A 56,737-nucleotide genomic window follows, 5' to 3' on the forward strand; every position below is an offset into this window, starting at 1 on the left:
AGCTGGACCGGGGCGCCCTTGCCATCCCGGCCGGTGAGGACGTGACCAAAGAGGCGGGTCCGGTGACATATGTCACGGACACGGAGAGGGAACTGGCTGCACTGTGGTCGGACCTGCTCGGCGGCGGAACGTTCCGGCCCGAGGACGGGTTCTTCGCGGTTGGCGGCCACTCGCTGCTCGGCGTTCGTCTGGTCGCACAGATCAGGCAGCGCTTCGGTGCGTCTCTGCCGCTAAGGGCTGTGTTCGAGCAGGCCAGTCTGGCAGCCATGGCGCGGGCCGTGGATGCATTGCGCCCGGAAACGGGAGACAGCGGCCCGGCGGCGTCCGACGGGCCGATCACCCGCCGGGCCAGACGCTCCGGCAAAAGAGGTATGGAGCTGACATGAGCCCGGACGGCCTCGGCGACAGGCTGGATTTCATTCTCGAACCGGACCTGCCGCTCTCCACCATGCAGCTCGGCATTCTGGCCGAGCAATGGATGGCACCGGAGAGCACCCGGTACAACGTTCCGGTGGCGTTTCGCATCACGGGCCGGGTCGATATCGATGCCCTGCGCGCGGCGTTGCGCTGGCTGGTCGACCGGCATGAAGTGCTGCGCACGGTTTATCGCGACGGGCCGGATGGACCGGTGCAGGCGATTACCGAGACGGCGCCGGACCTTTTGACACTTTCCTCCGTGAAAGATCCGTCCGGACTGGCGACGGCGGCGCGCGCACTGGCCGGGCACATTTTCAATCTGAAAACAGACCTGCCGTTACATCCCGTTCTGATCTCCGCCGGTCAGGATGCAACGGCGCTTGTGCTGGTATTCCATCATATCGCCGTCGATGGATGGACCGTCCGGTTGCTGCTGGACGAGCTGGCCAAAGCCTACACGGCCTATAGCGCTGGCCGCGTGCCGGACCTGCCGGAACCCGAACTGCAATATGCGGACTGGGGCGCCTGGCAGCAGGAACAGCTTGAAAAGCCGGAGATGGCGACGCTACGGACGGCCGCCATAGACCGACTGATGGCTATCGAGGATGGCCTCGGTCTGCCGCCGCGCCCCGGATTGATGCCTGAAGGTGAGGGCGATAACGGCGCCGAGATGGTGCCTTTCATGCTTGATGGCCCGACCGTGGAAAGGGCGGAAGAAACGGCGCGCGAGGTCGGGGTCAGCCTCTATGCCTTGCTGGCGGGGGCGTATGCCCTCGTGATCGGCCGCCTGGCTGATCGTGACCGTCTTGCCATGGGCACGCCGGTCGCCCTTCGGGACCGGAGCGAGCTGCACGGTACGGCCGGTTGTTTTGTGAATACGGTGACTGTTTCGGCTGATCTATCGCCAGCCAAGAGTCGCACGGAATATCTTACGGGACTCAGGCACGCGGTGGTGGATGCGCTGGATGCCCGGGATATTCCATTCGAGCAGATCATGCGCGGCCTCGCCGAAAGCCGTAGCGAAGAGGCTCCGGCGGTGCGCTGTTTCTTTAATTTCGACGATGCGGGGTTTGCGCCGCCGGATCTGCCGGGACTGACGCTCGAAATTCTCGACTGCGACCGGGGAACGGCAAAGTTCGACCTGATGATGTCCATGGTACGGGACGGGGCCGATATTCGCGCTGGCTTCGATTATGCGGTTGGTGTGCTGCCGCGTGCGGTTGCTCTTTCCGTGCCGGACAGGTTCCGCCGGGCGCTGGATTGGCTCTGTACCAGGAATGGACAAGCGCTGTCGGACTTCGCTCTGATTGACGAACCTGAAACGGAGACGCTGAGGCTCCTTGGCTCCGGAGCGGTCGTGCCGGTGTCGGAGGGGACTGTTGACGCTGCGGTCTTTACAGCGGCCGACGCGGCGCCGGACGCATTGGCTGTCAGCGCGCCCGACGGCAATCTTACATTCTCCGAACTTATAGCCGCGGCTTCGACGCTGGCTGGCCAGCTTGCTGCATCCGGGGTCGGTCGTGGCGACCGGGTACTTATTCTGCTGCCGCGCTCTGCCGGATTGCCGGTGGCGATGCTTGGCAGTCTGCGGTCAGCGGCAGCCTATGTGCCGGTTGAGGTCGGGCTGCCGGAACGCCGGTTGCGGGAGATTGTGGAAGATGCTGCGCCGTCGGCGATACTTTTCTCGCCTGGCTCCCGGCAGCTTGCCGAAGCGGTCGCATTGCCGGATACGGCGTTGTTCGAGGCGGACGGCGCTGCGTTCAGCAAAATCAAGGGTGATGGTGGTGCCAGGGCTCAGGAAGCGCCGCAGCCAGATGATCTTGCGTACATGATCTACACCTCGGGTTCTACCGGGCGACCGAAGGGTGTCATGGTGCCCCATCGTGGCGTCATCAATTATCTCTCCTGGGCGCGCGATGCGTTCGAGATCGAGGACGGCAATGGCACGGCGGTGGTCACTGCGACCGCTTTCGATGCGACCGTGCTGTCCTTCTGGCTGCCGCTTTTCGCCGGAAAGCCTGTCCATCTGATGCCGGAAGACGGCGCGATTGAGGTGCTTTCCGAAAAGCTCGCTGCCGGCGCTGATTATGGCTTCGTGAAAATGACGCCGGCCCATCTCGATCTGCTGGCGGACCTGAAACCGGTAGCGGCGCAGGCTACCGGCGCCCGCATGTTCGTGGTCGGCGGGGAGGCTCTTTCGACAGCTTCGACGGCGGCTTGGCGGAGCGATGCGCCGACGATCCGTTTGATCAACGAGTACGGTCCGACCGAGACGGTCGTGGGCTGCATCTTCCATGAGGTCAATGGGCAACGGGGTAAGGCGGAGCCGATTGGCAAGGCGATCTGGAACACCCGTGCCTATGTGCTGGACCGCGCGCTCGAGCCGGTGCCCGAAGGCATGCCGGGTGAGCTTTTTATCGGCGGTGCCGGGGTGGCCTGGGGGTATTGGCGGCGTCCGGGGCTGACGGCGGATCGGTTCCTTGCGGACCCTTACGCGGCGGAGCCCGGCGCGCGGATGTACCGGACCGGGGACATCGTCTGCTGGCGTGAGGACGGGAATCTCGAATATCTCGGCCGCTCCGACGATCAGGTGAAGGTGCGGGGCTTCCGCATCGAGCCGGGCGAGGTGGAAGCGGCGCTGCGCTCCGTCGATGGTGTGCAGAGCGCTGCCGTGGTCGCGGTTGGGGACGGCAGCGACAGACGACTGATCGGTTTCATCACGGGAACGATAGACGCGCAGGTTTGCAAAGAAACTGTCGTCGGATTGCTGCCGGGCCATATGGTGCCGGACCAGCTCCACAGGCTGGACAGCCTTCCGCTGACCCGGAGCGGGAAGACAGACCGCCGCGCGCTTGCCCTGATGGAGGTGGAAACATCCGCCGAAAAAGCACATGAACAGGCTGCGCATGGGAAGGTCGATCCGGAAAAATTGAATGCTCTTCTGGATATCTGGCGGACGGTCCTGAAATCCGAAAGCGCGGGTGCGGAGACGGACTTTTTCACGGCTGGTGGAACGTCCCTTGCCGCAATCCGGCTTATCGCCCGGCTGAAGCGGACGTTCGGTGTCGGGCTTGCGTTCGCGGATCTGGCTTCGGCACCGACGCCTGCGGCATTGGCATCGAAATTGTTCGGCGATGTGGCTGAGGCCCCGGCTGCCGAGCCAGCGCATCTGCTGGATGTTCTTGAGGTTGTGCGCACTGTGCTGAAGCAGCCGGAACTCGATGCCGGAGTGGATTTCTTTGCCGCGGGGGGAACGTCGCTTGCAGCGATCAGAATCGTCGCCCGGCTGAAAAGATCTCTCGGGGTCGACGTTCCGAACGATATCGTGCATCGCGGCCGCACCGTCCGGGGCATGGCGGAATTGCTTTCCGGCACGGGCTCGGGTGCTGAAGACAGCGGCCCGGCCCTTCGCTTGCCGGAGGGCGAGACGCCGGTGGTGTCGCCAGGGGAGGCCCAGCTCTGGCTCGACCATCAGCTTGGCGGCGAGGCGAGTGCCTATGTCATGCAAGCCGCCATCCGGCTCTCAATGGACGATCCGGAGACGGCTCTTGCCGATGCTTTCGACCGGCTGGCTGACCGCCATCCGGTGCTGCGATCTGCCTATCCAGATACCGGAGCGGGGCCGGAGCTGCGTGTCGTAGCCAAAGTGCGGGCGACGATCAAGATTGTGGACGGGGGGAGCGACGTCGATACCGCCGTGCAGAGCGCGGCCCGGTCGGACGCGGAACGGGCTTTCGATATTGAGGCCGGTGAAACAGCGCGCCTGACATATGTTTCCGGCGGACCCGAGGCCGGTGTGCTGATCCTGTCGCTGCATCACATTATCTCCGATGGAACCACGTTAGGTGTGCTGCTAGGCGATCTGCTGGCGTTTCTGACCGGCAGTGAACCGGGGGCGGAGCCGAAGGCGGACTATCGCGCTTACGCGAAGTGGCGTCATGAGCGGGTTGCCGAGACCGGACCGGCCGAAACGGAATTTTGGGTCCGGAAACTTGCCGCAGCGCCGGGTCCGCTCGATCTTCCGTCGGACCGTCCGAGACGGCTCGATCATCAGCCAGACGGCGCCTCGGTGACATTGCGTATCGGTAAGGACCTGACGATGCGGGCGGAAGCGATCGCCCGTTCCGAAGGCGGGACATTGCAGGGCATGCTTGTCGCGGCCTATGCGCTCTTTCTGCACCGCCTGACGGGTGCCGAGGACCTTGTGCTTGGCATCCCTGTCAGCGACAGGCCCGAGGGCTTCGAGCATGTCGCGGGATTGTTCCTGAATACGCTTCCTCTGCGGCTCGGTTTTGACGGAAAGGAAACGGGTGCTGGCCTGCTTGGGCAGGTGCGGGAGAGCATGGCTGAGCTTTTGAGCCATGCGGACCTGCCGCTGTCACGCATTGTCGAAGCGGTAAAACCGGAACGTCATCAGGGACGCACACCGCTGCTGCACAGCGTGCTGGATTGGCGCGAGGCGGCGACCGGCGACGGTCTGCCGGCGGAGCTTTTCCCGTTGCCTGTGGCAACGGCGCCGTTTGACATTGCCGCCAGTCTCTCGAAAGAGGCTGGTGGCGCTATCGTCGGCGGTCTCATTTATGACAGCGCCCTGCTGGATGAAGCGACGGTGGCTGCGTGGAGCCGTTCTTTCTGTCTGTTGTTCGAAGGGTTGGTCGAGGGGCTGGAGCAGCCGGTCGGCGCCATTGCGGCGGTGGCGGCAGAGGATCGTGACCGGTCTATTCTGGAAGGCCCGGCACCGGAGCCGCTTCCGGATCTGGCGGCATTACTTGAAGACACATTGGCAAAGCATGCCGCCTTGCCCGCACTTGAGTATGGCGGGGACGTAATCACCTATGGCGCATTGGCCGAGCAAGCGCTCTCCGATGGCGGCGATCCGGTCGCGACGATTGAGACGGATGATCCGGTGCGCCGGGTGATTGACGCTCTGGCGGCGCTGCGCGCGAGGCGCATTCTGGCCTTGATGGATTCCGCCCTGCCGGAGACCCGGAAGGCCCGTATGCGGGACATTCTGGAAGCGGTGCCTGATGGCACTGATGGCGCCTATGTTCAATTCACCAGTGGCTCTACCGGTACACCGAAAGCGGCATTGCTTGGCCGGGAGGGGCTGGCAAACCTGATCCGGACCATTGGCGCGGACCTCTCCATTCAACCAGGCTGCCGTGTGCTGCAACTGGCGGCGCCGGCTTTCGATGCCTGGGTCTGGGAAGTTTTCACCACGCTGGGCTCCGGCGGTACGCTCGTGCTCGCGGACCGGGAGGACCTGCAGGCGGGACCGCCCCTTGCAGCCACTCTGCGGGACCGCCGTATCAGCCACGCGACGATCACACCGTCGGCGTTGTCGGCGCTTGGCTCCGCGGACTTCCCTGACCTGAAGACGGTGGTCGCGGCTGGTGAGCCGTTGCCCGGTGCGCTTGCCGATCTCTGGTCTCCGGGACGCCGTCTGTTCAATGCATACGGTCCCTGCGAGACGACAATCTGCGCCACGCATGGCCTCTGTGACACCGGGCGCATCCCTGATATCGGCGCGCCGATTATCGGTCTATCGGTAACGATTGCAGACAAATACGGCCTGCCTGCAATACCGGGTTCGGTTGGCGAAATCCTGATCAGCGGCCTTGGCGTGGGTCTTGGTTATATCGGGGATGCTGAACGCTCCGAAGAGCGCTTTATCGAAGGTCCTGGTGGCGAGCGCTGCTACCGCACGGGAGATTTCGGCCGGGTCAACCGCGATGGCCGCATCCAGTTTGTCGGCCGGGATGACCGCCAGGTGAAAATCCGGGGCGTGCGTATCGAGCTTGATGAGGTTGAGCATGCACTGCGCGCCGTGCCGGGTGTGGAGCAGGCAGCGGTGATCACGGCGCCCGATGCTGATGGCCGCCCGGCGCTGGCTGCCTGGATCACCGGCCCGGCCGACAATGCTGCGGGATCGGTGCGGGAGACCTTGGCCGGGCGTTTGCCTGAAACCATGCTGCCCGCTTATCTCACCGTGCTCGGCGCCCTGCCGATGACGGCGACGGGCAAGATCGACCGGAACGAGTTGAGCCTGCCAAAGGCCGGGACCGCGGAGATCGGAGGAGAACCCCGGACGGACCTGGAAGCACAGATACTCGATGTTTTCCGCGACATTCTCTCGCTGCCACACCGCCCCGGACGGGAGCAGAATTTCTTCACGCTCGGTGGCCATTCTCTTCTCGCGGTCCGTCTGGCGGCCCGTTTGGGCGACCAGATCGGTCGCCGCCTGCCTTTGCCGCAGGTCTTTGCTAATCCGACAGCGGCGGCGCTCGTCCGCCTCATCGAAGCCGGGGCGAGGCCAGATGAAAAATGCATGCTCCGGGCGCTCCGCGACGGACCGCAGCCAGCCGGGTTCCTGATCCATCCGGTCGATGGCTCGGGGCAGGTCTACAGTCTGCTCGCCAGTGAATGGCAACAGGATCGCCGCCTTGTCGCTGTAGAGCAGGGGCGCGGGTTCGATGCCTTGGCGGAGCAGGCGGATGCTTATGCGACGACTATTGCCGGCGCGGCCAGTGACACGGAGCCTGTCCATCTGGCGGGATGGTCGCTTGGCGCCGTGCTTGCGGCTGCAATCGCGGAAAGGTTGCGTGATCTTGGCCGGGATGTGAGGCTGGTGCTGATCGATGCAGCCGCACCGGGGTATGAAGCTGACCGGGCGGAGATCGATGCGGCTGATATTGCCGCTGCCGCCGCCGAAGCCGGTGCGGATGAGGCAACTGTCGCCCGGGCGCGTGATAATGTCCGCATTGCCGGGGCGTATCGTTTTGCATCCACCGCTGGTCCGGCGTCCCTGATTCGGGCTGCGGGCACCGAACGGGGCACGATGGATGATGCGCTGGGCTGGTTGTCAGTATTTGACCAGGTGACCGTCGAAACGGTCGAAGGAACGCATCAGACTTTGTTGCGGGAAGGCAATCTCGTGGCATTGGCACAACTGATAGAACGACTTTGGCACGAACAAGGGAGCAAGGGGCATGGCTGAGATCGACGGGTCCGTTCGGCGACTGTTCGACGGTGAGGATTTTGCCGTCATTGTCGAGGCGAATGGCGGAAGCGGCGACGCAGCATCGTGGGTGTCCATTAATCTGTCCGCTGTCGAGGCGCTGGCGCGGGAGCACCCCGTTGTCGTCCTGCGCGGCATCGGGATTTCTGGTGAGAAGGATTTCCCAGGCGTCCGCGACCTGCTTGTCGGGCGTCCGGCGAATTACGTTTACCGCTCGACCCCGCGTACAGAAGTGCTCGAAGGCATCATGACGGCGACCGAATATCCGGCGACGGAAGAAATCCTGATGCATTGCGAGAATGCCTATCAGCGGGATTGGCCGTTGCGGCTGGTGTTCTGTTGCATCAAGCCTGCGGAGACTGGCGGGCAGACCCCTGTCGCGGATGTGCGTGCCGTGACGCGCGCCCTCGGCGATGACGTGCTTGACGAGGTCGAGCGCCGGGGCGTGCGCTATATTCGGAATTATCACGAAGGCTTCGATCTCGACTGGAAAACGGTATTCCAGACCGAGGATCGAGGTGAGGTCGAGGCGTTCTGCCGGGCCAACGATATTGATTTCGAATGGACCCCGGAAGGACATCTCCGTACCGCGCAGACCTGCCAGGGAACGGCGCGTCACCCAGTTACGGGTGAGCGGCTCTGGTTCAATCAGGCGCAGCTCTTCCATCCGTCAGCACTCGGTGAGGACGTGCTGGAAGACCTGATCGATATTTTTGGCGAGGATGGTCTGCCGCGCGATGCGCGCTTCGGAGACGGCGCACCGATTGAGCCTGAAATCCTCAGCCGGGTACGCGATGCGTTCCAGACGGAGGCTCGTCAGTTCGACTGGCAGGTGGGTGATGTGATGATTGTCGACAACATGCTGGCCTCCCATGCCAGACGGCCCTTTACCGGTTCGCGCCGGGTTCTGGTCAGCATGGGCCGGATGAATTCCGAGTTGGGTGATGTCGCAGGAGCGGCAGAATAGCCGCGTAGAGGAGACCGAATCATGCATATCGCGCTCGTGAACATGCCATTTTCGTCACTGCAGATTCCGTCGATCGCGCTGCATCAGCTCGAAACTGTCATCGCGGAGAAATTCTCCGGGGCGGAAACCAGCATTCATTACCTGAACCACGATTTCGGCGGACTTGTCGGCCCGGATCTTTACGCATGGATCTCGGAAAGCCTCGCCGGGCATACCTGCGGGTTTGGCGAATGGCTATTCCGTCATGCCGCTTTCCCGGAGCATGGCGACAATACCGAAGCCTATTTCGCCCGCTACCTGCATCACTTCGGCGAAGCGCAGGTTGAGCGTTATCACCGCGAACTCGCCCCGGTCCGGGCCGATCTGCCGAATATCATCGACCGGATGATCGAGCAACATGGTCTGGCTGACGCGGATATCGTCGGGGTGACCTCGATGTTCTTCCAGAATATGCCGAGCTTCGCGCTGGCTCGCCGCCTGAAGGAGATCGGATCAAAGGCGACCGTGATCATGGGGGGCGCGAATTGCGAAGGCACCATGGGCATCGAGATCGTGAATAATGTGCCCTGGATCGATTACGTGTTTTCCGGCCATGCGCTGGTCAACTTCCCGAAATTCCTCAAGGCGGCCGAGGCTGGCGATACGGCCGCCATGTCGAAGCTGGACGGCGTATTCAGCAAGTCGAACAGCCGTTCGATTGCGGCGATGGACCCGGCGGTGCGGCCGAAGCGGCCGAGTGATGCGCGGGCGGAAGATCAGCTTGACGGGGTTGCCGTCAACGGCCCGGAACGTTCTCTCAACAGCGATGTGCCGCTGGATTACGAGGTTTATCTGGAGTCCTACGAGCGCCATTTCGGCGATCACCGCAAGGACGAGGTCGAACTGCTGTTCGAGACATCCCGTGGCTGCTGGTGGGGAGAGAAGGCGCATTGCACCTTCTGCGGCCTCAACGGCGCGACGATGAACTTCCGCGAGATGGGTGTCGAGCTGGCCCGCAAGACCATTCAGGATATGGTCGACAAATATTCGGACCGGGTGACCCGGTTTGCCAGTGTCGACAATATCATACCGAAATCCTACACCGAGCAGCTGCTGCCGGACCTGAAGGTGCCGGACCATGTCACCCTGTTCTACGAGGTGAAAGCGGACCTCTCCCGCGAGCAGCTAGACACGCTGGCCAAAGCGCGGGTGGTCGAGGTACAGCCGGGTGTGGAATCCATTGCGACCGAGACCCTGAAACTGATGCGCAAGGGCACCACGGCCTTCAACAATATCCGCTTCCTGTCGGATTGCGCGGCGGCCGGGGTGAAGCCAGTCTGGAATCTGTTGGTCGGCTTCCCGGGGGAGTCTGCCGAGACCTTCGAGATGTACCGGGAGAACTTACCGCGGCTGACCCACCTCCCGCCACCTTCCGGCGTTTTTCCCGTGCGCTTCGACCGGTTCAGCCCGTATTTCACGCAGGCCGATAGTTTCGGGCTTGATCTGGAGCCGCTGGATTATCACGAGCTGAATTATCCGTTCGACGAGGATGTGGTCTGGAACATGGCCTACTACTTCCGCGACCGGAATATCGATGCGCCGTATCAGGTCGATCTGGCCGAGCATCTTGCTCATCTGCGTGACGCGGTGGCGCGTTGGAGAACCCGCTGGGAATCCGCCGCCGGTGCTCCGCGCCTTCGGCTGGTTCAGGATGATTATGGCTGGCTGGTCGAGGATCAGCGGACCGGCCACAAGGTCGAGCACGAGCTGGACGACCCGGATGTCGCACTGTTGCGCGCTCTGGAAACCCCGCAGGCCATCGGCAAGATCCGGGAGAGCAATGCGGACAGCCTCGCCTATCTGCAAGAGCTCGGTCTGCTGTTCGAGGAGCGCGGCCGGATCATGTCACTGGTCATGGAAGGCACGCGCCACGATCTTGATGCTGGACTGCACAGTTTCGCTGGGTCCAAGGGCCGGGCGGAGAATGCGGCGCTTGGTCTGACGTTCTGATTGGTATTTAGCTTGGATAAAAAATAAGGCCGCTGCGATGCTGCAGCGGCCTTATTTTTATTCAGTGGCGGCAGACGTCACTTTTTCTTCTGCATTTCTTCAGAAAGCGACTCGCGCATGGCGTCTGTATCGACGTTGGAGAGATCGCCGCCGGCTTCGAAATGGTCGATGAAGAGATTGCCGATGGTACGGGTGGCGAGGTTCGAAAGACCGGCCATGCCAAGAAATCCGACCCCGAGGCCAATCCCCGGCATTGATTTGAAGACTGTGCTGACGACCCCGGCGGTCACGGCCCAAGGCGCAACGCCGCCGACAATAGATCCGAGAATGGACCGGACCCAGGATTTCGAGAATGGCACGCCGTAGAGCTTGGACAGGGCCGCGATCATCGAAATCTGTGTTCCGGTGATCCCGGCGACATCGGCGATCGGCACTGGGAGAACGCCGAATGCGGAAGACCAGACGGCGTATCTGGACACGATCTCCTTCGCCTGCTGACGAAGGACGGCCGCGTTGGCCACGGCGGCATCGGTCGCCGCGATTTCTGTATCTACAGTCATGACTTCACCTGCTTTTGCTGTTTCAGGGGACGAAGATTTTGCAGCCTTTGCAGGCTGCTTTGCAGTGGTTTTGGGCTTCGTGGCAGTGGTTGCCGCGGTCCGTTTCGGAGCGGCCGTGCGTTTGGCTGCCGTGCTGCGGGCTGCCGGTTTTGCACTTGATGCGGCGGCGGTCCTTTTCGTCGATGACGAAGCGGCTCTCTTCGCTGCCGGTTTGGTGGTTGTCGGCTTTGCCGCCGGTCTGGGTGCCGCCTTGGCCGGCGTTCCTGCTGCCGTGCCGGGACGTTCCGTGCGCTGCAATTCGGGGAGTTTCTTGCTCATACCGGCTCGCTCGCCTTTCTTGCTTTCTTGCGCCGGGCCACCATCAGATTGCCTATCTCGGTCGCGAATTCCGCGATCTCCTGTGCGGCGGCGCCCCGCGGCTGATAGTAACTCGGTGTGGTCCCTGCCAGTGCGGCTTCACCATATGCCACTCTGGCGCTCAGTTCCACTTCCATGGGTTGTGCATTTGCCGCTTCCATCTGGGCCCGCATGTGTCGGGCGATGACGCTACCCTTCGTTGTCTGGCTCAGCAGGAAGCGCACAGGTGCTGACGTGAGGTCAGCAATATGTTCAGCGGTGTCGACGGCGACCTGGTAATCGATCGGTGACGGGCGCATCGGAATGATCAGAAGGTCCGCCCGGCGGATTGCGGCATCGGTCGCTTCGGACTGGAAGCCCGGCGTGTCGATGATGATGTGGTCGAGGCCGCTCTTCAGCAATCGGTCGATCCCGGCATCGACACTGTCGGGGCCTGCCGTGACCGCGGGCATATCTGCAAGATCGGCACCCGCCGCAATCCAGCGCACAAGTGTGCCAGCGGGGTCGGCATCGATCAGCCCGACCTTCTTTCCGGATTTATGCCAGTACGCGCCAAGGCACATCGCGGACGTGCTTTTCCCGCTGCCGCCCTTCATGGTAACAAACGAGACGATTTTTGCTGGCACGCGGATTCCTTTGGGACCGATTGTGTTCCCGGGAGATTCTGATCTAAAACATAACAGTTGCAGAAGTTTAACAGGCAGAGTGGTGGCTTGCTAAGTTAATTTTTATGGCACGTTTTCCGTGGAGATCCCTTTGAAGCAAAGGCCATGAGTTCGAACCGCTCACTCTCACCGGTATGGCCGTTTCCTGCACTGGACATCTCGCTCGCCCTGGTCGAGCGATCGTTCGATCCAGCCGCCAGTCTTGAAGCTGCCTCAGGAGCTTCCGGGATCGTCTTGCCGGAGGATCTTTCGGAGGCAGTTCTGTCCCGTCAGACGGCTTTTCTGGCCGGTAGGCTTTGCGCTGGTGATGCCTTGGGGCATGCGGGAGCTGCGGAGCGGCATGTTTCCCGTGACCGCGCTGGCCTGCCGGTCTGGCCGGCGGGATTTCATGGCTCGATCACGCATTCCGAGGCGCTGGCCGGTGCCGTCGTGGCCAATGCGGACAGCTGTCGCGGGATTGGCCTCGACTTCGAAAACATCGGAAATCCGGATGTTGCGGCCGAGATAGCGGAACTTGTTCTGACGGACCGGGACCGCCGGACAATCTCAGATATTGAGGCGCCAGACATCGCCACTGCGACAATCGTCGTCTTCTCGCTAAAGGAGAGCCTGTACAAGGCGATCTACCCGATGCTCGGTGACGATGCGGGATTTGAAGATGCGGAGCTCACCCGGGCGGCAGAAGGGCGGGCAGTCCTGCGTCTTCGGCGCAGACTTGGCCTCACTTTGCCAGAAGGGCATGAGCTTGTCGGCGTTTACAATGTTTCCGCCGATCTTGTCCGAACACTGGTGCTGCTGGACTAGGGCCTACGGCCTAACCGGTCAGCTTGGCAGTCAGTTTGTCCAGCATGACGAGGCACTGGTCGATCTGGTCAAGGGCGATGAATTCGTCCGGCTTGTGGGCTTGTTCGATGGAGCCGGGGCCGCAGACGACGGCGGAGATGCCGAGTTTCTGGAACAGGCCGGCTTCGGTGCCGAACGCAACCAGGTCCGCGCCGTTTGCGCCGGTCAGCTCTGCGACGATTTTCAGGGCCTCGCTTTCCGGAACCGGCTCCAGCCCGTCAACCTCGCCAATGATCTCGGTGCTGATATTCGCATCTTTCGTGACCGCGCGCATGGCTGGCAGCAAGTCGTCATTCACGTAGGCGGCGATTTCCCGCTTCACGAAATCCGCGTCTCCGTTCTGCACCGGCCGCATTTCCCAGTCTAGATGGGCCAGGCCGGGAATGACGTTATGGGCGACGCCGCCGGACAGACGGCCGATCTGCACGGTCGTCCAAGGTGGATCGAAGCGGGAGCCTTCGGGAGCCCGGCGCTTCAGAGCTTCCCGCAGTTCCATCAGCCTTGTGACGTAGCGCACGGCATATTCCACCGCATTGACGCCGAGATCCGGTTGCGAGCCATGCCCCTCCAGACCGCTGAAGGTCACGGTATATTCGCAGCAGCCCTTGTGCCCCTCGATGATCCGCATCTCCGTCGGCTCACCGATGATGCAGACGGCGGGTTTGAATGGCAGCAGGGCCAGTTCGTGCATCAGCGCCTGGGCACCAAGGCAGCCGACTTCCTCGTCATAGGTGAAGGCGAAATGCACCGGGCGTTTCAGTTCCGCCGCCGCAAAGTGCGGTGCCATGGCGAGGGTGGCGGCAATGAAGCCTTTCATGTCGCAGGTACCGCGGCCGTAAACCCGTCCGTCGGCGGTGCGCATGTTAAACGGGTCGCTGGACCAGGCCTGATCCGTCACCGGGACCACATCGCTGTGTCCGGACAGGACGATGCCACCATCCACTTCCGGGCCGATGGTGGCGAAGAGATTTGCCTTTGTTCCGTGCGGGTCCCGGAACGTATGCACGCTGGCGCCGAGCCTGCCGAGATAGTCTGCCACATAGTCGATCAGCGCCAGATTGCTATCGGCGGAAACGGTCGGAAAGCCGATCAGGTCGGACAGGATCTGAAGCGTTGCCTCGCGGGTAGGGTGCATGATCGGCCCTTATTCCTTCACGAACAGCTTGCGTTCGACATTCGCCAGACATTCGGCCGGGCCGTCCTCGGTGATGCGCAGGGTCTCGGTGATCTCCAGCCCCCAGTCATCCATCCAGAGCGCGGGCATGAAGTGAAAGGTCATGTTCGGCTGCAGCACGGTATTGTCGCTCGGCCGGATCGACATGGTGCGCTCGCCCCAGTCCGGCGGATAGCTGAGCCCGATTGGGTATCCGCAGCGGCCCTCGCGCTTGACCCCATGCTTTTCCAGCACGGCATAGAAGGCGCGGGCGATGTCTCCCGCGGTGTTACCGGCGCGGGCTGCCTCGATGCCGTCGGCAATGCCTTCGAGCACAACTTCCTCGGCCCGCAGCATGTCGATTGGCGGGGTGCCGAGATGGATCGTCCGGCAGAGCGGGGCGTGATAATGCCGGTAGCAGCCGGCAATCTCGAAGAAGGTGGCCTGTTCCGGCTCCAGCTCGGTGTCGTCCCAGGTCAGGTGCGCCGCGCTGGCATCCTTGCCGGTTGGCAGCAGCGGCACGATGGCCGGGTAGTCGCCGCCGAAGCTGCCCTCGTCATCCTCTCCGCCCATCAGACCGGTGCGGTAAATTTCCGCCACCAGCTCGTTCTTGCGCAAACCCGGGCGCATCAGCTCGTAGATGGCGGCATGCATCTTCTCGACGATGTGGGCGGCACGGCGCATGTATTTCAGCTCCGTCGCGGATTTCACACCGCGCTGCCAGTTCACCAGTCCTGTGGCATCCTCGATGGTGCCCTCATGGTTCTTCGACAGCACGTTGTGGGCGCGGGCGGAGTAGTAGTAATTTTCCATCTCGACGCCGAGGGTCAGGCCGTTCCAGCCTCTCTCCGCAATCGCGGCGCCAAGGTCTTCCATCGCATGGCAATCGGCGGCCATGACGTAATCGTCCGAATACCCGCGGATATTGGCCACATCCATGTAACAGGTCCGTATGGCGCCCTTGGCATCCATGCCACGGCCCCAGAAGACCGGCTCTCCCTCGGGACCGACGATCACGCCCTGATGGACATAGAAGGACCAGCCGTCATAGCCGGTCAGCCAGGCCATGTTGGACGGATCGGAGATGAACAGGACCTCGATCCCGGCTTTCGCCATCGCCGTCCGGACCTTGACCAGCCGCTCAAGATATTCTTCGCGGGAAAACGGGAGTTTGACGTCGGGCATGAGGCGAAGTCCACTGAGCGGGTTGAAGAATTCGGCAGGTCGGGAGATTGAGCATCAACATCCGCTGTTTGACAATCGCCGTGACATGTGGCCGATGCTGAAAAGAAAAAAGATCAATTACTTGTCCTCTTTCGAAGGAAATTTGTCTGTGAGCGATTGGCGCCGGGAAATCTCGCTGGAGAACGTGACGGCGGCCCGGGCGGCCATTGCGGGGACAGCGGTGGAGACGCCGTTGGTGCCGTCACCCTTTCTTTCCTCGATGGCTGGCATGGAAGTGCTGCTCAAGCTGGAGATCGCGCAGCCGATCGGTGCCTTCAAGATCCGGGGCGCAGCCAATGCCATCTCCGTCCTGCCGGACGACTGCCCCGGCGTGACCTGTTGCTCTACGGGCAATCACGGGCGCGGGGTCGCTTATGCGGCGCGGGCGCGCGGCCTGCGCGCGGTTATCTGCATGTCCGAACTGGTTCCCGAAGCCAAGGTTGAAGGCATTCGCGCGCTTGGCGCGGAAGTCCGGATCATCGGCCGGTCCCAGGACGAAGCTGGAAAGGAAAGCCGGCGTCTTGTGGAGGAAGAAGGATTGGCGGAAATCCCGCCCTTCGACGATCCGCTGGTGATTGCCGGGCAAGGCACCATCGGCCTTGAGTTACTGGACAGCCGTCCGGACCTCGAAACCTTGTTGATCCCGCTTTCCGGCGGCGGACTGGCCGCCGGGATCGCGTTGGCGGCGAAAGCGCGCAAGCCAGGCATCCGGGTGATCGGTATATCCATGGACCGGGGCGCGGCGATGTATGAAGCGCTGCAGGCAGGCCGGAACGTGGCGGTGGAAGAGGTGCCGAGCCTGGCCGACTCCCTCGGCGGCGGTCTTGGCGCCGACAACCGGCTGACCCTGCCGCTCTGCCGTGATCTGGTCGATGAGACCGTTCTGGTCACGGAAGAAGAGATATACCGTGCCATGCAGTGCCACTATTACGAGGACCGGATCGTCTGCGAAGGCGGTTCGGCCGTTGGTGCGGCTGCTTTGCTGGCAGGCAAGCTGCCCGCTATAAAAGGTCCGGCGGCGACCATCGTCTCCGGACGCAATCTCGACATGAGGATGCACGCGGACATCATGGCGGGACGCGCCGTCCGCCTCGGCGATCTCACTCTTGAAGGACAGCCCTATCGTGCCTGATACCAATGTTCTGACCGAAGCGGATCTGCGTGCTCTTGTGACGCTCGATCTGGAAACAATCGACGTGGTTGAAAGCGCGTTCCGGGCGCTGGCCTCGGGTGAGGTCATCATGCCGCCGATCCTGTCCATGGATATCCCGGCGGTGAATGGCGAGGTCGATGTGAAGACCGCCTATATTCCGGGCTTTGACGGTTTTGCGATCAAGGTCAGCCCCGGTTTCTTCGACAATCCGAAACTGGGGCTGCCGAGCCTGAACGGGCTGATGATTCTGTTCTCGGCGAAGACCGGGCTGGTTGAGGCGTTGTTGCTGGATAACGGTTATTTGACAGACATACGCACCGCAGCCGCTGGAGCTGTCGCGGCTCGGCATCTGGCCCCCAAAGTGCACACCGCCGGGGTGATCGGCACGGGTGTACAGGCCCGGCTGCAGATCGAGGCCGCACGTCTCGTGCGCCCGTTCGAGCGGGTTCTGGTGTGGGGTCGGGACGCGGCAAATGCAAAGAAATGCGCCGCCGATCTTGCGGAAAAGCTCAGCATTGAAGTCCGCGTCGAGTCTGACCCGGCCCGGCTGGTCGCCGAAAGCCAGCTCGTCGTCACCACAACGCCGTCGCGTGAGCCGGTATTGCGGGCGGACTGGCTGCATCCGGGATTGCATATCACCGCCATGGGCTCGGATCAGCCGGGAAAGGTGGAAGTGGATCCGGCGGTGTTTCGCCGGGTGGATGCCTATGTGCCGGACCGGCTCAGCCAGTGCCGTATACAGGGTGAGCTGCGGGCTGCGATCGAGGCTGGAGCCGCCAATGCGGACACGGTCTTTCCGGAGCTGGGGGAGGTGGTCGCGGGCCACGCGCCGGGCCGGAAATCGGCATCGGATATCACCTTCGCGGATTTGACAGGCACTGGCGCGCAGGACACGGCGATCGCCACCCGCGCGGTTGCATTGGCCGTCATGGCCGGGGCCGGCACCCGGATTGCTTCCTGACATGGCGCTGAAGCTCGACGCCCGGGATGTGAAGATCCTCGCCATTCTGCAGCAGGAAGGACGGATCTCGAAATCCGATCTGGCACGGCGGGTGAACCTGTCCAACACGCCATGTTGGGAGCGGCTGCAGCGCCTGGAAGCGGCGGGCATTGTGCGTGGTTATGGGGCGCGGATCGCTCTGGAATTGTTCGCGGAACATGTCACGGTATTCGTGACGGCAGAGCTTGAAAATCACCGGAACGAGGATTTCATTCGGTTCGAGGAAGCGGTCGGGCGCGAGCCGGAGATCATCGGCTGCTGGGCGCTTGGCGGCGGGCTCGATTATCTCTTCCAGGTCGTGACCCGAAATGTCACCAGCTACCAGAGCCTGATAGACCGGATGCTGGAAAGCGAGGCGGGACTGAAGCGCTATTACAGCTACATCGTCACCAAGGAAGTGAAGGCGGGCGGCGCGATCCCGGTGGAGCTGTTCGCCGGCACCTGATCGGGCAGAAAAATCACCCGGCTCAATGTGTCTCAGCCGAAAAACTCTCTGTCATGGGAGAGGAGTTCAGTCAGATCTTCGCCGGTTCCGGCACTAGGCTCTCCGGTGAACAGCCTTGGGCCGTCCGGCCCGCGCCGCAGCGATAAGGAATCATGATGCTTACCAACGACCAGCTCGCTCAGTGGGACCGGGAGAATTTCTTCCATCCCTCGACCCATCTTGCCCAGCATGCGCGCGGGGAAACCCCGACGCGGGTGATCACCGGCGGCTCCGGCGTCTATATCGAGGACCGGGACGGCAAGAAGATGCTGGACGGGTTCGCCGGTCTCTACTGCGTGAATGTCGGCTATGGCCGTCCGGAAATCGCCGAGGCCATCGCGGCCCAGGCGAAAGAGCTGGCCTACTATCATTCCTATGTCGGGCACGGCACCGAAGCCTCGATCACGCTGTCCAAGATGGTGCTCGACCGGGCGCCGTCGAACATGTCGAAGGTCTATTTCGGTCTTGGCGGCTCGGACGCGAACGAAACCAACGTGAAGCTGGTCTGGTACTACAACAACGTGCTCGGCCGGCCGGAAAAGAAGAAGATCATCTCGCGCTGGCGCGGCTATCACGGCTCCGGGCTGGTGACCGGCTCGCTAACCGGGCTTGAGCTGTTCCACAAGAAGTTCGACCTGCCGCTGTCGCAGGTCATCCACACCGATGCCCCGTATTATTTCCGCCGCCCGGACGTTGCCCAGAGCGAAGCGGACTTCACCGCCCATTGCGCCTCCGAGCTGGAAGCGCTGATCGAACGCGAGGGCGCGGACACCATCGCCGCCTTCATCGGTGAGCCGATTCTCGGCACCGGCGGCATCGTGCCGCCGCCGGCCGGCTACTGGGCCGCGATCCAGTCCGTCCTGAAGAAGCACGACATCCTGCTGATCGCCGACGAGGTGGTGACCGGCTTCGGGCGGCTTGGCTCGATGATGGGCTGCGACCATTACGGCATTGAGGCGGATATCATCACCATCGCCAAGGGCCTGACCTCGGCCTATGCGCCGCTGTCCGGCTCGATCATTTCGGACAAGGTCTGGAAGGTGTTGGAGCAGGGCACGGACGAGCTTGGCCCGATCGGCCATGGCTGGACCTATTCGGCGCACCCGATCGGGGCCGCCGCCGGTGTCGCGAACCTGGATCTGATCGACCGGCTCGGCCTGGTCGGCAATGCGAAGGAGATGGGTGCCTATTTCAACAAGGCCCTGGCCGATGCGCTCGGCTCCCACGCCCATGTCGGCGATGTCCGGGGCGAGGGGCTGCTGGCGGCCGTCGAGTTCGTCGAGGACAAGGAGAAGCGCACCTTCTTCGATCCGTCCCGCAAGATTGGCCCGGCCATGGCGTCTGCCCTGCTGGAGCAGGGTGTGATCGCCCGGGCCATGCCGCAGGGCGACATTCTCGGCTTCGCGCCGCCGCTCTGCCTGACCCGGGAAGAGGCTGACATCATTGTCGGCGCCACAGTCAAGGCGGCGGAGAAAGTGTTCGGCGCCGCCTAACCATATGATTCCGGCCGGGCACCCTGCACACAGGGTGCCCGGCTCTGGCTACTTCCTGGCGGTTGCTGCGCGTTTCTCCGCTCTGACCGTGTAAAGCGAGGTGGCGATGATGATGATGGCGCCGATCGTCGTCTCGAGATCGGGAATCTCGGCAAATACGGCGAAACCAATGATCGTCGCGAAAACCAGGCGGATGTAATCCATCGGGGCCACGGCAGAGGCTTCCCCCTCCTTGAAACCATGGATGTTGGACAATTGTCCGCAGACCGAGAACAGGCCGATCAGTCCCATGATCATCCATTCGTGGAGGCTTGGCGTGACCCAGAAGTAAATAGCCGGTGGCACCATAAGGAAGCCGACCATGATGGCTTGGTAGCTGAGGATGGTTACCGGGCGGTCGAACTGGGAAACTTTGCGGATGATGACCATGACGGCAGCGGCCGCAGCAGCCGCGACAACGGCCAGAACGGAATAGATATTCAGCCCGCCCGGGCCGGGCTGAACCATTACCAGCACACCGGCAAAGCCGATCAGGACCGCGAACCAGCGCCGGGGTCCGGCGACTTCCGACAGTACGACCATGGCGAAAATAGTGACGAACAGGCTCTTGGCAAAACCGAGGGCGGTGGCTTCCGCCAGCGGCAGGTGAACCACAGCCGTAAAGCCGCAGGTCATGGCGATCAGGGCCAGGACAACGCGTGTCAGATGCAGTCCCAGATGGCGGGTTTTCAGAATATCCGGGAAGCCGGAGACCAGGACTGGCATCACCGTGCAGGTCATCACGATTTGCCGGAACAGCAGGATTTGCACGACCGGGATTGTATCGCCGATTGATTTGATCAGCGCGACCATGACGGTAAAGAAGAGTGCAGCGATCGCGACCCATATGGCGCCGCGTGCGTTTCCGGGCAGCGCCCTGAAGGGGCCTGTAATCGGTTTTCCCAGCACCGCGAGGTAAGTTGCGGACTTACTGAAAATGGTCGGTGCGGACTCCGGGTGCTGCGGTTCTTGTGGAGTCTTGTCGTCGGGTTCGGTGACCACGGCTGTGGGTCCTTCGGCGGCTGCGCGGGACTGGCGAGCCGCGATTACAATAAATCTGCTGGATACAAGCTGAATGGACAGCAATCTTCGCAGAAAGCTCCGTCGGCTGTCTACGCCCGGTCCTCCGCACGGGTGTCGTGCGTACGGTTCCTGAGAAGAGAGGCGCTGGTATCGGCAATAATTACAGGCAGGATGTCTGTCGTCGTGAACTGGCTCCGCAGGGGGCGGCAAGGTGAGCGACCGCATGTTGCTGCAGGTTTTCCCGGCTCAACGGAGAGAGTTTGGCACTGCCCCAGGTAATGCTAAGGTGTAGTCAGACCCATGAAGATTCTCGTTATCAACCCGAACACAACCACTTCCATGACGGACAAGATCCGTGAGACCGCGCGTGCCGTCGCCGCGCCGGGCACGGAGATTGTTGCCATCAATCCGTTGGACGGCCCCGTCAGCATCAAGGGGCACTACGATGAAGCCTATTGCTTGCCGGGGCTGCTGGCCGGCACTGACGAAAGAGACCGGTGTACCGGTAATCGACGGCGTCGCGGCAGTCGTGAAATTCTCCGAAGCCTTGGTCGGGCTTGGCCTGAAGACATGCAAACGCCTCGCTTACGAAAGCCCGAGGCCGAAACCTTATGGCGGAGCCTTCGCTGCCCCCGCCCCAAAAGCTGAATGATGGAGGCCTGAGAGATGGAGCAGGATTATACAATCCGCACGATGACGGGAGCCGAGGTTGAGGAGGCGGTCGGCTGGGCTGCCGCCGAGGGCTGGAACCCAGGCGCCAGCGACGCGGCCTGTTTCACATCGGTCGATCCGGAAGGTTTTATCGGCGGCTTTATCGATGGCCGCATGATCGCCTCGATCTCGGTAGTAAATTACGATGCAGGCTTCTCCTTTCTCGGCTTCTACATTGTCCATCCGGATTTTCGCGGGAAAGGGTATGGCTACACGTTATGGCAAGCCGGGATGGGGCATGCGGGTGAGCGTACGGTCGGGCTCGACGGGGTTGTGGCGGAGCAGGAAAACTACAAACGCTCCGGCTTCGATTTCGCTTACCGGAATATCCGCTTTGGTGGTGTGCCGAAAGCGCTGGCCGTTGATGATGCGGCATTTCTGAAACCGCTCACTGCGCTTTCCGATGAGCTACTTGCCTACGACCGGAAGCTGTTCCCGGCGCCGCGCGAACGTTTTCTGGATGCCTGGATCTCTGCGCTGGGGCATACTGGTTTCGCAGCGACGCGGGAGGGTGTGCTCGTGGGCTACGCCGTGGTCCGGCCGTGTCGCGCAGGCGCGAAGATTGGACCGCTCTTTGCCGATGACCCGGCAGTTGCGCGTCAGCTTGCGAAAGCAGCCATTGACGCTGCGGGGGATGGCGAGGTTTTCCTCGACGTGCCGGAGCCGAATGGCGAAGCCGTCGCGCTTGCCCGCGCGCTGGGTCTGGAGCCGGTATTCGAGACGGCCCGAATGTACCGCGGGGCCGCACCCGGCGTCGATCTAGAGCGGGTTTATGGCGTCACCACCTTCGAGCTTGGTTAGTACAAAACCGGGAAGGGCGCTCTGGCCTTTCTCCCCGGACTGTTCTGAGCGTTAGATGCGCAAACTCGGTTTTTAGACTGGTGCCGGAGCTGGTGACCTGGCCGGTCGAGTAATGATCCGGAAGAATTGATCGAAGACGTGGTTACTCCGGCTCTGCCAATGGCGCCCGGCTCAGGGCGTTTCTGGCATTGGCGAGTTTTGCTGCCAGGCGCAGGAATTCAGTACGTTCGTCAGGCTCCAGCCCTTCGGTCATGAGTGTTTGGATTTCCTGCACCAACGGGGTCACTGCCCGGTAGCGGTCGCGGCCGGCGTCAGTCAGATGCATCTCCCGGGCGCGCCGGTCGCGCGGATTGGTCCTGCGGATTACCAGCCCTTTTGTCTCCAGCTTGTCGAGAACCGTGCCGATGGTGGCCCGGTCATAGGCGATCAGCCCGGCGAGGGTGGCCTGATCGATGCCGGGCTTCTGCTCCAGCGTCGCAAGGCAGGCATATTGCACCGGCGTCAGGTCATAGCCGGCGGCCTTCAGGCGATCCTGGAACACTGAGACCGAAATCTGGTTCAGCCGCCGGATCAGGTGACCGGCCATGGCATGTATCTTCAGACTCATGGCGCTCCTGTGGCCCGCGTGGGCCTGCAATTGCCTATATAGTAAGTATGCTTATCAACTTGACCTTTTGATGCAACAGGTATTCTGTTGGCGTCTGAAGAATGCCTTTGATCAGGAACGGCTGCGGCAAGACGGCTTGGGCAGGGAGGATACATGGTGGACCGACCCATACTCATTGCCGGTGGCGGCATTGGCGGCCTTGCGGCTGCTGCCGGGCTCGCGCAGAACGGCTTCCCCTCGCTCGTGCTTGAGCAGGCGGCTGAGTTGGGCGAGATCGGCGCCGGGATCCAGATCGGCCCGAACGGTTTTCATTCCTTCGACTATCTCGGCATTGGCGACGAGGCGCGGGCGCAGGCGGTCTATATCGACGCGCTCCGCCTGATGGACGCGCAGACCGCCGAGGAGATCGCCCAGGTGCCGCTGGGCGAGGATTTTCGCCGCCACATGGGCAACCCATATGCCGTGGTCCACCGGGCAGACCTACACAAGGCGCTGCTGGATTATTGTGTTGCCAGTCCGCTGGTGGAGCTCAGGACGAGCCACAAGGCGACCGGCTATGAGCAGGATGGAAACAGCGTCACGCTGTTGCTGGATGGCCGCAATCCAATTACCAGCAGCGCACTGATCGGTGCCGAGGGGCTGCACTCACCTGTACGGGCTCAACTCGTCGGGGACGGGGCGCCGCGCATTTCCGGACACACCACCTATCGCTCCGTCATTCCGACCGAACAGATGCCGGAGGATCTGCGCTGGAACGCTGCAACGCTCTGGGCCGGGCCGAAATGCCATATCGTTCATTACCCGCTGAAGGGCTGGAAGGTCTTCAATCTGGTCGTGACCTATCACCGGGATCTGCAGGAAGCGATTTCCGGCCGCCCGGTCTCCAAGGACGAGGTCGCGCAAGGTTTCGAGCATGTCCATCCGCGCGCCCGGCAGATCATCGAGCATGGCGATAACTGGAAGCTCTGGGTGTTGTGCGACCGGGATCCGGTGGACAATTGGGTCGATGGCCGGGTCGCCCTGCTCGGCGACGCCGCGCACCCGATGCTGCAATATTTCGCCCAAGGCGCCTGCATGGCGATGGAGGACGCGGTCTGCCTCGCGGAGACCATGAAGCGCGGGGACGGCGATATCGAAGCCGTACTCAACAGCTATCAGCAGCAACGCATCGCCCGCACCGCGCGGGTGCAAGTCGGCAGCCGGCTGATCGGCGATTATGTCTATCACCCGGACGGCGCCTTGGCGGCGGCGCGCAATAAGGTGCTGTCCAGCCGGACGCCCGCCGAATGGTATGATCGCCTGCACTGGCTGTACGGCTCTAACGGATTACAGAACTGAGCGCGGCCCCCCGGAAGTAACGATGGCCGGCCGCGACACGAACGGAGGAGGAAGAAGAGATGAGCGCAGAACAGGATCATTCGAACGTCGCGCATGCCATGCAGCCGGACGACAGCCCGGAGCTGCGCGCACTCTACAAGGGGTTCGAGGACGAGCATCTGATGCCGCTCTGGACCCAGCTTGGCGATCTGATGCCTATGCATCCGAAACCGAAGGCCGTGCCGCATGTCTGGAAATGGTCGAAGCTGCTGCCGCTGGCGGAGAAGTCGGGCGAGTTGGTGCCGGTCGGGCGCGGCGGGGAGCGCAGGGCCATCGGGCTCGCCAATCCGGGGCTGGGCGGCAATGCCTATGTCAGCCCGACGCTGTGGGCGGCGATCCAGTATCTCGGTCCGAAAGAAACCGCACCGGAACATAGGCATGCCCAGAACGCTTTCCGCTTCGTTGTCGAGGGTGAGGGGGTCTGGACGGTGGTGAACGGCGATCCGGTGCGGATGAGCCGGGGTGATCTGCTGCTGACGCCGGGCTGGCATTTCCACGGCCATCACAATGTCACCGACAAGCCGATGACATGGATCGACGGTTTGGATATCCCGTTCTCCCAGCACAACGATGTCGGTTTCTTCGAGTTCGGCTCCGACACGGTGACGGATTATGCGACGCCTGATTTCTCCCAGGGTGAGCGGCTCTGGTGCCACCCGGGGCTGCGTCCGCTCTCCGGCCTGCAGGACACGGTGAGTACGCCGATCGGCGCCTATCGCTGGGAATTCACCGACCGCGCCCTGACTGAGCAGCTTCTGCTGGAGGATGAGGGGCAACCGGCGACGGTCGAGCCGGGTCATGCGGCCATCCGCTACGTCAACCCGACGACGGGCCGGGACGTGATGCCGACCATCCGCACCCAGTTCCACCGCTTGCGTGAAGGGACCGAGACGCGGCCGCGCCGCGAGGTCGGCTCCTCCGTCTTCCAGGTATTCGAGGGGACTGGCGCGGTGGTGATGAACGGTGTCGAACACAAGCTGGAGAAGGGCGACATGTTCGTGGTGCCGTCCTGGATCCAGTGGTCATTGCAGGCGGAAACCCGCTTTGATCTGTTCCGCTTCTCCGATGCCCCGATCATGGAGCGGCTGAATTTCGCCCGCACCAAGATCGAAGGCGTGCAGGACTGATCGGTTCTGGAGTCGGGGGCGGGAATGAGCGACTCTCTGGAGGCGGAACGCGCCGCATTGCGGGCCCGGCTCGGGGCTGGTGCCCGGTATGACGCGTCGTCGGCCCCGGCGGAGGATCTTGTCCTCGCCCGGCGGGGAACGGCCTATTTTGCCCGCAGGCTGAACGAACTGACCGACCGTGAGCTTGACGCACCGTCTTTGGTGCCGGGCTGGACCCGGCGGCATCTGGTCGCCCATATCGGCTATCACGCCCGGGGACTGACCCGGCTTGTCGATTGGGGGCGGACGGGCATCGAGACGCCAATGTATGCCTCGCCAGCAGAACGCGATGCCGAGATCGAGCTTGGCGCGACATTGCCGGCTCAGGCGTTACGCCATCTTTTTACCCACTCCGCAGTACATCTGAATGTGGTGTGGCGTGATCTGGAAGACGCGCAGTGGGACGCGATCGTCGGGGCACTCGACGGCAGCGCCATAAGGTTGCGGGAGTTGCCGATGCTGCGGGCGCGAGAAATCTGGCAGCGCGCGCTCGCGCTCGGAAACGGCGGGGCCGCGCGCGATCTTCCCCCGCAGTTGCGCGGCTCTTAAGCCACCACTGCCGAATTAGGGCAAAAAACCAGCCGTTATTGTTGCCGAGAAGCACCATGACAGTGGTTGCAATGGGCATGTCGTTCCTGTACCTAATTCTCAAGTCAATAATGCGAATGACTCGCAATAATATTTTGTCCGTGAAGGTAGGCTCATGGGATTGGCGCGTCTTTTCAAAGCGGCGCTCTCCGCGCTTGTGGTGGTGGCGATTTCCGTACCCGCACTCGCGACGGATATGGCGGAAAAGCGCCTGCTTCTCGAGCTGAACAAGGTCGAGAGCGTGGGCGGGGACTGCCGTACCACCTGGGTCGTGAACAACACGACAGGAAAAAATCTTGAAAAAGTGAAGCTCGATTTCGTCGCTTTCGATGTGGACGGCATCGTCGTCCGCCGCGTGATCGCCGATATGGGCCCGATCCATACCGAGCACACACGGGTGAAGCTGTTCGATCTGAAGGATATCGACTGCGGCAATGTCGGGCGGGTTCTGATGAATGGCGTGAGGACGTGCGAGGGCGGGAGCGCGGCAGTCGCGCCGGGCCTCTGCGCGGACAGTCTGCAGACGGCATCCCGGGCGGCAGTGCCCTTTACGCAATAACCCTATGCGCCTGGCGGCAGCGTTCGCCCAAATGGCGGCAGGAGAAAGTCAATGACGGCAGCGATCGAAGAGATCATGGGCTTCATGGATGCAGGCGGACCGATCATGTATCTGCTCGCGATCATGTCCGTGGTGGCGACGACCGTATTCGCGTCGAAGATGGTGCAGTTCCTGATGCTGCGCCTGTGGAGCGGCCGCGAGCGGGACGAGGCCCTGGCGATGTGGCGTTCCGGCCATGCCAAGGCCGCGCTCGACCTGCTTGAAGACGGCTCGCATCCGGCGGCGGCGATTGCCCGCTACGCCATGCAGCTCCGGCGCAACCGGGATGTTTCCGACGCCGAGGCGAGGGAAGAGGTGGAACGGGTCGCCGGACTGTTCATGGACCGGCTGTCGTCCGGCCTGCGTCTGCTGTCGGCCATCGCCATGCTGAGCCCGTTGATCGGGCTGCTCGGTACCGTCATCGGCATGATCGACGCCTTCAAGGCGCTTGAGAATGCGGGCAGCAAGGTCGACCCCTCGATCCTCTCTGGCGGTATCTGGGTTGCGTTGCTGACCACGGCTGCCGGTCTGGTCGTCGCCATTCCCGCGACCGCCGCGCATCAACTGGTCGACGGTATCGTCGAACGTGCGGGACGCGCCATGGAAGACGCGGCGACGCAGATCTTTACTGCAGCGCCGGGACCGGCGCGCCGGATAGAGACGGCGAACGCGATTGTGGAAGTCGCGCTTCAAGGCGCGGAGTGAGACCATCATGCGGCTCAGTGCCGGGCGCCGTCGCCCCTCGGCGGAGATCAGTCTCACGCCGCTGATTGACGTCGTCTTTATTCTCCTCATCTTTTTCATGTTGGCCTCGAGTTTCCTCGACTGGCGTGCCATCGGCGTGAAAACCGCCAAACTCGGAAATGCTGCAGGGGCTGCTTCCGAGGGCTCCGTGCTGGTGAAGCTGCGCGCTGACGGAGACTTCCGGGTCTCCGGAGAGCGAATGAGCCGGGCGCAGTTCGCCGACCGGCTGCAAGCCCTGGCCGGGCGCGACCCGAAGCCGCGCATTGTGATTGAGGCAGAGACCGGCGTGCCGGTTCAGGCCGTGGTCAAGACCGTGGATCTGGCGGCTGAGAAAGGGTTGACCGACGTGACCCTTGCGAGCCGGGCGGAGCGCTGAGGCAATGCGGCTTATCAAACCCAAGAAGAAATCCGCGGCCGAAAATGTCCTGCCGCTGATCAATGTCGTTTTTCTGCTGCTGATTTTCTTCATGCTGGCGGGCGCGCTTGAAAAAGCCGAGCTGCTGGACATCACACCGCCGGAGACCGCGAATTCGGGTCAGCCGGATGACACCACCGCGGTCTTGCTGGTCGCGGCGGACGGGCGGCTATCCTTTGAAGATGAAATTCTTGAGCGGGCCGATGTGGTCGGTCACCTCAAGACTTACTTCGCGGAGCACCCGGACGGACGCCTGAAATTGAAAGCCGATGCGCAGAGCGATGCGGCAATGGTTATTGCCCTGATCGAGGAGCTTCGGGCGGTCGGGCTCAAGGAGCTCGGGTTGCTGGCGACGGGGGCGTCATGAACGCGATCGTCGAACGGCGCGGCTCCTCATCCGCGGTGATCGCCGGATTTGCTGCCGCACTTGCGCTGCATGGCCTGGCCGTTCTGTCCTTCGTGGCTTTCGAGGTTTCTGCGACCAGCAGTGCGGATACGGGCGAAGGCGGCCTTGTCGTGATGATGGGGGATGCCGGCGGGGTCACGGCCCAGACGGTTGCCGAGAACATTTCCGCAGCCGAAGCGAGCGGCGCGCCGGACGGAGAGGCTATGGAGGAGGTAATGGAGCAGACCGTTGCGCCCCCTCCGCCGGACACACCGGTAACGGAAGTGACGGAAACGCCCCTGGCCGAACCCGTCGAGATGGTCGAGGCCGAGCTCGTTGAGCCTGAACCCGTGGAAACCACCGAGCCCGTGGCGGAACCTGTCCCGCAGGAAACCGAAGTGGCTGAAGCTGCCGAAATTGTTCCGGTGGAGACTGTGACGGCCGCTGTTCAGCCGCCGCCCTTGCCGGTAACGCGCCCGGAGCCGCCGGTAAAATCGGTCGAGACAGTCAAACAGCCACGCCCGGTCAAACTGGTGAAGCCCGTTGAGACCAAGGTTGTCGAGGCGAAGCCGGTGGAGGCTGCTCCGAAACAGCCTAAAGCCGACGCGGTGTTGGCGGACAAGGTGTTGGACGCGCAGAAAAAGAAGGGGAGCGGAGTGTTCGACATCGCTTCCTCGGCGCCGAATCTAGCCGCGGGACCTGGTCAGACCCAGGCTTCCTCTGGCGGTGGCGGCGTCGCCGGAGCTCGGAAGTCCTATTTCGCGACAATCCAGAGCTGGCTTGAACGGCACAAGAAGTACCCTCGCGCGGCCCGGCTGCGGCGCTATGAAGGCACAGTCGCGTTCAGCTTCCAGATCGACCGTTCGGGCAGCATCATGAAACGCTCCATCGTGAAGAGTTCCGGCCGGAAGGTTCTGGACGAGGCTCTGTTGGATCTCCTGAAAAGGGCCGATCCGATGCCGGCGATGCCGCCTGAGATTGTCGGGGCGACCTTCGATTTCACCACCTCCATAGAATACAATCTTCGATAAAAAGACCCGTGTGGTTCGGGCCAGTTTCTGTCCGCATATGTTTTTACTAATGAGAATGATTTGCATTTGTATTTGCAAGACGCATCGTTTATGACAGACATCATAACGTCTGGCGGAGGGCCGCCATGCGTTCGTGACATTCTTACTGGAGGAGCCGAGTTGTTGGCGGGGACACCCTCGGACGAGCCGAACGAAGCACCATTACCCGACGCGGACTCAACCATTTCAAATGAGAGGAACCGCATTCTCGTCAGTGATCTGATGGGAGATAACCGGGAGGTATTCCTGCTGTTCAACGGTTCCGAATACAGACTGCGTGTGACCAACAACAACAAGTTGATCCTCACGAAGTGAACAGACCCGCCGGAGGGTTTCTCCGGCTTAGACAGAGAGTAGCCACCCAGCCCTTCGCTAGGCAGCTAACAGCAGCGACCTGACGAAGAGGTTTTTGAATGCGTTTAGCTATTGCTGCGGCGGCGACCATCGCCACCGCTGTGGTGTCGTCCGCCCATGCCGGCGAGGCCACTCAACTTGACCGGATTGTAATTTCAGCGGGTAAAGAGAAAGTGGCGATCGAGACGCCGCAATCCGTGTCCGTCGTGGACCAGGAAGATCTGGAAGCAGCCCAGCCGACCACAATCGGCGACGTGCTGACAGATCTGCCTGGCGTCAAGGCGATCGGATCGGAGCGTGTGCTCGGTGAAAGCTTCAACATCCGCGGCATCGGCGCGCTTGGGGCTTCGGACGAGAACCGGCTGATTGTGCGGGTCGACGGCGCCACCAAGTTCCATGAACAGTACCGGATGGGTTCTTTCTTTGCCGATCCAGAGCTCTTCAAGGCAATTGAAGTGCTGCGTGGCCCGGCATCCTCGACCCTTTACGGTGCCGGTGCGCTTGGCGGGGTTATCGATGTGACCACCAAGGACGCGGCCGATTATCTGGAAGGCGACGATAAATTCGGCTTTCGCCAGAAGTTCGAGTTTCAGAGCAACGAGTCCGGATTTCTGACATCCAGTATTGCCGCCGCGCGGCCGGTTAAAGGCCTTGATCTGCTCGGCGCCTTTAACTACCGGCGCGCAGGTGAATATGAGGATGGAGACGGCAATGCGGTCACCGGCTCCGATTTCGAGGCACCGTCCGGTCTGCTCAAAGGAACGTACCAGTTCGGCCCCGATATGGAGCACAAGCTCCGCGCGTCCTACCAGCACTGGATGACTGAGGACAAGAACGACGATTACGCGCAGACCAATACATCAGTCCAGTTCGGCAATATCGACCGTGACGTTACCGACCAGACAGGTGTGCTGAGTTATAACTACCAGCCGAGCAGCAACCCGTTGATCGATCTGGAGCTCTTCGGTTCCTACTCGAATACGGAAGTCGATCAGTATAATTCCACACTGAAAGACATCAGCACCTCCGCGCTCTTCCAGGACACGTTCTACGCCTACGAGACATGGCAGGCACGGGCCGAGAACACAGCGGCATTCACCGGTGACAATTATGAGAACTATCTCATCACCGGTGTCAGCTACGCGTTCCAGACCCGGACAGCGGATCAGCCGACGTCCAGCACGAATCCGTCCGGCAGCATATCGTTCCACCCGGGTGGTGAAAGCGCGCAATACGGCGCCTATGTCCAGAACGAGCTCGTCCTCTGGGACAAGCTGACCATTATTCCGGGCGTCCGCGTCGACTACACCGAGCTCACTCCGGCGGGTAATCTGAGCGTGAGCGAGAGTGTCGAGAACACGGCTTTCTCGCCGAAACTCGCGGCTCACTATCAGCTGACGCCGAACTGGGGTGTTTTCGGTTCCGCTGCTTATACAGAGCGTATGCCGGTCCTCGACGAGGTCTTTGACACGACAAGCGGCAATCTTAATCTCGATCCGGAGAGATCCTTCAATATCGAAGGTGGTGTCGCGGCCTCCTTCCGCGATGTCGCTCTTGCGAACGATGCCTTCACTGCAAAGGCGACGGTCTTTCAAAACGACATCAAGGACCTGATCGAGCGCGAGAATACCCGCTCAGTCTATTACAATGTCGGCGAGGCTGAAATTGTCGGCCTTGAATTCGAGGCATCTTATCAGTCCACCTATTTCTTTACCCGCGCCGCCTACACAGCGATCCGGGGCGAGAACAAGGAAGCCGATACTGACCTCAATTCCATCCCGGCGGACGAACTCGTCCTGACCGTTGGCGGCCGGGTGCCTGACTACAACGTCGATTTCGGTTGGCGCGGTGTCATGGCGGCGGGCCAGGACAAGGTTTCCGGCACCACGCTGCCGACCTCCGGCTACACGGTGCACAACCTCTTTGCCAGCTGGAAGCCGGATGAAGGCGTCCTGCAAAACTCCGAGTTCCGCTTCGGCATCGAGAATCTTCTCGACAAGACCTATCGCGAGCATCTGTCCGGCGACAATGGCGCCGGCCGGACCTTCCGTATCACGCTGGCTCATCAGTTCTGATCGCTGAACCCCGCGCATAAAACAGGAGACGATAATGACGACCAGATCGGCGGAAGAATTGCTGGTTGAGCTCAACCGCATGAAGGAAGAGCAGGGATTTGTCCGTGCGCGGGCAGCAGCCGAGGAACTCGGTGTTCCCGAGGCGGCCCTTCTGGAGGCGAGAGAGCGCGATGGCAGTGTCCGCCGATTGTCGGTCTCCGGTATGGACGTCGTCGGCCTTATTGAGCGCATGCCCGAGGTCGGCGACGTCATGGTCCTCACCCGCAACGATCATTGCGTGCACGAGAAGACCGGAACGTTCGAGAACATGCGGTTCAACACCCATATGGGCTCGGCCTTCGGCAAGGAAATCGATCTCCGGATGTTTCTCGCGCAGTGGAAGACGGGTTTCTACGTGACCGACGAGTCTCCGAAACTCACACGCCACTCATTGCAATTTTTCGACAAAACAGGTGCCGCCGCCTTCAAGATCTATGCGGTCGGCGGGACCGATATGGACAGGTTCGTCGCACTGACGCGCGATTTCACCAACCTGACGCCGGAGCCGCTGCAGTTCGAGGCACCCGACGCGCCCAAGGCGGAACGTCCCGACGATCAGATCGATGCCGAGGATCTGCGGTCACGCTGGAGCAAACTCGGGAACGGGCACCAGTTTACCCGGATGCTGGCCGAGCTCGGTATTGGCCGGCAGCAGGCCTTGCGGCTGGCGGGGAGCGATTTTGCCAATCCGGTTCCGGTCAGCGCTGTCGAGAAGATGCTGCACAGCGTCGCCGAGAGCGGGCTGCCAATCATGTGCTTCGTGCGCGGCCCCGGATGCATCCAGGTTCATTCCGGCCCGGTCCAGCGCATCAAGCGCGCCGCCGGCTGGCTGAACATTCTCGACCCACGTTTCAATCTGCATCTGAAGGACGAGGCGATCGACGCCTGCTACGCGGTCTGCAAGACCTCGACCGAAAAGGGCCTGAATATTACCTCGCTCGACTGTTTCGCGGCCGACGGCACGGTGATCTGCCAGTTCTTCCCGGTCCGGGGAGAGGGCGAAGAGGAGCCGGAAGCCTGGCTTTCGCTGATCAACGGATATGTCGAGGGAGTGGCGGCATGAGGTTTCTTACTGCATTCCTGCTCGCGATCTCTCTGCTCGCATCTGGCGATGCCAGCGCGGCGGAGCCGCAGCGTATTGTCTCTGCAGGAGGGGACATTACCGAGATCATCTATCAGCTTGGTGCGGGCGACCGGGTGATCGCCGTGGACAGCACATCCAATTACCCGGCCGAGGCGGCGGGCAAGGAACAGATCGGCTACATTCGGCGGCTGGCGGCCGAGGGCATTCTCTCGCTCCAGCCCGATCTTTTGATCGCTGCCCATGATGCCGGGCCGCCACCCGCTGTCGAACAGTTGCGCGCGGCCGGCCTGCGGGTCGAGCTTGCGCCGAATGGCGACTCTGTGGCCGGGGTGCAGGAGAAAATCCGCTTCGTCGGCAAGGTCCTCGAGATGCAGGAAGAAGCCGAAGCACTCGCCCTCAAGCTCGAAAATGACATGAAGGCTGCGCTCGAACTCGCAAAGGCGAACACGGAGACGCCGCGCGTCATCTTCGTTCTGAATACAGCCAACGGGGCGCCGCTAGTCGGCGGAACGGGGACGTCCGCAGACGCGGTCATCGCATTGTCCGGCGGTGTGAACGCTGTAACTGAATTCGAGGGCTACAAGCCCATGTCCCAGGAGGCGATCATCACCGCCGCGCCGGAAGTGCTCCTGATGATGTCCCAGACGGTAAACCGGATGGGAGGCGTAGACGTCATGCTCTCGCGCCCGGAATTCAAGCTCACACCGGCCGGCAAGAACCGGCGCTTCGTTGCCATGGAAGGCATCTTGCTACTCAGCTTCGGTCCGCGCCTGCCGGAAGCGGTCCGGGCGTTTGCGACGGCCCTGCAGGGCGGCTGACGGGGATGGCGTTCTCGACGGTGCTGCCGCAGCGGGTGGCTGGTGTTTTCGGGCGCAGGCCATTGTTCGGCACGCTTGTGGCGCTGGTCGTTCTGATGGCTCTTGCCGAGGTTGCCCTGGGCCCGGTGCGGCTGGGACCGTCCGATTTGTTCGCCGTTCTGATCGGTGAGGGGGAGCGCGGTCCGACGGCGATCCTGTTGCAGATCCGGTTGCCCCGCATGGTGCTCGGCCTTGCCGTCGGCATTGGCCTCGCGCTGTCCGGTTGCGCCTTGCAGGGCGTGCTGCGCAATCCATTGGCCGATCCGGGATTGATCGGCGTCACCGCGGGCGCTGCGGTCGGCGCTGTCGGCGTCATCGTTCTCGGTAACTTCTTCATCGGCGATCTGCCGGCCTTGGTTCGGCCCTATGCCCTGCCGCTCGGCGCCTTTATCGGCAGTATCCTCGTGACTGGTTTTGTCTTCTCCTTCTCCAGCCGGGGTGGTGGCACCAATATCGCCATGCTGATCCTCGCCGGGGTCGCGGTGAACGCCATCGCCGGGGCGCTGATTGGCGCCATGGTCTTTATCAGCGACGATCAGCAGCTCCGGGATCTGACCTTCTGGTCGATGGGTTCCATCGCGTCGGGCAACTGGATGACGGTGACGGTGACCTCGGCGGTCGCCGTGCTGTCCGGGCTGTTCCTGCTCCGCATGGGGCGGACCCTTGACCTGTTCCAGCTTGGTGAGCGGGCGGCCTTTCATGCCGGGGTCGATATCGAGCGGCAAAAGCGCCGCATCGCGCTACTGACCGCGCTCTCGGTCGGCGCTGTCACGGCGGCCGCGGGGCCGATCGGCTTCATTGGGCTGGTGGCGCCGCATATGGCCCGGCTGATCGTCGGCCCGGCGCACCGGCATGTGCTGCCGGCAGCCGCCCTGATCGGCGGCGCTCTCATTCTCGGCGCCGATCTCGGGGTCCGGCTCGCGGTCCCGCCAAGCGAGCCGCCTATCGGGCTCGCCACCAGCATGATTGGCGGCCCGTTCTTTCTCTGGCTGCTGATGCGCCGGATGAAAAAGGGAGGCGGCAATGCTTGAAGCCCAGGGGGTCACCGTCAGCTTCGGCAAGACGACCGTGCTGCGCGACGTGAGCCTGCGGGTCCGGCCGGGCGAGCTGGTCGCCCTGTGCGGCCCGAACGGGGCCGGCAAATCGACCCTGCTCGCCGCCATGGCAGGCGACTTTCAGCCCGAACGCGGGCAGGTCTTCATTGAGGGTGCGATCATCACGGGGCTGCCGCCGGCGGAGCTGGCCCGCCGCCGGGCGGTGCTGGAGCAATCGCCGTCGCTCTCCGCCGGGTTCAGCGTGGGTGAGTTGCTGGCGCTTTCCATCCCGCGCGACGTGCCGCCGGAGCAGGCCGACGCGCTGATTTCCAGGAAACTGCATTCCGTTGGCCTGGCCGACCGGATCGGCGACAATTGCCAGATCCTCTCCGGCGGCCAGCGCCACCGGGCCCATCTGGCCCGGGTGCTCGTACAGCTCGCCGCTTCCGATAATCCGGACACAGGCTATCTGATGCTGGACGAGCCGACATCGAGCCTCGACATCGCGCACCAGATCACCACCATGCGCATCGCCCGCAGGGTGGCCCGCGAGGGGGCGGGGGTGCTGGTGGTGCTGCACGACCTGAACCTCGCCGCCGCCTTCGCCGACCGGGTGGCGCTGATGCATGACGGACGCATGGTCGCGGACGGGCCGGGGGCGGAGATCTTCACAGCCGACCGTCTGAGTGCCATCTATGAGACGGAAATCGCCGTTGAACGGGAGGACGGACAGGCGCCGCGCATCCTCCCCGTCTATGGCCCGGACGCGCATGCCAACCCGGAGCTTTAGAAGCACCGGAAGCTTAGAAACCCGATACGTTTAAAAAAAAACCAAGGAGAGACAGAATGTATATCGCCATGAACCGCTTCAAGGTCACCAAGGGCTCGGAAGAGGATTTCGAGACCGTCTGGAAGACCCGCGACTCCCAGCTCGACCAGGTGCCCGGCTTCGTCGAGTTCCGCCTGCTCAAGGGCCCCGAAGCCGAAGACCACACGCTGTACGCCTCGCACACGCTCTGGAAGGACCACGACGCCTTCGTCGCCTGGACAAAATCCGACCATTTCCGCAAGGCCCACGCCAACGCAGGCAACGCCGACCGGAAACCCCTTTATCAGGGCCACCCGCAGTTCGAAGGTTTCGAGACGGTGCAGAAGCTCTGATCAGCTCTGCACCAGGTGTGAGATGTATGGAGCGCCGGTCCCGGATGGGGCCGGCGCTTTTATGTGGGGGGATTGAGTCCCGTGAAACGGGAAATGTTGCGGATGACGGCTTCCGACCCAAAGCGGTCATTCAGAAATTCCAGATTGGTTCACTCAGGTTGTTGATCACGCGTCAGCGGACACGATCCAACGCGGCCGCCCGGCTTGATTGGGAACTAGGTCTCGGCCCGCATATGAAATCGGCCCACGCAGCCAGTCCGTGATGCTGATCATGTCCCGAAAAGCCTAGCCCCAAGTGTGGGCATGTTCGGGAGCACTTCAATCAGATGAAGAACTCTATTCAAATATGGAGGTGTTTGCGGGGCTCAGGTCTCGCGAATATGAAAAGTCAGGTGTCGTGGTTTCGGCGTTACAAGAGTTCACATACCTCGTCAAACTGCAGTCTTGGCAGGCGCTGGAACAGGCCGGTCAGGTCGGCAGTGCCGAGGCAGCATAGGAAGTTGGAGCGGATCGTGGTCTCCGCGAAGAACGCTTTGTCCACCGCGGCATTGTCGAAGCCGGACATCGGCCCGGTATCTAGGCCGAGCGCGCGAGCCGCCAGTATGAGATAGGCGCCTTGCAGGGAACTGTTGCGGAAGGCGGCCGCTTCGGCCTTTTTCGGATCCGACGCGAACATGTCCTTGTATTCCGGCTTGTGCGGAAACAGCCGATCGAAATTCTCGTAGTAGGCCGTGTCATATCCAATGATCGCGGTCACCGGCGCGCTCAGGACCTTCGGCTTGTTGCCCGGGGCGACACATTCTGCCAGCTTCGCCTTGTTCTCGCCGGTCCGAATGAAGAGGTAACGTGCGGGGCATCCATTGTTTGCGGTCGGCCCCATACGCACGAGCTCATAGAGCCGCCTGATCTGATCGTCCGTGATCGGCGCGTCGGTCCATTTGTTATGTGAGCGCGCCTTGCGGAAGAGGAGGTCGATCCCGTCGGCGCCGAGGGTGGAGATCCGTGACCGAAGTACCGCGACCTCTTCCTGGGCCGCCTTGATCTCGTTTGTCATCTATCGTCCTTTTACGCGTCTGCGAGCACAAAATCGAAATCGACCATCAGGTAGGGCGTGGCGATGGTCTCGCCGATCGCGAGGTCGTCAGGCAAATCGTCCCGGGAGTCATGCAGCTCGTAATGCATGACAATTCCTTCCCGGACACCGAATACCGCGTCCTCGTCGAGGTAGGGGTCGTCGTCCGGGAACAGCTCCGTGACGAGGCTGCGATGGCCGTCTGCCTTGACGATGATGTGGAGGTGAGAAGGACGCCAGGCATGCCGGCCGGTCGCGCGCAGCAACTCGCCGCCCGGACCGTCGGTCGGAACCTCGTAGGGCACGGGACGGACGGTCGAGAAACAGTAGCGGCCGTCCTCGCCGACAACCTGGCGGGCGCGCAGGTTGTACTCTGACTGGTTCTCGTCCTGGCTGGAATAGAGTGCATTGGCCGCGGTCTGCCATATTTCGAGTTCCGCTCCGGCAAGAATCTGTCCTTTTGCGTTCTTCACGCGTCCGCTGACGACGAGCGGGTCGCCTTCATTTTCCTGGATGAGATCGCCGCCGACCGGGAGCAACGGCGCGCCGAGTACATGGAACGGCCCAAGCACGCTGGACGGAGTGGCATCGCCGGCCGAGTGGATCATGTCGACCAGCGAGGAGAGGCCGAACAGGTCGGAGAACAGTACGAACTCGTTGCGATGTTCGTCCGTAATGTCTCCGGTGCGCGTCAGCAGCTCGATCCCCTTGCGCCATTCCTCATGCGTGAGCTCCGTTTCCTTCGCGAAGGCGTGCAGGTGATGCACCAGCCGCTCGAGGATTAAGCGCAGTCTGGGCTCAGTGTCGGCCGCGCAATAATTCATGAAGGCCTGGGTGATGGTTTTTTTGTCGACATTTCTCATGGGGGTGAACTCCAAGGCTTCCGGGGGGCGGTCACGGCAACAGGCCTGTGCTCAGGATCGGGAACCTGATGATCAGGATCAGCACCACCAGCATGACGAGGGCGAATGGAAGGGCGCCGATGAAGACGTCCTTCAGGGCAATGCGCTGATCGTTCAACGTTGCCTTGATTGTAAAGCAGGAGAGGCCGAGCGGAGGGGTCAGCAATCCGATCTCGGCCCCGATGACTGTGACGATGCCGAACCATATCAGGCTCATGCCCATCGGTTCGACCAGAGGCAGGAAAAGCGGCACCACGATGAGGATGATCGAGGCCGTGTCCAGCAAGGTCCCGAGAAACAGCATCAGTAGCACGTAGGCCACCATCACCCAGAAGAAGTCGAGCTGACTGGCTTCCAGGATCGCGCCCAGTTCGTTCGGCAAACCGGCAAAGCCAAGCATACGGCTATACATCGACGCGGCGGTGATCAGGAACAGGATGTTCGCTGTGATGTGCCCGGTTTCAATCAGGGTCTGCCAGAAGGCGCGCAAACTCATGCGTCGTGCCAGGACGGCGAGCAGCAGGGCCGCGGCCGCCCCGACCGCCCCGGCCTCCACCGGAGTGAAGAAACCGGCATAAATGCCGCCGAGAACCAGCGCGATCAGCGACAATACAGGCAGCGTCCTGCGGGTAATGACGCCCCAGCGCATGAGGCCGTTCTCGCCCGCGGTCCCGCCGACGAAGCCCGGCGTCGCCCGGGCCATGATGGCGATGGCCAGCACGAAGGCGGCGGCCAGCAGCAGGCCGGGAACGATGCCGGCGATGAACATGTGGCCGACGGATTGCTCGGCGACGAAGGAATAGATGATCAGCATGGCGCTCGGCGGGATGATCATGCCAAGGACAGACGAGCCGGCGACCACGCCGACGGCGAAGCGCGGATTGTAGTTGAGCCGGAGCATCTCCGGGACCGAGACTCTAGTGAAAACCGAAGCGGACGCAATCGAGGAACCGGTTACGGCGGCGAACATGGCATTGGCGCCGACCGTCGCCATGCCGACCCCGCCCTGCATGCGGCCGAAGACCCGGTTCATCACCGAGTAGATATCGGTCCCGAGACCGGCGCGCGAAACCACGAGCCCCATGAAGGTGAAGAGCGGGATCGTTGCGAACGCGTACTCGGTCACGCTGTCCGAGATGGCGATCTTCAGAAGATTCATGGAAAGGGTGGCGTTGTCGCGGATAAGCCAGATCCCGATGAAGGAAACCACGCCGAGAGCGATCGGAACATAGAGGCCGACATAGATGAGGCCCACGATCAGCAGGATTGAAATCGTTCCGATCTCGAACGGACTCATGACTCGGCTCCCGTTCGCGACTGGACAACGTTCAGTGTCCATCTCATGCAGCACATCGCGGCGCCAAAAAAGATTGCCAGCTTGATCGGCCAGGCCGGGGCGGTGAAGACGCCGGGCGTTCCGACATAGTGACCGGTTTCCCAAGCTTCCAGAACTTCGGGGTACATGGTGATTGCAATGAGCGCCATGAGGACGGCACCGATCGAGTCAAGCGCGCGCCTGATCCAGGTACTGATCCGCGGAGCGCGGTTGTCGAGGGCACGCAGGAGACCGTCGGAACGGGTCAGTCTGCCCACACGCACCACGTCGGGCAATTGCAGGAACACGATGAAGACCACGGAAAACTCCACCAGCTCTACGCTCCCCTTGAGAGGGGCGTGAAAGACGCCGCGGGCAACGACATCGACGATAACCGCGGCGACTAGGAACAGAACGAAGAGCGAGCCGAAGGCGTTCGACAGGACGGTGATCCTGTTGACGCCTTCCGACACGCTCTCGATCGCTCTCTTGGAAAGGTTCATGTGCTGCCTGTTCGCCCCCTGACGGGGATCCGCCTTACTTCAGGTCGGCCGTCCAGTCACGGGTCGCGGGTTGGCCCGCCGCCTTCAGTTTCGCCATGTAGGCACGCAGCATGTCTTTGGCCGGAATGCCCTTGGCTTCCAGCTCTTCCGCCCACTCGGCTGCAATGTTCGGCATGGCCATGGCCCATGTCGCCCGTTGTTCCGCTGACAGTTCGACGATCGTTCCCCCATCGGCGAAGAACTTCTGTTCACTGGCTGCAGCTCTCTCCATCGCGATGCCGGCTATGCGGTCGCGATAATCGGCCGCAACTGCTTTGAGGACGGCCCGAACCTCCTCGGGGAGTTTCTTCCAGGTGTCCATATTGATCGTGACGGACTTCGTGTTGACCGCACCGAGATTGGCTTTGAGCATATAAGGCGCGACCTCGCCGATCTTGAAGGTCTTCGCGGCTTCGGGCCACAGCATTGCCTGATCCACGACGCCGGTCTGCAGCATGTTGTAGAAATTGGTCAGGCCGCCGCGCACGCCCGCCGCGCCAACGCCCTCGAGGTAGCGCAGATTGTAGCCTGCACCTGCCACCTTCTTGCCGTTCATGTCGGCGATCCCGTTCACCTGGTCCCGCGAGAAGACCTGATAGCTGTCAAGAACCACGCCGTTGGCGAGCAGAACCTGATTCTGCTTTTCGAACGCTTCGCCCATTTGCGGGAATTCGGCGGCGATCTCGTCAACCGCCTTGGCCACAACACCAGCATCGGAGCTGATGAACGGTGTAACGAAGGCAATTCCCTGAAGCGGCAGTTTCGAGCTGTGGAACACGGTCGTCACGACACCTATGTCGCCGAGCCCGAGTTTGATGCCTTCAAGAACGCCTTTCGGCTTCACGATGGCGCCGCCATAGGCTTCTTGCCACTCGATCTTGTAGTTGCCCTTCGCGGCGAGGCGTTTGTTGACTTCCGGAAGGAAGTAGCCCGAGAACTCCTTGACCCACATCGCGCGCGCCGGATAGCCGTCGATCGCGATCATCTTGATCGTTTCGACCGCAAGTGCCGGCGTCGCGGCGGCAGCGGTCAGGAACAGGGCTGCAGTTGCAGTTCTCGCAAGAAGCGATTTCAGATTTGTCATGTCGTCCTCCCTTGATTGGCCCGCCGGTTGTTCCGGATTGTTCTGGGCTTAGATTGCGCTGTCCTAGGTTTCGGCTTTCTTCCATAGTTCGTCGATTTTGGTGCCGGCTTGACGGAACAGCTTCGCGACCGGGCAGAATTTGGCGACCTCAGCCGCGACCCGGGCCAAGTCTTTTTCGCTCGCGCTGCCGTCTGCCTCGACCACCATCTCAATGCTCCTGAAAGGAACATCGATCTCCTCGGTCAGTGTGACCCCCCGCCGGTCGAACAGGCAGTCGATCGAAATAGAGAGATAGCCGATATCCACATCGAGTTTGGCGGCACATTTATTGGCGATCACGTTCGTGCACCCGGCAAGTGCGGCAAGCGCGGTTTCCGTAGGTGCCGGACCGGCATTGGTGCCGCCACGGACCTCCGGCTCGTCGATCACGCTAGCCACGTCGCGTACCGAGATATCGGTACGCGAGTGGGAAACTCCAGCGCCGAAAACGGAAGTCGTGACGGTCATTTTCGGCGTGATCTTCATGGCTCAGCGCTCGTCCGCGATAGGGTTGCGGAGTATGCCGATGCCTTCGACCTCGATTTCGACGACATCCCCATCTTTCATCCAGACCGGGGGCTTGCGAGCATAGCCGACACCTTCCGGCGTTCCGGTCGCGATCAGGTCGCCGGGCTCCAGGGTCATGGTCTGGCTCAGCAGCGAGATCGTCTTCGCCACCGGAAAAATCATGTCTGACGTGTTCGCGTTCTGCATCACTTCGCCGTTCAGACGGGTCTGGATCTGCAGGCCGACACAACCGGCAGGCAATTCGTCCGGTGTCACGATTTCTGGGCCGATCGGGCCGGTTCCGTCGAAATTCTTCCCGATCGTCCATTGGGTCGTGCGGCGCTGATAGTCGCGGAGCGTCGCATCGTTGAAGAGGGAGTAGCCGACGATGCAGTCGAGGGCGTCTTCCTCGGTCACGTTGCGCGCCGTCTTGCCGATTACGATCAGCAATTCGCACTCATAGTCCAGATTTCCCGACAGTTTCGGGCGGATGATCGGCGCATTGTGCGGTATCAGCGAGAGGCGGCTGCGCATGAAAATGTCGGGATAGGTCGGCGGCTCCGCCCCGCCTTCCTTGGCGTGGGCTGCGTAGTTCCGGCCGACGCAGAGGACTTTCGGAGGATCGGCGATCGGAACACAGAATTCGAGCGCGCTGGTATCCAGGGTTTCGCTCGCTTCCTCGACCGCGGTCCTTGCCGTCTCCATCGCGCCCGCTCCGGCCCGGATCAGCGACAGCATGTCTCGGGGCAGGTCCGGAGCTGCGATCGAAAGGTCGACGGATTTGTCGCCAAGCCTTGCCCCGAGCGTCGGGGTTCCGAGTTTGTTGAAGCAGAAAACCCTCATGTTCGTTCCTTACTTTCTTTGTCGAGACTTTCTTAGTCGAGCGGTTTCAGAGCGCCGCGTTTTGCCAGTTCTCGGCCGGCTCGGACGGATTCGAGATCAGGCCCGCGACCTTGATACCGACGATTGCCGCGGCTTCGTCCCGGTCCGAAGCATCTCCGCTCACACCTACCGCGCCGATGGCCTGGCCTGCGGAGTTCAGGATCAGCACGCCGCCGGGAACGGGGATGAATTTGCCGTCGGACGCCGCGGCGATCGCCGATTGGAAGGCGGGACGGTCTTTCAGACGGTCGCGAATGGTCCGGCTTGGAATCCCCATGCCAAGTGCCGCACCCGCTTTGCCGATCGCGATGTCTCCCCTGACGGTGCCGCAGCCATCTTCACGCTGGAAGTGGACGAGGTTGGCGCCTGAATCGAGGACCGCTACGGTCAACGGCAACAGATCGGCTTTTCTTCCGGCAGCGATTGTTCCGTCGCAGACCGCGCGAGCCTGATCCAATGTCAGGCTTGAGGCGACGTTGATCAGAAAGTACTCACTCATTTCATTCTCCCCGGCTCAGGCGCTCTTCGAGGAAGCGGCCGGTCTTTTCGTAGTGGTTGATAAGAAGCAAAACGGCTTCGTCGACATTGCGGTCCAGGGACGCGTTCAGAATCGCCTCGTGTTCTTCGCTGATGTGGCGGCTCGGATAAGCGGATGTCCCGGCAATCATCCGATAGCGAATGTTCTGGTCGTACAGCTGTTCGCAGTAGCGGAGGAGGATGGACGAGCCGCAGGCGGAGATAAGCGCAATGTGAAAACGCTTGTGCCGGACTTCCCATTCCGGGTTGGCCTCAAACCCGTCGTCTCCGCGAGAGCGCGGAAATCTGGACAGATGATGATGTGCGAGAACGAGCGCTTCCTCCCAGGCCTGATCTCCGTTTGCGATGGACTCCGATAGTGCGCGTTCCTCAAGCCAGCATCTGGTCTTCAACAGTTCGCCGAATTCGGCCTTGCTGACCAGAGCAACGCGGAAGCCGCGCTGATCGATCCGCTCGACAAGAGCGTCGGACGTCAGAAGGCTCAAAGCCTCCCGAACCGGTGTCGCTCCGACATCGTAGCGCTCGCTGAGCTCGCTGATTTTAAGCTTGCGTCCGGGTTCCAGGAAGCCTGACAGGATATCCGCGCGGATTCGGTTTGCCGCAAGCGCGGTGATCGAAGTGGTTTCGCTCTCTGCTGCCTGCACAGACGGGTTTTCTCTATCCTGTCTCGTGTCGATATACATCCTATGCCCCAATCCGGCCTCAGATCTTCACGACGTGTTCACGAAACCTGTGGTTACTCTGCAGCTTCGGCTTGTCGTGATCTTCGTCGTTCAGGTATTTGATCGACGGCTTGCCGAGAAAATCCCGGGGCAACAGGTGGGCCCGCACGAACTGGCTTTCGCCGTCCGTCACATTGAATGCCGTGACAGGCGAGTTGGTATCCTCGAACCAGACCTCGCCCGGTGTGATCTCGGTGCTGTCGTGGTCGGAACGAATTTCGAGAGCGCCCTTGATCAGATAACGGTAACCAGGTCCGGGATGAACGTGCCTGTAAGCCACCGCGCCGGACGGGAAGCCGACGGTGTCCAGTCGAAAAACGACCTCACCCGGAGCGATGCTCAACGGCGCGGTTTTTACCAACTTGCAATGTTCCGGGGGCTCCACTGGCGTTTTTCCGATGCTCCAGACACATATCTGGCCGACGCCCCTTATGGGGAGCGGCTTGGGTCCGGAGACAAAATCGGTTTTACCAGGTCCAAGCGCCGTGTTGCCCAAAAGGAAAGACCCGACCTCCACGTAGAGCATTGCTGGCCCCGGCGGGATCAGAAGCTCCATCTCCTGCGGACGGTCGCTGGCAAACACCTGAAAGATCATGTGCGGCATCTTTGTCATATTGTCATTTAAAACACGCTTTTTTGATATTAACCAGAAAAAATCGATTTTTTTGATTTTCTGAAGATAATATGTTTAAGCTGACATACAAATGGGATCAGGCTGCAAAAATGCGGCCGGCTTCTTAGGCGTCGATTAAAAAAGGCGTTCGTATTCAAGGCGATGGGAGGAAAAACATGCGTCTCAAGATGATTTCGATGTTGGCGGCGACTGCGGCGATGGTCGGCCTCGCGCCACCAAGCCAGGCGGCCGTGGACGGCCCGGACGTATTCTGGAAGCTGTCGATGTGGGGCAACCCGCGCGCCCTGTCTGCCGGGATGGAGCGGCTGGCGGAGAAAGTCGCGGCCGAAACAAACGGTAAATTCAAGATCAAGATCTTCTATGGCGGCCAGCTGTCGAAGTCGCGGGAGAACCTCGACGGTCTGAAGCTGAACGCATTCGAAGGCGCAGCGTTCTGCAATTTCTATCACCCCGGCAAAAACCCGGCATTCATGGTGTTCTCGTTGCCGTTCCTGCCGTTGGGCGACCCGAAAGTCGATAAGTATGTCCGCTCGAAGATGATGAGCCATCCGGCCATGATCGCCGATATGGACAAGTGGAATGCAGTTCCCTATGTGTCCGGTCTGCTCCCCCAGTATGAAATCCTGGGTAAGGGAAAACCGCCGCTGAAGCTGGAAGACTGGAACGGTATGCGGGTGCGCGCCGGAGGTGGTCTCGGTTCGGCCATGGAAAAACTGGGCGCCGTGCGGCAGACCCTGCCGGCGGGCGAAACCTCGACCGCGTTTCAGCGCGGGGCGCTCGATGCCGCAGCATTCCCCTATACCTATGCCCATGTCGCCTTCAAGATTTCCGACGAGGCAGACTGGTATACCTCGAACCTGACGCCGGGCACGTCTGAGTGCGGTTGGATCTTCAACAAGACCGCCTACGGCAAACTGCCGAAGCAATACCAGGATCTGCTGACGGGCATGCGGGACGAAGTCATGGACGTGACCCAGGCTGCTTATGCGGAGCAGGACAAGAAGAACCTGCCGATGTTCGAGAAGACGATGCAGAAGATCGTCTATGACGAGGCTACGCTAGAGGCGTTCCGCAAGGTTGCCGGCCAGCCGGTCTGGGATGAGTGGATTGCGGCGAATTCCGACAAGTTCGACGCAAAAGGTGTCTTCGATGCGATCTGGCAGTATGCCGAGGAAGCAAAGGCGACGCTCAAGTAGCACGAACAATGTTGAGGGAACTCGAGTGGCGCTCGCGTCGCCCGAGTTCCCTTGTCGGTTTACTCGGGCTTGCAGGCAAAGCCGGTTGAAAGAGTTTATTTAGATGTCATTCACGACGCCGGGCTCCACGGAGCCGGACGGGTTCGCTTCGTTCATTCTGCGTGCCGACAGGTCGCTGTCGCCGATTGAGAACGCCGCAAGTTTCACCGCCGGAGCCGGCGTGTTCTTGCTCATGGCGCTTGGCGTGCTGCAAATTCTGCTGCGGAGCCTCTTCAACAGTCCGATCGTCGGCTACATCGATCTGGTCGAGCTATCGATGGCGATTTTGGCCTTTCTTGGCACCGCCTATTGCCAGCGTTTGGGCGGCCATATCCGCATGGACATCCTTGTTGGCCATCTTGAAGGACGTCTTCTCTGGTTCGTCGAGAGTGTGGGTACCCTACTGGCTCTATTCATTATCGGCGTCATCATCTGGTTCGGCTGGGACCATTTCCTGAGAGCCTATGAGCTTGGCGACACCTCCATCGATGCCGAGTTCCCGGTCTGGCCATCAAAGCTGCTGGTCCCGGTGGCCTTCGCGATCTGGTGGCTCCGCCTGGCAATCCAGCTCGTCGGCTCGTTGCGCCTGATGATCAATCCGAGCCTGGAGCCGGCCGGGGTCCTCCTGCACAAGGACGCGGCCCAACTCGCACAGGAAGAGATCCGCGAATCTCTCGGCGAAAACAAAGGAGCGGATCGATGATTATCGGCATTGGTTTCGAAGATCCTTTCCTGGTTGGCCTGATCGGTACCGGGCTGCTGTTCGTGATGGTCTTGCTGGGCGTGCGGATCGTATACGCGGCCTCGATTGTCGGGCTCCTCGGTCTGGTAGAGCTCCTGGGCTGGGCCCCGGCGGCAGGCATCGTCGGAACCATTCCGCATTCCAAATCGTCGACCTATGCGCTGAGCGTGCTCCCGCTTTTCATCCTGATCGGGTTTCTGGCCTTCCATGCCGGCATGACGCAGCAGCTTTTTGATGCGGCGCGCAAATGGATCGGCTGGGTCCCCGGCGGGCTCGCGGTCGCGACGGTGTTTGCGACCGCCGGGTTTGCCGCTGTGTCCGGTGCGTCCACGGCGACCGCGGCCGTCTTCGCGCGGGTCGCGATCCCTGACATGCTGAAACATGGCTACGACAAATCGATGGCGGCCGGCGTGGTCGCAGCGGGTGGCACATTGGCCTCGCTGATCCCGCCTTCGGCCATCCTGGTCATCTACGCGATCATCGTCGAGGAATCCGTTGGGGCCTTGCTCCTGGCAGGGTTCCTCCCGGGTCTGGTTTCCGCACTGATCTATGCTGCGATCATCATCTTCTGGGCCAAGGTCAAGAAGAATGTCGGGCCGCCGGTGCGTGGTTTCACGTTCAGCGAGCGTATCCGGTCTCTGCCGGGAGTCATGCCGATCTTCGCAGTCGTGGTGATTATCATCACGGCGATCTATGGCGGTTGGGCGACACCGACCGAGGCTGGCGCTCTCGGCGCCGCGATCGTGTTGCTGATGGCAATATGGCGCGGCGTAAGAGCGCCCTCTATCCGCGATGCGCTCATGGAGACCGCCAAGCTCACGGCGATGATCTTCGCAATGATCTGGGGCGTCCTGATCTTTGTCCGGTTCCTCGGTTTCTCCGGCCTGCCGGAAGCCTTCACCCAGTGGGTCCTGTCGCTGGATGCCGACCCCATGGTCATCATGATCTGCATCCTGCTAGCCTATGCCCTTTTCGGCATGTTTATGGATGCGATCGGTATGCTGCTCCTGACGCTGCCGGTGGTCTATCCTGCGGTCATCGCGCTCGGGTTCGATTCCATCTGGTTCGGCATCATCGTCGTGAAGATGGCGGAGGTTTGCCTGATAACACCGCCGATTGGCTTGAACTGCTTCGTGGTGAACGGTGTGCGGCCCGACATCCCGCTGACCACCGTGTTCCGCGGCATCATCCTGTTCTTTGTCGCCGATGTCATCACGATCGCGGTTCTCGTGGCCTTCCCCGAGATCATCACGTTCCTGCCAGAGCTGCTTCTTTAGCGGCACAACAAGAGGCTTGTTCGATATAGGAGCCACCCAGCCCCTGCAGCAAAAAAGGCCCTAAAAAATACCTTCTCCTCCTCAGGCAGAGGAGATTCCCTTCTCGACTTTTTGAAATTCCTTTTGGAGGACGCGGTGCTGGTTCGCTTGGGTGCGGCGCAGCAGGTTCACTTTGGCCCGGAAAGTTCCTGCGAACTCCTCGATGAGGTCTTCCTGGCCGAGGAGGATGGAGCGGAGGCCAGCGAGGACTGACGTTGAATATCGACCGGGTTCTCCTGCAGGTTCCGCGTTCGCCCGGGAAGCGTTCGAGAAGATGTCGGGCTCCGACGACATGGCCCGTCTGCAGCAGCAGCGCGGATCCTGACTTCCGATCATCGCCGACTACATGCGCATCCGCGCTGGCGAGAAGGCATTAAACTGATTCCTCGGCCGTTACCGTCAGGACAATAAGGGCGCGATGGTGGAGGTGGCCGGCCGGTTCCTCGCGCGGATGACGGAAGAGCGATATCCGGAGCTGGTGACTCAGCCGAGCGACAAGGACGACAGGCTCGCAGCCTGGGGGTGCAATGGCTCCCTAAAGCAGGTCGACCCGCTGTCTGAAGGGACGCGCCCCGGCTACCTCTCGATCTCGCTCGCGGCCACCAGGTGCCGCCGCTGATCCTGGACGATATCCTCAGTTCCTCGGACGACCCGTGTACCAAGGCGATGCTAGCGGCCTTCGCAGGTCTCGCCGAGGAGGTCCAGGTGATCGTGCTGACGTACAACGCCTATGTTCTCAGTCTTGCCGAAGCGGCGGCGGGCGGCATGCATGCAGTAGTGAGGTTGGACGCCGCATAGCTGCGCCCGAACGGCCGCTTCCCACCCAGTTGAGCCTGATGGCCTATTCGGCCGGCAGCGACCCAAAGCTGCCTTTGTATTTCCTAGCCACGTAGCCTCCCCACCCGGCGCCCCGCGCATTTCCCCCTCCCACACGGGACGGTCTGCGCTAGGGTGGCTCCCAATAAATAAAAGCGTGAGGAAACAGCCACCATGAAGCTCTATTACACTCCGAACTCGCCCTATGCCCGGATCTGCCGGATAACCGCGATCGAGAGCGGGCTGGGCGAGGCGCTGGAGCTCGATTGGGTGGGGCTGCGGACGCCGGACAGCCCGGTCATTCCGGTCTCTCCGCTGGGGCGCATCCCGCTGCTGCAGGACGGTGACCTCGTGCTCTCGGAGGCGCGGCATATCTGCGCCTATCTGGACGAGAAATCCGGCAAGCGGACCGTTGCGCCCTATGGCGACTGGCAGGCCGTCGCGGCGGAGGCGCAGTCGCTCGCCTTTCTCGACGTGGTCACGGTCTGGTCGCGCGAGATGAGGCGCGCCGAGGGAGAGCGCTCCGGATCCCTGCTGGAGGTGGCGGATGTCCAGGTGAGGCGCGGTCTGGACCATCTGAACTTTACAGTAAAAGCCCCCGCAGGCGCGCCGCCGATCAGTTTCGATGCGCTCTGCGTCGTGGCGGCGCTCGGCATGATGCAGTTCTACGGGCTGGTGCCGGACTGGCGGGAGAGCTATCCGGCGCTTGCCGCCTGGTCGGATGCCTACGACACCATCGCGTCGGTCTCCGACAGCAAACCAAGCAAGGATGCGCTCCGTCCCCTCACGCGCTGACCTGACCCGCTGATCTGGCCCGCTGACGCTCCGCGCCGGCCGGCCAGGGCAGACTTAATGCAGAGAGGACAGGCCGGGTTTTTTGTAATTAATTGAATATAATTCCCGGGAAATATTCTGGCTCAAATTCTGTGTATTCAATCACGATTGTTCATTCTCGGGCTTCCGAGGGCGTCTTGGTGCTGAAGGCTGACGGAAACAGTTGAAATTGTTCCCGAGTCACTTCTAGATCGCCGAAAATATGGTCTTCGGGGTTAGAATTCGTGAAAAACATAAAGCTTTCGACAAAAATTCCGGCGCTTGTCGGGATCGCTACCGCGCTGTCCATTCTGGTCGTCGCGTCCTTCAGTTACTTCCAGTCCGGCCGGCAGCTGGAAAAGCGCGCGGTCGACCAGCTGGAAGCTCTTTCGGTGGCGCGTGTCGATGCCCTGAAGACCCTGCTCGGCACCATCCGTGACGACATGCTGATCGTGGCCGAGAACAGTGGCACAGAGAAAGCGCTGAACGGCTTCAAGTTCGGCTTCCGGCTGTTCGCGCGGAAAGGCAATCCGACCGAGACGCTGCGGAAACTGTATGTCGAGGACAACCCCAATCCCGAGGGCAGCAAGCAGCTGCTGGATCTGGCGGAAGACGGCTCCGGCTATTCCAAATATCACGGCGAGAACCATCCCTGGTTCCGCAAGCTGGGGGAAAGCCGCGGCTATGCCGATGTGATGCTGATCGATTCCGACGGCAATATTGTCTACAGCGTTCTCAAAGCTGCGGATTACGCGACCAACCTGTCGGAAGGCCCGGCAAAAGACACGGAGCTGGCAACGGTCTTTGCCCGGCTGGCGGAAAACCCCGAGCCGGGTCAGGTCGTGATGACTGATTTCCACGGCTATGCGCCGCGCGCCGACGCGCCGACGGCCTTTATCGCAACGCCGCTTTTTGTCCGAGGAGAATTCGCCGGCGGGCTGGTGATCCATATTCCAGCCGAAATGATCGACCGGCTGATGCGTGATACCTCCGGCATGGGGGAGACCGGCGAGACCATCCTGGTTGGCGCAGACATGCTGTTGCGCAGCAGCTCCCGCGTTTCGGGTGCCGATGCCATTCTGACGGCGGAAGCAAACACCGATGCTGCCGGAAAGGCCCTGGCTGGAGAGGAAGGCACGGTTCAGGAAAACAATTATCTCGGTGAGCCGGTCTATTCTGTCTTCAAGCCGCTGGAATTCGAGGGCGTGCGCTGGGCTGTGCTCGGAGAGATGAGCGAGGCCGAAATTCTCGGGCCGGTGCAGGATATGCGGAACATTCTCGCTGCTGTCGGTGTGGTCATGTTCCTGCTGCTGGCGGGGATCGGCTATACGACCGCACGCACGGCTTTGCGGCCGGTGGTGCAGATGACCGGTGTGATGCGCTCGCTCTCCGAAGGCGATCTCAGTGTCGAGATTCCCGGCACGGGGCGTGGCGACGAGATCGGGCAAATGGCCGCGTCCGTCGAAGTCTTTCGCGCGAACATGATCAAGAACGAGGAAATGCAGGCCGAGCAGGAGAAGGCCCGCGAGCAGCGGGAAGCCCGGTCGCGGCGTATCGAGGAGATTACCGAGGTCTTCGACAACGCGGTCAGCGAAGCCCTTCGCAGTGTCGCCAGTGCCACTACCGAGCTTGATGCCACCGCGCAATCCATGACCAAAATTGCCGGCAATACCGAGACCCAGGCGGAATCGGTCGCGGCGGCGTCCGGTGAGGCCTCCTCCAACGTGGACATGGTCGCAGCGGCGGCGGAACAGCTTGCCTCCTCGATCCGGGAGATTGGCCAGCAGGTCAGTGAGTCCACACGGATCAGCGCGGAAGCGTCCCAACAGGCGGAGCATACCCGGGAGTCCGTCGTCGGACTCGATCAGGCAGCCCAGAAGGTCGGCGAGATCGTCGGACTGATCAATGACATTGCCGAGCAGACAAATCTGCTGGCCCTGAACGCGACCATCGAGGCCGCACGCGCGGGTGAGGCGGGCAAGGGCTTTGCCGTGGTGGCGAGCGAGGTGAAAAACCTGGCGACCCAGACGGCCAAGGCAACCGAGGAGATCACTACGCAGATTTCGGCAATGCAGTCAGAGACGACCAGCGCGGTTAGCGCCATCCGGACAATTTCCGAGACGGTGGCCCGGGTCAGCGAGATCGCAACCGGGATTGCCTCAGCGGTCGAGGAGCAGAACTCCGCGACCAACGAAATCAGCCGTAACGTTCAGGAAGCGGCGCAGGGCACCCAGATGGTCTCGGCCAATATCTCCTCCATGACCGAAGGGGCGCAGGATACCGGCGCTGCAGCCAGCCAGGTGCTGGAGACAGCACGCGAGGTCGCCCAGCAATCGAACACGCTGAACGACACGGTGCGCCGGTTCCTGGACGAGGTCCGCAACGCCTGACGGGCCTCAAGCCTCCCGGTGCGCGCCTATTTGGCCTCCAGCCGGTCCCGGAACCATGTCAGCACCCGGCGCCATAGCTCGTCTCCAAGGAAGGCACCTTCGATGCTGGTATCCAGGTTCGGGTTGTCGTTGACCTCGATGACGAATACTCCGTTCGCGTTCTGCTTCAGATCGACACCGTAGAGTCCGTCGCCCATCAGGGCGGCGGCCTTCACCGCGATATCGATGACCTCTGCCGGCGCCTGGCCGACAGCCATGGTTTCGAACCCACCTTCGCGGACCTGACCGTCCGGGCGATGATGCACGATCTGCCAGTGCTTGCGGGCCATCAGATATTTGCTGACGAAAAGCGGTTCACCTGCCAGCACACCGACGCGCCAGTCGAAATCTGTCGGCATGAATTCCTGCGCCAGCAGCAAGTCCGTCTTGCGGAACAGCTCGGCGGTCAATGTTTTCAGATGTGCCAGGTCGGTAACCTTGTGCACACCCCGGCTGAAAGAGCCGTCCGGGATCTTGACCACCATGGGGAAGTCGATTGCGTCGGTCGCTTTTGAGAGATCGCTTGCCGACGACAGCACGACTGTCTTCGGGATCGGCAGCCTGGCCGCCTCCAACTTCTCTTTCAGGAACACCTTGTTGGTGCAGCGGATCATCGACATCGTGTCGTCGATCACCGGCATGCCTTCCTGCTCCGCCCTGCGGGCGAAACGGAAGGTATGGTCATTGACCGAGGTGGTTTCCCGAATGAACAGGGCGTCGAATTCGGCGAGACGCGGCAGATCCTTCTTCTGGATCGGCTCGACCTCGATGCCCATTTTTTCCCCGACCGCCGCCATGCGTTTCAAGGATTTGATCTGCGAGGGAGGCAGAGCTTCCTTCGGGTTATGCAGAACGGCAAGGCTCCAGCGCAGCGGAGCCTTGGATTTCGGGCCAGACCAGGAACGGCGGCTGTGAATGTCCATGGCCTCTATCAGGAAGGCCTTGTTGTCCGCACTGATCCGTTTCAGGGAGAGGGGCTTCAGGTGCCGGATACGGGTCCACTCTCCGGCATCCACTTTCACGGTGATGCCCGGGCAGCGGTACCAGTCGAACAGCAATCGGGCGAATTTCTCGTAACCCGGCAGGGACGGGCGGCCGAAGGCGACGATGAACTCGAAGCCTTCATCGCCGGTATCTCCGGCGCGGGCGCGGTCCTTATTCAGCGCCTCTTCGAGTTCCGGCATTGACGCCGCATAGAGGCTCTTGCGTGACAGCTCCAGCATGGTCTGCACGCTCGGCATAACCCGGTGCCCGCGCGCTTCGGCCAGCAACGAGGCGTAATAGCCGGCGCTCTGGTAGGCGTAGCTGCGGGCCATGTTTATGACGACCGGGCGCGAGCGTTCGAACAGGGCGGGTGCGGCGAGATAGTCGCGCACGGACATCACCTTGTGTTGCGTATCGGCCTGGTCGATATCCTTCCGACCTTCGGTAAGAATCAGCCAATCCGTCATTCCGTCTGTTCCTTTCGAACAATAATCGCGGCTCGCAGCCTTCCGCGGCCCCAGCGGGCCATCCGTTCGAAAGCCTCCTTGGGGATGGGCAGGGCGGCTGCCGCGCTTTCGGTTTCCAATGCGTCTGTCTCGATCCACGGATCGTGGATCAGATAGCGGTCATTCTCTTCGCCATAGACCAGCACCCAGTGCGGTGTCTTGCTGCCCAGCATCTGATAGAGGCTGACCAGGACGATTGCGTAGGCTCCCTCATCGAGGGCCGCGCTCAGGGCAACATTGTCCAGCGTTGCGATGTGAACCGGGATGCGCAGTTCTTCAGCCTCGCGCCGGTAGTCTTCCTGGATCAGCGTAAGGGCCTCGCGCTGGTCCTTGAGGCGCACGCTGTCGATGAAGAGTGGCGGTTCCTGGCTGAGGAAGACCTCGACCGAAAGTCCTTTGCGGGCCAGCGCCACCGCCATGCCGACAGGCTCGCAGCCACCGTGACCCGTTTGCATGAAAACCGTTGTCGACTCTCGCCAGAGCCGGAATTCCTCGACCCGGCTGAAACTGACGGAAGGATCGAACGCCTTCAGTGCCATCATCATGCAGGCGGGGCCGCAGGTGAATTCGGAGGTCTGGGAATAATAGGAGGGGGCATTTGCCGTGAGGGTCGAGCGGACGAGGCGTTTCTCGAACCGCAGGGCGTCCGCATGATCCTCGTAATAGTCGAGATATTTTCCGAACTGTTTGTAGCCGAGCCGGGTGTAGAGGGTGATTGCGGACGTGTTGTCGGGCCGGACTTCCAGTCGGAGCGAGAGACAGCCATGCTCGTCGCGGGCGATATCCTCGGCGGCGCTCATCAGCCCCGCTGCGAGGCCGGTGCCGCGCGCGGATGAGGCGAGGGCAATGGAATAAAGCCGGGCCAGCGCCGTGCCCCGGCGATAGAGGATCAGAATGTAGCCGGCAATGCCGCCGTCGCCTTCGGACACCAGCAGCGTGCAGTGGCCGTGGTGGATGAAATCGCGGAAGCTGCGGCGGCTGAGCCGGTCACTATCGAAACAAGCCTCTTCAATACGGACAAGGGAGTCCAGATCCGCCAGCGTCGCGTCGCGAATGCGTATCTCTGCCGTATCCAGGGACGGATCGGGGAGGCGCTGTTTCTCACCTTTTGACGAGGCCACCCGCCATACTCCGGAAATGTCGTTGATCGAGGGCGCGGACTTTGACCGGCATCCCGCCGTCTCCCGTTTCCCATGCGGGAGATTAGCGAGTGTCGCGGTTTCTGTCTCGCGGATATGCATGCCAGAACCTGCGAAAAACAGGGCTCAGCATTGCATGAAAGGCATCGGCTTGCAGCGGTCGGCTCAGCTCGTCAAACTGGCGCTCCAGTCTATCAAGGAAATGGATCATGGATACCTCATCGCTTCTGGTTTTCGCTGTTGCTCTAGCGCTCGCCGCCGGGTCTCCCGGGCCGAGTCTGGCCGCGCTTGTGGCGCAGGTGTTGGCCCGGGGCTGGCGGGCGGTATTGCCGTTCCTGGTGGCGATGTGGCTGGGTGAGTTGGTCTGGTTGACCATGGCCATTGTCGGCCTTGCCGCAGTCGCGGAGGCCTTTCACTCGGCCTTCCTGGTGATCAAATGGCTCGGCGTCGGCTATCTGGGCTTTCTTGCCTGGAAGATGTGGACCGCGCCGGTGGATACGGCGGGCGAGCGTTTGCCGGAGCCGCGTAGCAGCCTGAAAATGTTCCTCTCCGGCATGTCGGTCACTCTTGGCAACCCGAAGATCATGCTGTTCTACCTCGCCCTGCTGCCGACCCTGATCGATCTCGGCTCTGTTTCCTTTGCCGACTGGACCTCGATCGCACTCACTCTGGTCTTCGTGCTGGCAGCGATTGATCTCAGCTATGTCGTCATGGCGGCTGGCGCGCGGACCCTGATGCGCAGCCCACGTGCGGTTCGCATCGCGAACCGGGTAAGCGCAACCGTGATGGGTGGGGCTGCGGTCGCCATTGCCACGCGGCAGTAGCGCCGAAAGGGCCGGGAGTTAGCTGACGGGCTTGTCGTCCCCGCTGTCCGCCGCTTCCGTGTCTTCTTCGACAGGCGGCAGCGGGTCCACGGTGGAAAGCGTCTGCGAAAGCACCACGGCATCGCCAAAGGGGATGTGCTCTTCCACGGGGGCCGGGTTCCGCACACTCATGCGATACGCGCAGAAGCTGGCGGCAAGAATGTGGATGGCTGCCGTGTAGGCGAACAGATACTTGATGCCGACCAGATCGATCAGCGCCGATGCGATCAACGGCCCGGCGATGGCGCCAACGGCGAATACCAGCAACAGCCCACTCGCCGCCTCGACATAGTCTGACGGCTCGGTGATGAAATCGTTGAGATGGGCGACGCTGAGGGAATAGACAGGGAAGGCGAAAACCCCGAAGGCAAACCCGAAGATATAGAGGCCATACGGTACGGCATTTGCGAACAATACCATGCAGAGGCCGGACGCCGCCGCGCCGAGGCAGGCGACGATGATCATCTTGCGCCGGTCCATCCGGTCGGACAGGCTGCCAATCGGCCATTGGCCTATCGCTCCCGCGATGACAACGATGCTCATGAACCAGGCGACGTTGGACACAGATGCCTCACCCATCGAGGTCAGGGCGTAAACCGGTGCCAGGGTCCAGAAGGCACCGTTGGCAAGGCCGACCGCGACACATCCAACAACACCGACCGGAGAAATCCTGAACAGCCGTATCAGCCGCAGCTGGACGACATCGAGCGGCGCCGGCTGGTCGATCCGGGTCAGCGCAATCGGTACGGCGGCAATGGAGACCAGGATCGAGGCGAGGGCGAAAAGCGGGAAGCTGGCGGGATCAGCCGTTATCAGCAGCATCTGTCCGGCTGTGATTACGGTCAGATTGATGATGGTGTAGACGGAAAAGACGAGGCCCCGCGTCTCGTTCGTCGATTTCTCGTTCAGCCAGCTTTCGATCACCATATAGAGCACGGCGAAGCAGAAGCCTGTTGTGGCACGCAACAGCCACCAGACGGCGGGTTCTAGTATCAGCGCATGAATCAGCACGACGGAAGAGGCGACGGCGACCATGCCGGCGAAGGTGCGGATATGGCCGACGATGCGGATCACTCGTGGGCCATAAATGCACCCCGCCATGAAACCGCAGAAATAGGCCGAGCCCAATATTCCGATCTCAAACGAGCCAAACGCTTCCATGCCGGCGCGAACAGGCAGCAGGGTGCCTTGCAGGCCGTTGCCCATAAGGAGGATCGCAACGCTGAGAAGCAGCGGAAGGAAGGGGGTTATGGATGTCATTGCGGCGAGACTATAGGCGGGAGGCCGGGGCAACTCAAGGCGAGGCGTGATGTCTGTCGCGGGTGGCCTGAAGTCCACCTCCGGAGCCTGTCGGGGAAGAGCTCCGGAGGTAGGTGATGGTGGTGGCTCAGATGGAGATCACGTTGTGTGCAGGGCCGTATGGGAAGCCGGTGATGTTTTCCGCACCATCCAATCCGATCACCAGGATGTCGTGCTCGCGATATCCGCCTGCACCCGGAGTGCCTTCCGGCACCCACAGCATCGGCTCCATGGAGACCACCATGCCGGGTTCCAGCACCGTCTCGATATCCTCCCGTAGCTCCAGTCCGGCCTCGCGGCCGTAATAATGCGACAGGATTCCGAAGGAGTGCCCGTAGCCGAAGGAGCGGTAGTCGAGCAGGCCTTCCTGATGGAAGAACAGGTTGATCTCTGCGCAGATTTCGTCGCACCGGGCACCGGGCTTTATCAGCGAGATGCCGAGTTCGTGCGCAGCGATATTAGCTTCCCAGAGCCGGAGTGTGTCCTTGTCCGGCTCGCCCAGCGTCAGGGTGCGTTCGAGAGCTGTGTAGTAGCCGGAAATCATCGGAAAGGTATTGAGGCTCAGCAGATCGCCCGCTTCGAGCGTGCGCATGGTGACCGGGTTGTGGGCGCCGTCCGTGTTCAGGCCAGCCTGGAACCAGACCCATGTGTCCCGCATTTCGCTGTTGGGAAAGGCTTCTGCTATGGCCAGCTCCATGGCGTCGCGCCCGGCCATGGCGACGTCGATCTCGCGTGTACCCGGCCTGATCGCATCCCGGATCGCCGCACCGCCGATATCGGCTATGCGGGCGCCTTCCCGGATCAAGGCGATTTCCTCTGCCGATTTGACCATGCGCTTGCGCATGGCGGCGGGGGCGATATCGACGATCTCATTGATGCCGGTGACCTCTTCCAGAGCACCACGTGCC

Annotated in this window: 53 protein-coding genes and 1 pseudogene (1 of these 54 cut by a window edge); 34 read left to right on the top strand and 20 right to left on the bottom strand. The window is 61.8% G+C overall.

Annotated elements, in window-relative coordinates; all coding sequences use genetic code 11:
- The 4 genes from VOI22_RS00005 to VOI22_RS00020 all read left to right on the top strand — a co-directional run.
- The coding region (locus tag VOI22_RS00005; protein ID WP_323794554.1) for a phosphopantetheine-binding protein at positions 1 to 386 on the top strand (386 nt) is incomplete at its 5' end.
- Positions 383 to 7,414 carry a non-ribosomal peptide synthetase gene (locus VOI22_RS00010; protein WP_323794555.1) on the top strand — a complete coding sequence of 2,344 codons (7,032 nt, stop codon included), beginning with the start codon at positions 383 to 385 and terminating at the stop codon, positions 7,412 to 7,414. The genes VOI22_RS00005 and VOI22_RS00010, both read left to right, overlap by 4 nt.
- Positions 7,407 to 8,402: a TauD/TfdA family dioxygenase gene (locus VOI22_RS00015; protein WP_323794556.1), complete on the top strand. Its 996-nt coding sequence runs from the start codon at positions 7,407 to 7,409 to the stop codon at positions 8,400 to 8,402. Before VOI22_RS00010 ends, VOI22_RS00015 begins: the two co-directional genes overlap by 8 nt.
- Before the next feature lie 21 nt (positions 8,403 to 8,423).
- The gene (locus tag VOI22_RS00020) at positions 8,424 to 10,391 is read left to right on the top strand and encodes a RiPP maturation radical SAM C-methyltransferase (protein WP_323794557.1); all 1,968 of its coding nucleotides are present in this window, start codon (positions 8,424 to 8,426) and stop codon (positions 10,389 to 10,391) included.
- Between the two features lie 77 nt (positions 10,392 to 10,468).
- On the opposite strand, the gene VOI22_RS00025 is transcribed toward VOI22_RS00020, so the two are convergent.
- Positions 10,469 to 10,951, bottom strand: coding sequence for a YcjF family protein (locus tag VOI22_RS00025; protein ID WP_323794558.1), 483 nt, complete (start codon positions 10,949 to 10,951; stop codon positions 10,469 to 10,471).
- Positions 10,952 to 11,265: 314 nt separating this feature from the next.
- Positions 11,266 to 11,934 (bottom strand): ParA family protein, encoded by a 669-nt coding sequence (locus VOI22_RS00030; protein WP_323794559.1) that lies wholly within the window; start codon positions 11,932 to 11,934, stop codon positions 11,266 to 11,268.
- Between the two features lie 144 nt (positions 11,935 to 12,078).
- On the opposite strand from VOI22_RS00030, the gene VOI22_RS00035 reads away from it, so the two are divergent.
- The gene (locus tag VOI22_RS00035; protein WP_323794560.1) at positions 12,079 to 12,777 is read left to right on the top strand and encodes a 4'-phosphopantetheinyl transferase family protein; all 699 of its coding nucleotides are present in this window, start codon (positions 12,079 to 12,081) and stop codon (positions 12,775 to 12,777) included.
- 10 nt (positions 12,778 to 12,787) lie between these two features.
- Here the strand turns inward: VOI22_RS00035 and argE are convergent, their stop codons facing one another.
- Together argE and VOI22_RS00045 are read right to left on the bottom strand one after the other, a co-directional pair.
- Entirely contained in the window at positions 12,788 to 13,951 is a 1,164-nt protein-coding gene (gene argE / locus VOI22_RS00040) for an acetylornithine deacetylase (RefSeq protein ID WP_323794561.1), read from the bottom strand.
- A 9-nt stretch (positions 13,952 to 13,960) separates the two neighbouring features.
- Entirely contained in the window at positions 13,961 to 15,154 is a 1,194-nt protein-coding gene (locus VOI22_RS00045; protein WP_323794562.1) for a M24 family metallopeptidase, read from the bottom strand.
- Positions 15,155 to 15,302: 148 nt separating this feature from the next.
- Here VOI22_RS00045 and eutB point away from each other — a divergent pair, with 148 nt between their 5' ends.
- From eutB to VOI22_RS00065, 4 genes are all read left to right on the top strand, one after another.
- Positions 15,303 to 16,325 (top strand): hydroxyectoine utilization dehydratase EutB, encoded by a 1,023-nt coding sequence (gene eutB / locus VOI22_RS00050; protein ID WP_323794563.1) that lies wholly within the window; start codon positions 15,303 to 15,305, stop codon positions 16,323 to 16,325.
- Positions 16,318 to 17,307, top strand: coding sequence for a cyclodeaminase (locus VOI22_RS00055; protein ID WP_323794564.1), 990 nt, complete (start codon positions 16,318 to 16,320; stop codon positions 17,305 to 17,307). Before eutB ends, VOI22_RS00055 begins: the two co-directional genes overlap by 8 nt.
- A 1-nt stretch (position 17,308) precedes the next feature.
- Positions 17,309 to 17,791, top strand: coding sequence for an Lrp/AsnC family transcriptional regulator (locus VOI22_RS00060; RefSeq protein ID WP_323794565.1), 483 nt, complete (start codon positions 17,309 to 17,311; stop codon positions 17,789 to 17,791).
- Positions 17,792 to 17,943: 152 nt separating this feature from the next.
- Positions 17,944 to 19,323 carry an aspartate aminotransferase family protein gene (locus VOI22_RS00065; RefSeq protein ID WP_323794566.1) on the top strand — a complete coding sequence of 460 codons (1,380 nt, stop codon included), beginning with the start codon at positions 17,944 to 17,946 and terminating at the stop codon, positions 19,321 to 19,323.
- Between the two features lie 48 nt (positions 19,324 to 19,371).
- On the opposite strand, the gene VOI22_RS00070 is transcribed toward VOI22_RS00065, so the two are convergent.
- The gene (locus VOI22_RS00070) at positions 19,372 to 20,364 is read right to left on the bottom strand and encodes a DMT family transporter (RefSeq protein WP_205620612.1); all 993 of its coding nucleotides are present in this window, start codon (positions 20,362 to 20,364) and stop codon (positions 19,372 to 19,374) included.
- A 360-nt stretch (positions 20,365 to 20,724) separates the two neighbouring features.
- Here VOI22_RS00070 and VOI22_RS00075 point away from each other — a divergent pair.
- The 3 genes and pseudogenes from VOI22_RS00075 to VOI22_RS00085 all read left to right on the top strand — a co-directional run.
- A pseudogene (locus VOI22_RS00075) lies at positions 20,725 to 20,808 on the top strand (aspartate/glutamate racemase family protein); the annotation flags it as partial.
- A 22-nt stretch (positions 20,809 to 20,830) separates the two neighbouring features.
- Positions 20,831 to 21,037 (top strand): hypothetical protein, encoded by a 207-nt coding sequence (locus tag VOI22_RS00080; protein WP_323796297.1) that lies wholly within the window; start codon positions 20,831 to 20,833, stop codon positions 21,035 to 21,037.
- A 14-nt stretch (positions 21,038 to 21,051) separates the two neighbouring features.
- Positions 21,052 to 21,897 carry a GNAT family N-acetyltransferase gene (locus tag VOI22_RS00085; protein WP_323794567.1) on the top strand — a complete coding sequence of 282 codons (846 nt, stop codon included), beginning with the start codon at positions 21,052 to 21,054 and terminating at the stop codon, positions 21,895 to 21,897.
- 142 nt (positions 21,898 to 22,039) lie between these two features.
- On the opposite strand, the gene VOI22_RS00090 is transcribed toward VOI22_RS00085, so the two are convergent.
- Positions 22,040 to 22,504, bottom strand: coding sequence for a MarR family transcriptional regulator (locus VOI22_RS00090; protein ID WP_323794568.1), 465 nt, complete (start codon positions 22,502 to 22,504; stop codon positions 22,040 to 22,042).
- 153 nt (positions 22,505 to 22,657) lie between these two features.
- Here VOI22_RS00090 and VOI22_RS00095 point away from each other — a divergent pair, with 153 nt between their 5' ends.
- From VOI22_RS00095 to VOI22_RS00165, 15 genes are all read left to right on the top strand, one after another.
- Positions 22,658 to 23,842: a 3-hydroxybenzoate 6-monooxygenase gene (locus tag VOI22_RS00095; protein ID WP_323794569.1), complete on the top strand. Its 1,185-nt coding sequence runs from the start codon at positions 22,658 to 22,660 to the stop codon at positions 23,840 to 23,842.
- A gap of 59 nt (positions 23,843 to 23,901) precedes the next feature.
- Positions 23,902 to 25,008, top strand: coding sequence for a cupin domain-containing protein (locus VOI22_RS00100; RefSeq protein WP_323794570.1), 1,107 nt, complete (start codon positions 23,902 to 23,904; stop codon positions 25,006 to 25,008).
- A gap of 24 nt (positions 25,009 to 25,032) precedes the next feature.
- Entirely contained in the window at positions 25,033 to 25,596 is a 564-nt protein-coding gene (locus VOI22_RS00105) for a maleylpyruvate isomerase N-terminal domain-containing protein (protein WP_323794571.1), read from the top strand.
- 154 nt (positions 25,597 to 25,750) lie between these two features.
- On the top strand, positions 25,751 to 26,194 hold the full coding sequence (locus tag VOI22_RS00110) for a hypothetical protein (RefSeq protein WP_323794572.1): 444 nt from the start codon (positions 25,751 to 25,753) through the stop codon (positions 26,192 to 26,194).
- A gap of 51 nt (positions 26,195 to 26,245) precedes the next feature.
- Positions 26,246 to 26,938, top strand: a complete 693-nt coding sequence (locus tag VOI22_RS00115) for a MotA/TolQ/ExbB proton channel family protein (RefSeq protein ID WP_323794573.1) — start codon at positions 26,246 to 26,248, stop codon at positions 26,936 to 26,938.
- Positions 26,939 to 26,945: 7 nt separating this feature from the next.
- Positions 26,946 to 27,353, top strand: a complete 408-nt coding sequence (locus tag VOI22_RS00120) for a biopolymer transporter ExbD (RefSeq protein ID WP_323794574.1) — start codon at positions 26,946 to 26,948, stop codon at positions 27,351 to 27,353.
- 4 nt (positions 27,354 to 27,357) lie between these two features.
- Entirely contained in the window at positions 27,358 to 27,759 is a 402-nt protein-coding gene (locus VOI22_RS00125; protein ID WP_323794575.1) for a biopolymer transporter ExbD, read from the top strand.
- Positions 27,756 to 28,808 carry a TonB family protein gene (locus tag VOI22_RS00130; protein ID WP_323794576.1) on the top strand — a complete coding sequence of 351 codons (1,053 nt, stop codon included), beginning with the start codon at positions 27,756 to 27,758 and terminating at the stop codon, positions 28,806 to 28,808. Before VOI22_RS00125 ends, VOI22_RS00130 begins: the two co-directional genes overlap by 4 nt.
- A gap of 162 nt (positions 28,809 to 28,970) precedes the next feature.
- On the top strand, positions 28,971 to 29,162 hold the full coding sequence (hemP, locus tag VOI22_RS00135; protein WP_323794577.1) for a hemin uptake protein HemP: 192 nt from the start codon (positions 28,971 to 28,973) through the stop codon (positions 29,160 to 29,162).
- A gap of 98 nt (positions 29,163 to 29,260) precedes the next feature.
- Positions 29,261 to 31,276, top strand: a complete 2,016-nt coding sequence (locus tag VOI22_RS00140; protein WP_323794578.1) for a TonB-dependent receptor domain-containing protein — start codon at positions 29,261 to 29,263, stop codon at positions 31,274 to 31,276.
- A 34-nt stretch (positions 31,277 to 31,310) separates the two neighbouring features.
- The gene (locus tag VOI22_RS00145; RefSeq protein WP_323794579.1) at positions 31,311 to 32,378 is read left to right on the top strand and encodes a hemin-degrading factor; all 1,068 of its coding nucleotides are present in this window, start codon (positions 31,311 to 31,313) and stop codon (positions 32,376 to 32,378) included.
- On the top strand, positions 32,375 to 33,217 hold the full coding sequence (locus tag VOI22_RS00150; protein WP_323794580.1) for a heme/hemin ABC transporter substrate-binding protein: 843 nt from the start codon (positions 32,375 to 32,377) through the stop codon (positions 33,215 to 33,217). Before VOI22_RS00145 ends, VOI22_RS00150 begins: the two co-directional genes overlap by 4 nt.
- Positions 33,218 to 33,222: 5 nt before the next feature.
- Positions 33,223 to 34,287, top strand: coding sequence for an iron ABC transporter permease (locus tag VOI22_RS00155; RefSeq protein ID WP_323794581.1), 1,065 nt, complete (start codon positions 33,223 to 33,225; stop codon positions 34,285 to 34,287).
- The gene (locus VOI22_RS00160) at positions 34,280 to 35,080 is read left to right on the top strand and encodes a heme ABC transporter ATP-binding protein (protein WP_323794582.1); all 801 of its coding nucleotides are present in this window, start codon (positions 34,280 to 34,282) and stop codon (positions 35,078 to 35,080) included. The genes VOI22_RS00155 and VOI22_RS00160 overlap by 8 nt, the downstream gene beginning before the upstream one ends.
- A 56-nt stretch (positions 35,081 to 35,136) precedes the next feature.
- The gene (locus tag VOI22_RS00165) at positions 35,137 to 35,451 is read left to right on the top strand and encodes an antibiotic biosynthesis monooxygenase family protein (protein ID WP_193171738.1); all 315 of its coding nucleotides are present in this window, start codon (positions 35,137 to 35,139) and stop codon (positions 35,449 to 35,451) included.
- Positions 35,452 to 35,860: 409 nt separating this feature from the next.
- Here the strand turns inward: VOI22_RS00165 and VOI22_RS00170 are convergent, their stop codons facing one another.
- From VOI22_RS00170 to VOI22_RS00215, 10 genes are all read right to left on the bottom strand, one after another.
- Positions 35,861 to 36,505, bottom strand: coding sequence for a malonic semialdehyde reductase (locus VOI22_RS00170; RefSeq protein WP_323794583.1), 645 nt, complete (start codon positions 36,503 to 36,505; stop codon positions 35,861 to 35,863).
- An 11-nt stretch (positions 36,506 to 36,516) separates the two neighbouring features.
- Complete coding sequence (locus VOI22_RS00175; RefSeq protein WP_323794584.1) at positions 36,517 to 37,386, bottom strand: dioxygenase; 870 nt, start codon at positions 37,384 to 37,386, stop codon at positions 36,517 to 36,519.
- 31 nt (positions 37,387 to 37,417) lie between these two features.
- Complete coding sequence (locus tag VOI22_RS00180; protein ID WP_323794585.1) at positions 37,418 to 38,722, bottom strand: TRAP transporter large permease; 1,305 nt, start codon at positions 38,720 to 38,722, stop codon at positions 37,418 to 37,420.
- A complete protein-coding gene (locus VOI22_RS00185; protein WP_323794586.1) occupies positions 38,719 to 39,243 on the bottom strand; it encodes a TRAP transporter small permease subunit in 525 nt (174 codons plus the stop codon). Before VOI22_RS00185 ends, VOI22_RS00180 begins: the two co-directional genes overlap by 4 nt.
- Before the next feature lie 34 nt (positions 39,244 to 39,277).
- Entirely contained in the window at positions 39,278 to 40,366 is a 1,089-nt protein-coding gene (locus VOI22_RS00190; RefSeq protein ID WP_323794587.1) for a C4-dicarboxylate TRAP transporter substrate-binding protein, read from the bottom strand.
- Between the two features lie 63 nt (positions 40,367 to 40,429).
- Positions 40,430 to 40,891, bottom strand: a complete 462-nt coding sequence (locus VOI22_RS00195) for an OsmC family protein (RefSeq protein WP_323794588.1) — start codon at positions 40,889 to 40,891, stop codon at positions 40,430 to 40,432.
- A 3-nt stretch (positions 40,892 to 40,894) separates the two neighbouring features.
- Positions 40,895 to 41,755 (bottom strand): fumarylacetoacetate hydrolase family protein, encoded by an 861-nt coding sequence (locus tag VOI22_RS00200; RefSeq protein WP_323794589.1) that lies wholly within the window; start codon positions 41,753 to 41,755, stop codon positions 40,895 to 40,897.
- Positions 41,756 to 41,801: 46 nt separating this feature from the next.
- The gene (locus tag VOI22_RS00205) at positions 41,802 to 42,293 is read right to left on the bottom strand and encodes a GlcG/HbpS family heme-binding protein (RefSeq protein WP_323794590.1); all 492 of its coding nucleotides are present in this window, start codon (positions 42,291 to 42,293) and stop codon (positions 41,802 to 41,804) included.
- A gap of 1 nt (position 42,294) precedes the next feature.
- Complete coding sequence (locus tag VOI22_RS00210; RefSeq protein ID WP_323794591.1) at positions 42,295 to 43,014, bottom strand: GntR family transcriptional regulator; 720 nt, start codon at positions 43,012 to 43,014, stop codon at positions 42,295 to 42,297.
- A 19-nt stretch (positions 43,015 to 43,033) separates the two neighbouring features.
- Positions 43,034 to 43,648 (bottom strand): cupin domain-containing protein, encoded by a 615-nt coding sequence (locus VOI22_RS00215; protein WP_323794592.1) that lies wholly within the window; start codon positions 43,646 to 43,648, stop codon positions 43,034 to 43,036.
- Positions 43,649 to 43,842: 194 nt separating this feature from the next.
- On the opposite strand from VOI22_RS00215, the gene dctP reads away from it, so the two are divergent.
- The 6 genes from dctP (at position 43,843) to VOI22_RS00245 (ending at position 50,999) form a co-directional block, all read left to right on the top strand.
- A complete protein-coding gene (dctP, locus tag VOI22_RS00220; RefSeq protein ID WP_323794593.1) occupies positions 43,843 to 44,883 on the top strand; it encodes a TRAP transporter substrate-binding protein DctP in 1,041 nt (346 codons plus the stop codon).
- Positions 44,884 to 44,986: 103 nt separating this feature from the next.
- Positions 44,987 to 45,625: a TRAP transporter small permease gene (locus tag VOI22_RS00225; protein ID WP_323794594.1), complete on the top strand. Its 639-nt coding sequence runs from the start codon at positions 44,987 to 44,989 to the stop codon at positions 45,623 to 45,625.
- Positions 45,622 to 46,941 carry a TRAP transporter large permease gene (locus VOI22_RS00230; RefSeq protein WP_323794595.1) on the top strand — a complete coding sequence of 440 codons (1,320 nt, stop codon included), beginning with the start codon at positions 45,622 to 45,624 and terminating at the stop codon, positions 46,939 to 46,941. Before VOI22_RS00225 ends, VOI22_RS00230 begins: the two co-directional genes overlap by 4 nt.
- Positions 46,942 to 47,646: 705 nt before the next feature.
- On the top strand, positions 47,647 to 47,778 hold the full coding sequence (locus tag VOI22_RS00235; protein WP_323794596.1) for a hypothetical protein: 132 nt from the start codon (positions 47,647 to 47,649) through the stop codon (positions 47,776 to 47,778).
- Between the two features lie 192 nt (positions 47,779 to 47,970).
- Positions 47,971 to 48,591: a glutathione S-transferase family protein gene (locus tag VOI22_RS00240; protein ID WP_323794597.1), complete on the top strand. Its 621-nt coding sequence runs from the start codon at positions 47,971 to 47,973 to the stop codon at positions 48,589 to 48,591.
- Between the two features lie 263 nt (positions 48,592 to 48,854).
- The gene (locus tag VOI22_RS00245; RefSeq protein ID WP_323794598.1) at positions 48,855 to 50,999 is read left to right on the top strand and encodes a methyl-accepting chemotaxis protein; all 2,145 of its coding nucleotides are present in this window, start codon (positions 48,855 to 48,857) and stop codon (positions 50,997 to 50,999) included.
- Between the two features lie 26 nt (positions 51,000 to 51,025).
- On the opposite strand, the gene VOI22_RS00250 is transcribed toward VOI22_RS00245, so the two are convergent.
- Both VOI22_RS00250 and VOI22_RS00255 read right to left on the bottom strand, forming a co-directional pair.
- A complete protein-coding gene (locus tag VOI22_RS00250) occupies positions 51,026 to 52,489 on the bottom strand; it encodes a RimK family protein (RefSeq protein WP_323794599.1) in 1,464 nt (487 codons plus the stop codon).
- Positions 52,486 to 53,649: a GNAT family N-acetyltransferase/peptidase C39 family protein gene (locus VOI22_RS00255; RefSeq protein WP_323794600.1), complete on the bottom strand. Its 1,164-nt coding sequence runs from the start codon at positions 53,647 to 53,649 to the stop codon at positions 52,486 to 52,488. The genes VOI22_RS00250 and VOI22_RS00255 overlap by 4 nt, the downstream gene beginning before the upstream one ends.
- 227 nt (positions 53,650 to 53,876) lie before the next feature.
- On the opposite strand from VOI22_RS00255, the gene VOI22_RS00260 reads away from it, so the two are divergent.
- On the top strand, positions 53,877 to 54,491 hold the full coding sequence (locus VOI22_RS00260) for a LysE family translocator (protein ID WP_323794601.1): 615 nt from the start codon (positions 53,877 to 53,879) through the stop codon (positions 54,489 to 54,491).
- 18 nt (positions 54,492 to 54,509) lie between these two features.
- Here VOI22_RS00260 and VOI22_RS00265 read toward each other — a convergent pair whose 3' ends face one another.
- The gene (locus VOI22_RS00265) at positions 54,510 to 55,790 is read right to left on the bottom strand and encodes an MFS transporter (protein ID WP_323794602.1); all 1,281 of its coding nucleotides are present in this window, start codon (positions 55,788 to 55,790) and stop codon (positions 54,510 to 54,512) included.
- A 127-nt stretch (positions 55,791 to 55,917) separates the two neighbouring features.
- Positions 55,918 to 56,737, bottom strand: the 3' portion of a protein-coding gene (locus VOI22_RS00270; protein ID WP_323794603.1) for an aminopeptidase P family protein. It continues 401 nt past the right edge of the window; 820 of the gene's 1,221 nt are visible here — the last part of the coding sequence; its start codon lies beyond the right edge, outside the window; it ends in the stop codon at positions 55,918 to 55,920.

Source organism: Nisaea sp. (assembly GCF_034670185.1).
GTDB lineage: Bacteria > Pseudomonadota > Alphaproteobacteria > Thalassobaculales > Thalassobaculaceae > Nisaea.

What these genes read in the sequence shown, in the direction of transcription:
- VOI22_RS00010 (WP_323794555.1), top strand. Translation starts at nt 383, where the DNA reads ATGAGCCCGGACGGCCTCGGCGACAGGCTGGATTTCATTCTCGAACCG.
- VOI22_RS00015 (WP_323794556.1), top strand. Translation starts at nt 7,407, where the DNA reads ATGGCTGAGATCGACGGGTCCGTTCGGCGACTGTTCGACGGTGAGGAT.
- VOI22_RS00020 (WP_323794557.1), top strand. Translation starts at nt 8,424, where the DNA reads ATGCATATCGCGCTCGTGAACATGCCATTTTCGTCACTGCAGATTCCG.
- VOI22_RS00025 (WP_323794558.1), bottom strand. Translation starts at nt 10,951, where the DNA reads ATGACTGTAGATACAGAAATCGCGGCGACCGATGCCGCCGTGGCCAAC.
- VOI22_RS00035 (WP_323794560.1), top strand. Translation starts at nt 12,079, where the DNA reads ATGAGTTCGAACCGCTCACTCTCACCGGTATGGCCGTTTCCTGCACTG.
- argE (WP_323794561.1), bottom strand. Translation starts at nt 13,951, where the DNA reads ATGCACCCTACCCGCGAGGCAACGCTTCAGATCCTGTCCGACCTGATC.
- VOI22_RS00045 (WP_323794562.1), bottom strand. Translation starts at nt 15,154, where the DNA reads ATGCCCGACGTCAAACTCCCGTTTTCCCGCGAAGAATATCTTGAGCGG.
- VOI22_RS00060 (WP_323794565.1), top strand. Translation starts at nt 17,309, where the DNA reads ATGGCGCTGAAGCTCGACGCCCGGGATGTGAAGATCCTCGCCATTCTG.
- VOI22_RS00065 (WP_323794566.1), top strand. Translation starts at nt 17,944, where the DNA reads ATGATGCTTACCAACGACCAGCTCGCTCAGTGGGACCGGGAGAATTTC.
- VOI22_RS00080 (WP_323796297.1), top strand. Translation starts at nt 20,831, where the DNA reads ATGAAGCCTATTGCTTGCCGGGGCTGCTGGCCGGCACTGACGAAAGAG.
- VOI22_RS00085 (WP_323794567.1), top strand. Translation starts at nt 21,052, where the DNA reads ATGGAGCAGGATTATACAATCCGCACGATGACGGGAGCCGAGGTTGAG.
- VOI22_RS00090 (WP_323794568.1), bottom strand. Translation starts at nt 22,504, where the DNA reads ATGAGTCTGAAGATACATGCCATGGCCGGTCACCTGATCCGGCGGCTG.
- VOI22_RS00095 (WP_323794569.1), top strand. Translation starts at nt 22,658, where the DNA reads ATGGTGGACCGACCCATACTCATTGCCGGTGGCGGCATTGGCGGCCTT.
- VOI22_RS00100 (WP_323794570.1), top strand. Translation starts at nt 23,902, where the DNA reads ATGAGCGCAGAACAGGATCATTCGAACGTCGCGCATGCCATGCAGCCG.
- VOI22_RS00105 (WP_323794571.1), top strand. Translation starts at nt 25,033, where the DNA reads ATGAGCGACTCTCTGGAGGCGGAACGCGCCGCATTGCGGGCCCGGCTC.
- VOI22_RS00110 (WP_323794572.1), top strand. Translation starts at nt 25,751, where the DNA reads ATGGGATTGGCGCGTCTTTTCAAAGCGGCGCTCTCCGCGCTTGTGGTG.
- VOI22_RS00115 (WP_323794573.1), top strand. Translation starts at nt 26,246, where the DNA reads ATGACGGCAGCGATCGAAGAGATCATGGGCTTCATGGATGCAGGCGGA.
- VOI22_RS00120 (WP_323794574.1), top strand. Translation starts at nt 26,946, where the DNA reads ATGCGGCTCAGTGCCGGGCGCCGTCGCCCCTCGGCGGAGATCAGTCTC.
- VOI22_RS00125 (WP_323794575.1), top strand. Translation starts at nt 27,358, where the DNA reads ATGCGGCTTATCAAACCCAAGAAGAAATCCGCGGCCGAAAATGTCCTG.
- VOI22_RS00130 (WP_323794576.1), top strand. Translation starts at nt 27,756, where the DNA reads ATGAACGCGATCGTCGAACGGCGCGGCTCCTCATCCGCGGTGATCGCC.
- VOI22_RS00140 (WP_323794578.1), top strand. Translation starts at nt 29,261, where the DNA reads ATGCGTTTAGCTATTGCTGCGGCGGCGACCATCGCCACCGCTGTGGTG.
- VOI22_RS00145 (WP_323794579.1), top strand. Translation starts at nt 31,311, where the DNA reads ATGACGACCAGATCGGCGGAAGAATTGCTGGTTGAGCTCAACCGCATG.
- VOI22_RS00150 (WP_323794580.1), top strand. Translation starts at nt 32,375, where the DNA reads ATGAGGTTTCTTACTGCATTCCTGCTCGCGATCTCTCTGCTCGCATCT.
- VOI22_RS00155 (WP_323794581.1), top strand. Translation starts at nt 33,223, where the DNA reads ATGGCGTTCTCGACGGTGCTGCCGCAGCGGGTGGCTGGTGTTTTCGGG.
- VOI22_RS00160 (WP_323794582.1), top strand. Translation starts at nt 34,280, where the DNA reads ATGCTTGAAGCCCAGGGGGTCACCGTCAGCTTCGGCAAGACGACCGTG.
- VOI22_RS00165 (WP_193171738.1), top strand. Translation starts at nt 35,137, where the DNA reads ATGTATATCGCCATGAACCGCTTCAAGGTCACCAAGGGCTCGGAAGAG.
- VOI22_RS00170 (WP_323794583.1), bottom strand. Translation starts at nt 36,505, where the DNA reads ATGACAAACGAGATCAAGGCGGCCCAGGAAGAGGTCGCGGTACTTCGG.
- VOI22_RS00175 (WP_323794584.1), bottom strand. Translation starts at nt 37,386, where the DNA reads ATGAGAAATGTCGACAAAAAAACCATCACCCAGGCCTTCATGAATTAT.
- VOI22_RS00180 (WP_323794585.1), bottom strand. Translation starts at nt 38,722, where the DNA reads ATGAGTCCGTTCGAGATCGGAACGATTTCAATCCTGCTGATCGTGGGC.
- VOI22_RS00185 (WP_323794586.1), bottom strand. Translation starts at nt 39,243, where the DNA reads ATGAACCTTTCCAAGAGAGCGATCGAGAGCGTGTCGGAAGGCGTCAAC.
- VOI22_RS00190 (WP_323794587.1), bottom strand. Translation starts at nt 40,366, where the DNA reads ATGACAAATCTGAAATCGCTTCTTGCGAGAACTGCAACTGCAGCCCTG.
- VOI22_RS00195 (WP_323794588.1), bottom strand. Translation starts at nt 40,891, where the DNA reads ATGAAGATCACGCCGAAAATGACCGTCACGACTTCCGTTTTCGGCGCT.
- VOI22_RS00200 (WP_323794589.1), bottom strand. Translation starts at nt 41,755, where the DNA reads ATGAGGGTTTTCTGCTTCAACAAACTCGGAACCCCGACGCTCGGGGCA.
- VOI22_RS00205 (WP_323794590.1), bottom strand. Translation starts at nt 42,293, where the DNA reads ATGAGTGAGTACTTTCTGATCAACGTCGCCTCAAGCCTGACATTGGAT.
- VOI22_RS00210 (WP_323794591.1), bottom strand. Translation starts at nt 43,014, where the DNA reads ATGTATATCGACACGAGACAGGATAGAGAAAACCCGTCTGTGCAGGCA.
- VOI22_RS00215 (WP_323794592.1), bottom strand. Translation starts at nt 43,648, where the DNA reads ATGATCTTTCAGGTGTTTGCCAGCGACCGTCCGCAGGAGATGGAGCTT.
- dctP (WP_323794593.1), top strand. Translation starts at nt 43,843, where the DNA reads ATGCGTCTCAAGATGATTTCGATGTTGGCGGCGACTGCGGCGATGGTC.
- VOI22_RS00225 (WP_323794594.1), top strand. Translation starts at nt 44,987, where the DNA reads ATGTCATTCACGACGCCGGGCTCCACGGAGCCGGACGGGTTCGCTTCG.
- VOI22_RS00230 (WP_323794595.1), top strand. Translation starts at nt 45,622, where the DNA reads ATGATTATCGGCATTGGTTTCGAAGATCCTTTCCTGGTTGGCCTGATC.
- VOI22_RS00235 (WP_323794596.1), top strand. Translation starts at nt 47,647, where the DNA reads ATGCTAGCGGCCTTCGCAGGTCTCGCCGAGGAGGTCCAGGTGATCGTG.
- VOI22_RS00240 (WP_323794597.1), top strand. Translation starts at nt 47,971, where the DNA reads ATGAAGCTCTATTACACTCCGAACTCGCCCTATGCCCGGATCTGCCGG.
- VOI22_RS00250 (WP_323794599.1), bottom strand. Translation starts at nt 52,489, where the DNA reads ATGACGGATTGGCTGATTCTTACCGAAGGTCGGAAGGATATCGACCAG.
- VOI22_RS00260 (WP_323794601.1), top strand. Translation starts at nt 53,877, where the DNA reads ATGGATACCTCATCGCTTCTGGTTTTCGCTGTTGCTCTAGCGCTCGCC.
- VOI22_RS00265 (WP_323794602.1), bottom strand. Translation starts at nt 55,790, where the DNA reads ATGACATCCATAACCCCCTTCCTTCCGCTGCTTCTCAGCGTTGCGATC.